The organism is Vibrio sp. V38_P2S17PM301 (assembly GCF_009904845.1).
GTDB lineage: Bacteria > Pseudomonadota > Gammaproteobacteria > Enterobacterales > Vibrionaceae > Vibrio > Vibrio proteolyticus.
This window is the reverse complement of record NZ_WXWO01000089.1, coordinates 1-41652: the sequence shown is the minus strand read 5'-3', so window position 1 is coordinate 41652 and position 41652 is coordinate 1. Positions and strand designations below refer to the sequence as shown.

The window sequence follows — 41652 nt, the reverse complement described above, 5'->3', positions numbered from 1 at the left end:
GTATTATGTCGATACGGTAGGAAAAAACACCGGCAAGATACAAAGTTACATAAAGCACCAACTAGAACAGGATAAAATGGGAGAGCAATTGTCGATCCCGTATTCAGGTAGCCCGTTTACGGGCCGCAGGAAATAGTCATATGCAAATGTCAGATCACTACGCGCCTGCTAGGGCGCTGCCAGTAGGAGAGCCTTATAGGCGCATATGAAAAACCACCGGCTATGCCGGTGGATACTTTTTTTATGTCTGACGCTTAAGGAGGGCTCTATGCCTATTACTACGCTTGATCGCCACTGCGCGCTGATTGTGATTGATTTACAACACGGTATTGTCCCGCTCCCGCCCGCTCAGGACGCCAAACGTGCTGTCGAGCACAGCGTTGCGTTGATTCAGGCCTTCCACAGGGCAGATCAGCCCGTCGTGTTGGTGAATGTGGCTGGCAGTGCACCGGGTCGCACTGATGTCGGACCAAGCCGTGTTGAGCCTGCGTCGGACTGGGAGGAACTCATTGAGGCTTTACCGCGGCGAGAAGAGGATATTTTGCTCACCAAACGGAATTGGGGAGCGTTTATTAATACCGAGTTGCATTCTCTGTTGCAGGCGCGTGGGATCACGCAGGTGGTGGTGTGCGGTATTGCGACCAGTATTGGGGTGGAGTCCACGGCCAGGCAGGCGTTTGAGCTTGGGTATCATGTCGTATTGTGCCGTGATGCCATGGCGGATCTGGACCCGTACAACCACTGTCATGCCTGTGACAAAATTTTTCCTCGTCTGGGCCAGGTGTGTGACAGCGCAGAGGTGATTCGACTGTTGGAGAGTCCGACGGTATAAAAAAAGCCCCGGCACTTATGGTGCAGGGGCTTAGACTGGTAATCAGCGTGACGGGCTTAGCATTACACAGTCGCGATTATTTCATCATCGCTTCGTTGCCGTTTTCACGGATGTGTTTCAGGATGCCTTTCACACCGCGTGCGCTGGAGGTGACAACATTGCCTGATTTCATGTAATCAGTACCACCAGCGAAATCGGTGATGATGGCCCCCGCTTCACGAGCGATCAGCTCACCTGCAGCCATATCCCAAGGTTTCAGGCCCAGCTCAAAGTAACCATCGACACGGTTCGCTGCCACGTAACACAGATCCAGAGCGGCAGAGCCTGTGCGACGGAAATCGGCAACGTCGGTGAACAGTGATGTCATGATCTTGAAGTAAGATTCAGAGTGTTGTTTCTGCTTGAACGGAAAGCCCGTTGCCAGAACAGTACCTTGCAGATCTTTCAGTTGCTTAACACGGATACGTGCGTTGTTCAGCTGAGCACCTGAACCACGTTGTGCGGTGAACAGTTCATTCAGCATAGGATCGTAAACACAGGCAACTTCAGTTTTGCCTTTGATGCGAACCGCGATAGATACAGAGAAGTGAGGCAAACCTTTTACAAAGTTTGTGGTGCCATCCAGTGGGTCGATGATCCATTGTACGTCGTTGTCTTTGCCTTCCATCAGACCGCCTTCTTCAGCGATGATTGAGTGCTCAGGATATGACGCTTTGATAGTGCTAACGATAATAGCTTCCGCTTCTTTGTCTACGTTCGTAACAAAGTCGTTAATGCCTTTTTGTGTTGATTCGATTTTTTCGGCGTTTTCTAGAGATTTAGCAATATGGTTGCCTGCTTTTCGCGCAGCGCGAATAGCGATATTTAGCATTGGATGCATACGGGTTTCCCAACGGATGTTAAAGAACGAAAAAGCGGGCGGCAGTATATCAAAGTTTTTTCAAAAAGGAAGTGGTTATTTTTTGAACTTTTAGTTGCACAAAGTTCGAGGGTCTGACCATTTTACTCAGGTATGTGTTAATATCGTGCGGCTTTTCCATTTGGGGTATGAAATCCATGTTAGATAACGTCAAAGTCGTGCTGGTCGGCACATCACATTCAGGTAATATCGGCTCTGCTGCCAGAGCAATGAAAGTGATGGGACTGAGCCAGATGGTTTTGGTTGACCCTCAATGTGAAGTGGATGCTCAGGCGGTGGCACTGGCGGCTGGAGCGAGTGAAATCGCTTTGAATGCGCCCGTGGTTTCAACGCTGGAAGAAGCGGTTGCAGATTGCGGTCTGGTGGTGGGGTCAAGTGCCCGTTCCCGAACGCTGGAGTGGCCGATGCTGGAGCCGCGTGAATGCGGTGAGCGTTTTGCGGTGGAAGGTGAGCAACACCCGGTCGCACTGGTGTTTGGCCGTGAACGAACCGGTCTGACCAATGAAGAGTTGCAACGTTGCCATTATCATGTTTGCATTCCGGCAAACCCGGAGTACAGTTCGCTCAATCTGGCCATGGCAGTGCAAACCTTGAGCTACGAAGTGCGTATGGCACATCTCAATCGCCAGCAACAGCAGTATCCGCCTCAAGAAGCACAGGGCTATCCGCGCCATCAGGAGCTGGAACGTTTTTACCAACACCTTGAAAAAGTGATGCTGGACACCCAGTTCATTTCTGAGCAGCAACCAGGACAGGTGATGAACAAACTGCGTCGTCTGTTTAGCCGAGCAAGACCAGAGGCTCAAGAAATCAATATCTTACGTGGCGTTTTGACCGCGGTAGAGAAAAGTCTGATGAATAAGAAATAACCGCTTTTATTTAGTGGTTAAATACCTGACTAATTTACTCAAATAAATACTTGACCATTTTAGTCAGGTATGAAAAACTCATACCACACAAACAAAGTGGATATGGTGTGATATGAGACTTACATCTAAAGGAAGATATGCGGTAACAGCCATGTTAGATGTGGCTCTGCATTCGCAACAAAACCCAGTTCCACTGGCGGATATTTCAGAACGCCAGGGAATTTCGCTCTCTTATCTGGAGCAACTGTTTTCTAAACTGCGCAAAGCAGGCCTGGTGGCTAGCGTGCGTGGTCCTGGCGGTGGTTACCGCCTCGGCGCAGAAGCGACGACGATTTCCATCGGCACTGTGATTGCTGCGGTGGATGAGTCTGTGGACGCGACCAAATGCAATGGTAAAGGTGATTGTCAGGGCGGTACGCGCTGTCTGACTCACACACTTTGGCGTGATCTAAGTTCACGCATCAGCGACTTCCTGAATAACATCACCCTGGGTGAGTTAATGATTGATAATGAAGTCCTGGAAATTTCAGATCGTCAGGATATTGAGCTGTCGGTCAACAATGGGTTCGCACAGAAAAAATCAAACACCGCCCCCATCGGTGTGAATGTTCGCTCATAGCGGCGATGTTTTACATTGGAGTAAAGAATGAAACTGCCTATTTATCTTGATTATTCAGCAACCTGCCCGGTCGATCCTCGCGTTGCTGAAAAAATGGTTCAGTACATGACAATGGATGGCGCATTCGGTAACCCGGCGTCACGTTCGCACCGTTATGGCTGGCAGGCAGAGGAAGCAGTGGACACGGCTCGTGAGCAGATTGCTGACCTGCTGAACGCGGACCCGCGTGAGATTGTCTTCACTTCTGGTGCGACGGAGTCGGACAACTTGGCGATCAAAGGTGTGGCGCATTTCTACAATAAGAAAGGCAAACACATCATCACGTGTAAAACAGAGCATAAAGCGGTGCTTGACCCATGTCGTCAGCTTGAACGTGAAGGTTTCGAAGTGACGTACCTGGAGCCTGAGTCAAATGGTCTTATCGACCTGAACAAACTGCAGGCAGCCATGCGTGATGACACGGTTCTGGTGTCAATCATGCACGTGAACAACGAAATCGGTGTGATTCAAGACATCACCGCGATCGGTGAACTGTGTCGTGAGCGTAAGATTGTCTTCCATGTCGATGCTGCGCAATCTGCGGGTAAATTGCCGATCGATGTTCAGGAAATGAAAGTAGACCTGATTTCTCTGTCGGCGCACAAGATTTACGGCCCGAAAGGCATCGGTGCCCTGTACGTTCGCCGTAAACCACGTATCCGTCTGGAAGCCCAGATGCACGGTGGTGGCCACGAACGTGGATTCCGTTCAGGCACACTGGCAACCCACCAGATCGTTGGTATGGGTGAAGCATTCCGCATTGCAAAAGAAGACATGCAGAAAGATTACGATCACGCTCTGGCATTGCGTAACCGTCTGCTGGATGGCGTAAAAGATCTGGAAGCGGTCACAATCAATGGAGATTTGGAGCAGCGCCTGCCAAATAACCTGAACATCAGCTTTGCGTTCGTTGAAGGTGAGTCGCTGTTGATGTCTCTGAAAGACCTGGCGGTCTCGTCAGGCAGTGCTTGTACATCAGCCAGTTTGGAACCGTCGTACGTACTGCGTGCTTTGGGTCTGGACGATGAGCTGGCTCACAGCTCAATCCGTTTCTCATTCGGTCGTTTCACGAGCGAAGAAGAAGTGGATTACGCAATTGAACAAATCCGCGTAGCGGTTAACAAGCTGCGTGACATGTCTCCTCTATGGGATATGTACAAAGAGGGAGTCGATTTGAGCACCGTTGAATGGGCGCATCACTAATCGTTCCAAGGACAGAAGTAGAGGATTCGAGGTAATTTATCATGGCATATAGCGAAAAAGTAATTGATCACTACGAGAACCCACGTAACGTAGGTTCGTTCGACAAAGAAGACCCAAGCATCGGTAGCGGTATGGTCGGTGCCCCAGCTTGTGGTGACGTAATGAAACTGCAAATCAAGGTAACGCCAGAAGGCATTATCGAAGATGCGAAGTTCAAAACGTACGGTTGTGGTAGTGCAATCGCTTCAAGTTCACTGGTTACTGAGTGGGTGAAAGGCAAGTCAATCGACGAAGCGGCAGCAATCAAAAACGCTGAAATCGCGGAAGAGCTGGAACTGCCTCCGGTGAAAGTTCACTGTTCAATTCTGGCTGAAGACGCGATCAAAGCCGCGGTTGCAGATTACAAGAAAAAACACCAACAGTAAGACTTTAAATTATGGGGAGCCCTTTACTCCCCATTCGTTCGACCTAACAGACAACGATAAAGGTGCAGTATGGCCATCACTCTGACTGAAAACGCAGCATCCCGCGTGAGAACATTCCTGGAAAATCGAGGCAAAGGTATCGGTTTGCGTCTGGGCGTGAAAACGACTGGGTGTTCAGGTATGGCGTATGTGCTGGAGTTTGTTGACGATCTGAATGAAGAAGATCAGGTTTTTGAACACAACGGCGTGAAAATCATCATTGATGCAAAAAGCATGGTCTACCTCGATGGTACCGAGCTGGATTACGTCAAAGAAGGCCTTAACGAAGGTTTTGAATTCAACAACCCGAATGCGAAAAGCGAATGCGGTTGTGGTGAGAGTTTCAACGTTTGAGCAAAAACCGTCGGGCCGTCTGGCCCGGCACTGACTATCCTGAGCGAATGCTATGAACCATTTTGAATTATTTGGGCTACCAAGTCAGTTTCAGCTGGATGGTAGCCTTCTTTCTTCTCAGTTCCGTGAACTGCAAAAGCGATTCCACCCAGACAATTTTGCCTCAGCTTCCGAGCGAGATCGCCTGTTAGCCGTGCAAAAAGCAGCGCAGATCAATGACGCCTACCAAGTGCTGAAAAATCCGCTCTCGCGTGCGGAGTACCTGTTGGCTGAAAATGGGGCAGAAATCCGCGGTGAGCAGCAGACGATGCAGGATCCCATGTTCCTGATGGAGCAGATGGAACTGCGCGAAGAGTTGGAATCGCTGGCGGATGACAGCGATGCGATGGATCGACTTTTTGACTTTGACAGCAAGGTCAGCAAAATGTACCGACATCATCTGGCGGAAGTCGAGCGCGAACTGGATAGCGGGTTGTGGAATGAAGCCGCTGATCGTGTACGCAAACTCAAATTTGTCGCCAAGTTAAAACACGAGATTGAACTGGTTGAAGACAAGTTAGCGGGCTAACCCGCGCTTCAACAAGGAACCGAAAAAGGACCCATAATGGCATTACTTCAAATTGCAGAGCCAGGTCAGAGTAGCGCGCCACACGAGCATAAGCTGGCAGCGGGGATCGATCTGGGGACAACAAACTCTTTGGTGGCGTCCGTACGCAGTGGCAGTGCGGCAACGCTGACCGATGAGCAAGGCAGAAGCATTCTGCCGTCTGTTGTGCATTATGCCAAAGAAGACACGCAAGTGGGTTACGCCGCCCGAGATAAGGCGCAGCAAGATCCGCAAAATACCATTATTTCTGTAAAACGCCTGATTGGCCGTTCACTGGCTGACATCCAGCAACGTTATCCGACACTGCCTTATCAGTTAAGTGAAAGTGAGAATGGCCTGCCGGTACTGCAAACGGCACAGGGCGCGAAAAACCCGGTTCAGGTCTCGGCTGAGATTCTGAAATCACTGGCTCAACGCGCCGAGCATACTCTGGGTGGCGAGTTGTCCGGGGTTGTGATTACCGTCCCTGCGTATTTCGATGATGCACAGCGTGCCAGTACGAAAGACGCAGCCCGTCTGGCGGGTCTGCATGTCTTGCGTTTGCTCAATGAGCCGACGGCGGCGGCGATCGCCTACGGCCTTGATTCCGGTCAGGAAGGGGTGATAGCGGTCTACGATTTGGGTGGCGGCACATTCGATATTTCGATTCTTCGCCTGTCGAAAGGGGTATTTGAAGTGCTGGCCACGGGCGGTGACTCTGCGCTGGGTGGCGATGATTTTGACCATCTGGTGGCTGAACATCTGCAAGCCAAAATTGGCATTGACGGGCCGTTGAGTGCTGGCGACAACCGCGCGTTGCTCAATGCGGCCACTGCGGCCAAAATTGCGTTATCAGACCGCGACGTCGCCGAGCTTGATGTGCTGGGGTGGCAAGGTACGCTGAGCCGTGATGAATTTGATGATTTGATTCGCCCTCTGGTGAAAAAAACGCTGATGTCATGCCGCCGCGCACTGAAAGATGCGGACGTGGACACCGATGAAGTCCACGATGTGGTGATGGTCGGTGGGTCGACGCGTACGCCGCTGGTCCGCGATATGGTGGGGGAGTTTTTCAATCGCACCCCGCTGACCAGCATTAATCCTGATGAAGTGGTTGCCATTGGCGCCGGCCTGCAAGCGGATGTACTGGCCGGAAACAAGCCAGATTCTGAGATGCTGCTGCTGGATGTGATTCCGCTGTCTCTCGGTATTGAAACCATGGGCGGTTTAGTGGAGAAAATCATTCCGCGCAACACCACGATTCCGGTGGCGCGTGCGCAGGAGTTCACCACGTTTAAAGATGGCCAGACCGCGATGGCAGTGCATGTGGTGCAGGGAGAGCGAGAAATGGTGGATGACTGCCGCTCGTTAGCCCGTTTCTCTCTGAAAGGCATTCCGCCTATGGCCGCAGGCGCTGCTCACATTCGGGTCACCTATCAGGTGGACGCCGATGGTTTGCTGTCGGTCACCGCAATGGAGAAAAGCACCGGTATTCAGGCTGAGATTCAGGTGAAGCCTTCGTATGGTCTGAGTGACGATGAAGTGGCGAATATGCTGAAAGACTCAATGACGCACGCAAAAGAAGACATGCAAGCGCGTGCGTTGGCGGAACAGCGTGTGGAAGCGGATCGGGTAATTGAAGGCCTGATCGCAGCGATGCAGGCGGATGGCGACGAGCTGCTCAGTGAGAGTGAGCGTCAGGCGCTTGTCACCGCGATCGAATCGCTGATCGAACGGCGTAATGGTGATGATGTCGCAGCGATTGAGCAGGGCATCAAGGACACCGATAAAGCGAGCCAGGATTTTGCCTCTCGCCGAATGGACAAATCAATCCGTGCCGCACTGGCCGGTCAGTCTGTCGACGATATTTAAAGAGATTAAAACTATGCCAAAAATTGTTGTTCTCCCTCATCAGGATCTTTGCCCGGAAGGGGCGGTACTTGAAGCCAGCGAAGGCGAAACGGTATTGGACGTTGCGTTGAAAAACGGCATTGCGATCGAACACGCGTGTGAGAAGTCGTGCGCGTGTACGACTTGCCACGTGATTATCCGTGAAGGCTTTGATTCGCTTGATGAAAGTGATGAGCTGGAAGATGATATGCTGGATAAAGCCTGGGGGCTGGAGCCAGAATCCCGTTTGGGCTGTCAGGCGAAAGTGGCCGATGAGGACTTAGTGGTTGAGATCCCTCGTTACACCATTAACCTGGCGAAAGAAGATCACTAATCATGCATGGCGGTTATACTCAGGGTAACCGCTGTGAGTAAGACAGGAAACCGTTATGAAATGGACTGATTCGCGCGATATTGCGATTGAACTGTGTGATAAATTTCCGGACATCGATCCGAAAAACGTACGTTTTACCGATCTGCATCAGTGGATTCTGGATTTGGAGGATTTTGACGATGAGCCTAACCGCTCAAACGAGAAAATCCTCGAAGCGGTGATCCTGTGCTGGATGGACGAAATGGACTAAGCATTTCGCTTGGCAAAACCCTGCGCAGTTAACAATTCTTACTAAAAAAAGCGGACCTTATGGTCCGTTTTTTTCTCAAGTTGACATTTTTACCCTACATAATGCTAACATTCGATGGTTATGAATAGTGCGGCCAGGCAAAGCCGCGGAAAGACAAGGAGAAACCATGTCTGCACATATGTCAGTTTTTATCAGCCGTGAACCTGCCCAGCCTCAGTGGGGAGACAAGGCACTGCTCTCATTTTCTGAAAATGGCACCACCATTCACCTGACTCAGGGGAATGCTCAGGACGCGATTCAGCGAGCGGCGCGCAAATTAGATGCACAGGGTATTCGTACAATCTCACTCGCCGGTGATGGTTGGGATCTGGAGACGATCTGGACTTTTCATCAAGGTTACCGTAATCCGAAAAAGAACAACCAGCTAGAATGGTCAGCGCTGGCAGAAGGCGAGCAACATGAGTTGCTGGCTCGTATTAAAGCGGCTGACTGGACACGCGATATTATCAACAAAAGTGCGGAAGAAATTGCACCACGTCAGTTGGCGACGCTGGCGTCTGAGTTTATCAAGTCCGTGGCTCCTGAAGGTACCGTTACCAGCCGCATCGTGAAAGATCGCGATCTTCTGGCCGAAGGCTGGGAAGGCATTTTTGCCGTGGGGCGTGGCTCTGAACGTACCTCTGCCATGCTGCAGCTTGACTTCAACCCGACAGGGGATGAGAATGCACCGGTATTCGCCTGTCTGGTGGGCAAAGGCATTACGTTCGACTCTGGTGGTTACAGCCTGAAACCATCGAATTTTATGTCGGCAATGAAAGCAGACATGGGCGGCGCCGGCACCATTACCGGTGGCCTGGGACTGGCCATCATGCGTGGCCTGAACAAGCGGGTAAAATTGATCCTGTGCTGTGCTGAAAACATGGTTTCTGGTCGTGCGCTGAAACTGGGTGACATCATCACTTACAAAAACGGGACAACTGTCGAAATCATGAACACCGATGCTGAAGGTCGCTTGGTGTTGGCGGATGGTCTGATTTACGCTTCAGAGCAACAGCCGCAACTGATCATTGACTGCGCGACCTTGACGGGCGCGGCCAAGAATGCGCTTGGTAACGATTACCATGCGTTGATGAGCTTTGACGATGAGTTGTCTCATCAGGCACTGACGGCCGCTCGTCATGAACAGGAAGGTTTGTGGCCACTGCCTGTGGCTGATTTCCACCGTGAGATGTTGCCTTCTAGCTTTGCGGATCTGTCGAACATCAGCTCTGGTGACTACTCTCCGGGCGCCAGCACAGCCGCGGCGTTCTTGTCCTACTTTGTCGACGATTATAAGCACGGCTGGCTGCACTTTGACTGTGCAGGTACTTACCGTAAAGCGGCGTCAGACAAATGGGCGGCGGGTGCCACCGGTATGGGCGTGCGTACACTGGCCCGAGTGCTGGTGGAGCAGGCCGACAAATAAAGTATTACTGGTTCCGCGAACAGCGGAACCAGACTTATAACTACAATGATATGAAGTAGAAGGATACCTCTTATGGCTCTGGAAAGAACATTTTCTATTATTAAGCCCGATGCAGTCGAACGTAATCTGATTGGTGAGATTTACCATCGTATTGAAAAAGCGGGTCTGACCATCATTGCGGCGAAAATGGTTCGCCTGACAGAAGATCAAGCGCGTGGATTCTACGCCGAGCACGAAGGCAAACCTTTTTTTGAACCACTGAAAGAGTTCATGACCTCTGGCCCCATCATGGTGCAGGTTCTGGAAGGTGAAAACGCCATTGCGCGTTATCGTGAACTGATGGGAAAAACTAACCCGGAAGAGGCGGCATGTGGCACGCTACGTGCGGATTACGCACTGAGCATGCGTCATAACTCGGTTCATGGCTCAGACAGCCCGGAATCAGCGGCTCGCGAGATTGAATTTTTCTTCCCGCAGGCAGAAGTTCATCCACGTTAAATCGAATTGAATAACAAAGCCCCGGAATTGTTCCGGGGCTTTTTTGATTTTTCTGTTTTGTCCTGATGTGCATTCACACATTGACGGCGCAACGGTTTTCAGAGCATATCGACCGCTTTCTCAAGCGCAGCAATCAAACGTTCCACATCTTCCGAAGTATTGTAGATCGCAAAGGAAATCCGCACCGTCCCGGTCACCTTGAGGGCGTCCATCAGCGGGTGTGCACAGTGGTGCCCGGCCCGCACTGCGATCCCTTGTTGATCGAGCAAGGTTGCGATGTCCTGATGATGCACGCCTTCCATGACAAACGTCAGCACTGCCGCATCAGGCTGATAACCCAGTACCCGGATGTCAGCCATGGCCGCCAACGCAGCGTAGGTGCGTTGTTGCAATTGATGCAGATGCGCTTCGACCTCAGAGCGCGGAAACTGTTGATACCAGTCGATGGCACTGGCCAGTGCGATGGCGCCAGCCACATTGGGGGTGCCGGCTTCAAATTTGCCCGGCAACGCTGAGTAAGTGGTGTGTCCGAACGTCACTTTCTCCACCATTTTGCCTCCGCCGTGCCACGGTGGCATGGCTTCCAACAGGGTCAGTTTGCCATACAGCGCGCCGATGCCAGCCGGCGCGTAAAGTTTGTGGCCGGAAAAGACATAGAAATCTGCATCCAACTGGGTGACATCGACCGATTCATGCACGATTCCCTGAGCACCATCAACCACTACAACGGCATTGTACTGATGTGCCTTGGTAATGACGGTTTCAATTGGCTGACGCGTTGCAGTGACATTGGTGATGTGCGCCAGCGCCACGATTCGGGTGCGAGCACTGAGTAATTGGTCGTATGCCGTCATATCCCACTGGCAATCCGGCGTCATGGGCACTTTCACCACCTTGGCGCCGGTTTGCTCAGCAACAATTTGCCAAGGCACAATGTTCGCGTGATGCTCCATCTCACCAACCAGAATTTCATCGCCAGGCTGGAGCGTGCCGCGCGCGTATGTTTGGGCAATCAGATTGATGGCTTCGGTGGCGCCCCGGGTCCAGATGATCTCTTTACTTGTCGAGGCACCGATAAACTCAGCGACCTTGTCTCGGGCTGCTTCAAACTGGCTGGTGGCATGAGCCGTCAGGCTGTGACTGCCGCGATGTACATTGGCGTTTTGTGAACTGTAGTAGCGGGAAATGGCATCGATCACCACTTGCGGCTTTTGTGTGGTCGCGGCACTGTCGAGGTAGACAAGTGATGAATCGTTGACCTGTTGTTGCAGGGCCGGGAACTGCGCCCGGATCGCAGCGATGTCTATCATGCGTCGTTACTCAGTTTGTGGTATTGCAGTGTCGGGATCACGACCATGGGTTCTGCCACCTCTGCTGCCAGCTGTTTACCGGACAGCTTAATGATGATCTCCATCGCGAACTCCAGAGCGGTGCCCGGCCCCTGACTGGTGATCAGGTTGTGATTGATGTCAATCGTAACGCGTTTAGGGCGCCATTTGTCAGCCGGAATGTGCGATTGAAAGCCAGGGTGACAGGTCATCAGAGCGCCGGGATAGAGATTGTGATGCTGCAAGACCAGTGCCGGAGCTGCGCAGATGGCGGCAACCAGGCGGCCATCGTATTTTTGTTGGCGAACGATTTCGACCAACACAGTGCTGTCTCTGAAGGTTTCAGCCCCCCCGACGCCGCCCGGTAAGATAACGGCATCAAATTCTTCATCAGCAATGTCAACCAGTTTGCAATCGGCCGTCAGTGTAACGCCTCGCGAGGCTTTCATCGTCAGCTCGCCTTCAAAGTCTGCGCTGGCGACCACCACCTCATATCCGGCCCGAACCATAATATCGATAACAGTGACTGCTTCCATCTCTTCGATGCCAGGAGCAATCGGTATAAGTACACGTTTGGTCATGATGAAGTCCAACTTAATTCTGTGTGTTTAATCTGCTGATACAGGGCGCTATTCGTTGGTACCTCAATACCATGATGTGTGGCCCGGCGAAGGAGGTAACCCGTAATAAAGTCTATCTCGGTTTTCCGCTGGTAGAAAACATCCTGCTGCATGGAGGAAAAGTTTGTCGCTGTGGCCGCAATGACGCTGTAAATGTTACTGCGCAGAGCTTGCTTGGATACATCGATGGATTCAGCGTGCATCACCTGAACTAACTCGTCGATGATGGCCTCCAGTGGTGCCTGAAATTGCGGGTCTGCTAAATCACCATTGCGACACTGATGTAACGCGGTCAACGGGTTAATGGCGCAGTTGATCGCCAGTTTGTGCCACAGCGCGGACTGGATATGCTCATTCCATTGCACGTCTGGGAGTGCGTGGTGCAGAACGTCGGTCAGGAACTGACACTGCTGTCCCAGCGTGTTGTAAGCCCCCAGTTGCGTGTGACCCAGGCCGGTGTGATTCACCTGATTCGGGGTTGGTTTGAATGCGCCGTGTGTCGTGGTGGCCAGAACCATCGGGTGCGAGGAGAGCGTTGGCGCCAGTTGGTCAAGCGCGCCCATCCCGTTGTGACAAAACAGCAATATTGTGCGAGGGTCGAGATGGGGAATCAAAGGCCGTATGGCCGCGTCAACCTGCCAGGCTTTGACTGTCACCAGCAGCATATCCGCTTTGGTTAATGCAGAGTGCTGATGATTGGCAAAGGAGAGGCTTGGTGTCTTACCCAGTGCCAGATTAATTGAAGTCACGTGTTGGCGACTCCATAGCGACACGTTGTGCCCGGCCAGAGCCAGATGACAGGCCCATAACGAGCCGATGGCACCTGGGCCGACAACCACAATATTCATCCTGCTTCCCACGGTTGTTGCGAATGGGAGCAAGGATAATGTCCTGTCTCAGGAAAGCAAACAAAAATGGCGCCATCCGGCGCCATTTTTAAAAGCAGAGTTCTGATTAGAACTTGTAGGTTACTGCCAGATAGTGGCTGAAACCAGTTGATTCAAGCTCTAGGCCGTTACCAATGTCCAGACCGTCTTTCACGCCGTAAACGTCTTTGTATGCTTTCAGGCCGTAACCAACAGCAAAGCGCTCGGAGTGCCAGTAGATACCGTTAAACATTACGCCACCGTTAGAGGATGTCGTGCCAAACTTGTTACCTGCATCATCATCCATACCGAATTGGTAATCGATGTAACCTTGGTAAGAAATGAATGAACCGTTCTCGAAGAAGTAGAATGGTTTGAACCAGTTGGTCGAGATTTGGAAACCGTTCCAGTCTTTTTTGTTGATGTCGTAAAGGCTGTACACGTTCAAGCCAACTTTACCCAGCCAAGGTACGTTCACATCAGAACCCAGACCCCAGAAAGAGTTGTTTACACCACCGTTGTTACCACCCCAGTTGTACAGAGTTGCAAAGTACAGCTCTTGTACAGGACCGAAAGACAGGTCTTTACCAGTGACTGCGTCCAGAGAAACACGCGGTGCAAATTTCATGAACATTTTGTCAGGAGCGCCGTTCTCGATGGACTTATCCTGATTGTCTTTAGTCGCTAGGTTAAATACATCAACGTAACCGTATAGATCGAAGATTCCTGAGCGACCGCCAAATTCCATTTCCAGGTAATCGTGGGCGTTGTCGTCAGCGCCTTTTACGCGAGGCATCTCATCGATTGAGTACATGTAGTTAAACTGCATCCACTTGTAATCGTTTTTGTGGATATCGCCATCTGAGTAGTCAGCGGCCAGAGCTGGCGCGGAAGTCGCTGCTAACAAGCTAAGAGCTAAAAGTGATTTACGCATAAGGGGACTCTCTATAGGTTTGTTTGTTTTTTGGATACACGATCTGATTGCCGTGCTTCCAGATGGCGGGAATGATAGCGATAAAAATCTCAATTGAAAGTGATACCCAGTGCAAAACTAAACAAAATTAGTGACGAAGATCTCAACTTCGTTTTATTTCACGGAACTTATTTTGTGTTGCATAGTTTTTCATTTTCTGTGTGATCTTGATCGTTTTCTTGGTGATTTTTAGGTTTTTTTATGCTTATCGTTAAACCAACATTTTTCGTTAGTGATCGGGCTGGCACCCCTTGCGTAATAAGGGGTGCCAGCTAAAAGGAATGTGTAGATGAACGAAATTAAGTTGTTTCCGCTGAGTTCAATGGTGTTGCCCGAAGGTAAAATGAGTTTGCGTATCTTTGAGCCACGTTATAAGCGTTTAGTTGCTGAGTGTTCGCGACAAAACAGTGGGTTTGGTATCTGTCTGCTGGACAGTGACGCCGGTCTGGCACCGGGTAACGTGTCGTCGATTGGTACTTACGTAAAAATCGTTGACTTCGAAACATTAGACGACGGGTTACTGGGGATCACCGTGTCCGGTACTCAGCGCTTTGTGGTCGAGCGTGTTGCAGCCGAGTTTGATGGATTGCGCAAAGCCCACGTGCGTTGGCTGGACAACTGGTCTCAGCAGAAAATCGAACGATCACAAAAATATATCAGTGAACAGCTCCAATTTGTCTATCGGCAGTTCCCCCAGATAGGCGACTTGTACTCGCACTGTTTTTTTGATGACGCAAGCTGGGTCAGCCAACGCTGGTTGGAGATATTGCCACTGGAATGCACGCAGATGGAACAGTTGGCCGGGCAACGGGACTGTAGCGCGGCTATGCACTTTTTGAGCATGGCAATTGAGAGCAGTGTGACGACGCAAAGTAAATGGTCTTCCTAGAATGGTGTGTGTGGACGCAGTCACTATAATTAGGAGACTGCAGGGCGGCCGTAAATGTTACACGCCGTTGTGATCGCAACGTGATGGTTAAACGTAAACTAGGCAATGAAGTCAGTGAAATACGGACACAATCACGCTCAGTCTAACTCTGAGTGTTAAGGGATAGGGAAGCACATGAGTCAAACCAGTTCCCAGGATATGACCCGCGCGGAGTGGGAAGAATGTATGAACCGCGTCAAACAACGTGACAAGCGCGCGTTTGCACAGGTTTTTACTCACTTTTCACCGCGGTTAAAGCAGTTTGCTTATAAGCACATTGGCAACGAACAGGTGGCGCTAGAAATGGTGCAGGAAACGTTGACGACGGTATGGCAGAAATCACACTTATTCGATGGTCGTAAAAGTTCATTATCGACCTGGATTTACACCATAGCTAGAAACCTGTGCTTTGATTTACTGCGTAAGCAGAAAGGGCGGGAATTGCACATTCATTCCGAAGATATCTGGCCCGCCGACTACTGTCCGCCAGATTTGGTGGAGCATTATGCGCCGGAGCATGACATGTTGAAAGAGCAGGTGGTCAAGTTTCTTGATTTGTTGCCCGAAGCGCAACAAGCCGTGGTGAGGGCGGTGTATTTAGAAGACCTGCCTCATCAGCAGGTGGCCGACATGTTCAATATTCCTCTCGGAACCGTCAAGTCCAGATTGCGTCTGGCCGTGGAAAAATTACGACACTCAATAGAAGCGGGGCAGTTATGAGTTATCATCCGGAACAACATCTTTTAGATGCGTATGCAGCTGGTTCAATCGATGCGGTTCATGGACTGGCAGTGGCGACGCACCTTGAGTCATGCAGTCGTTGCAGAGCGTTAGTTGCAGTCAAAGAGCGGGAATGCGCTCAGGCTGTAATGAACGGGCCGGCAACGCTGGTGGCCAACGGCAGTGAGGAATTTGCCGGAATGTTCGAGGCCATCGTGGCTTTGGATCCTATTCAACCCAAAGCGGTGCAAGCGCCGCCAGCAGCTGTGTTAGAAGTGAACGGTAAGCAATTTCGTCTGCCTGGTACGCTGAGCAAGCATGTACGACAGATTGGTGAGTGGCGCAGTTATGGCGGTAAGGTGTACAGCGCGGCCATGGATTTGGGCGAGGACAATGTGCGGGTCAATCTGATGTACATCGCTGAAGATGTCCACATCCCGCAACACACGCACAAGGGGCTGGAGTCCACTTTAGTGCTGCACGGCGGCTTTAGTGACGAAGACGGACATTACGAAGCCGGCGATTTCATGACCCGTGACGCGTCGGTTCGTCACAGCCCGTTTACACGTACCGGGGAAGATTGCCTGTGTATGACGGTGCTGACCGAGCCTATGCTCTTCACTCAGGGTGTCGCGAGGATCTTCAATTTATTTGGCAAGGGGCTTTACCCATAACATGATGAAAAAGGGATGCAGAGCATCCCTTTTTTTTATCGTTTGAGGCTGGTCTAATTCTCGTCGTGACGATGCGCTTTATTGAGTAAATCGGTGAAATAGTGGCGAAGCGAATACAACATGATCAGGCTTGGGATCACCATCAGGGCCGTGAGCACAAAAAACAGTGACCAGTTATTGAGGTAATCGGCCAGTTCGCCACTGAAAGACGCCAGAGTGGTGCGTCCAAAGTTGCCCAGTGATGCCAGCAGAGCGTATTGTGTTGCGGAGAACGCTTGTCCGGTCAGCACCGTCAGGAAAGACACAAACGCTACGGTTGAGAAGGCTGTGGTAAAGTTATCGACGAAGATAGTCGCCAAGAACAGCTGCTCATTAGGACCGACTTCGGCAATCCAGGCAAACATCAGGTTACTTGCAGCCATTGCTGTGCCACCGATCATCAACCCTTTCACGATGCCGAAACGGACATTGACCATACTGCCGATCAGCGTAAACAGCATGGTGGCGCCCCAACCGATCAGTTTGGAGTAATAACCTATCTGTTCATTGCTGAAACCGACCTCTTTATAAAAAGCAATCGACATGCGGCCAAGAAACGCTTCCCCAATTTTAAACAGGAAGACGAACAATAAAATGGTGATTGCGACCCGGGTGCCATTGCGCCGGAAAAAGTCCATAAACGGTTCCAGCACGGTTACCGTCAGCCAGGCGACAACACGAGATCCGACCAGGGCATTGTGGCGCTCTTCCGCCTGCGCCTGAAGTTGTTCCCGCTGGGTAACTGGTTCGCCAACCAGCAGAGTAAACAACATCAACAGGCCGACGATCAAGGCCATGCCGTAGTACACCCCGTTCCAGCCTATCGAGTCAGCGTTGATAAAAGCCACATAACCCGGCAGAGAATAACCGGTCCACCAACCGATCACTGCCATAGCCGATGCCTGTGGCAGTTTGCTGGCTTGCGACTTAGGAAAAGTATCAATCCGGAAGGCATCAATGGCGATATCCTGAGTGGCCGATGCAATCGCGATTCCCAGAGCCAGCATCGATGTCAGAACAATTTGAGTGGCAGGATTGACGCCGGCGATCAGTAGAGTGCACACCAATACGACCATCTGACACAACAGTACCCAGCTTCTGCGTTGTCCCAGTGCCTTGTGCAATATTGGCAGTTTTACCCGATCCACCAAGGGAGCCCAAAGGAAGTTAATCGCATAGACAGCAAAGACACTGCCAAAATAGCCGATTGCGGCGCGTGTCATTCCTGCGTCTTTCAGCCAGCCTGTCATATTGGAGCCGATAAGGACCCAGGGAAAGCCACTGGAACATCCCAGCATAAACACCCACAACAAGCGTTTATCCAGGTAACTGCGGACCGTACCCATCCAGGTAAGTGAAGACGAATCTGATGACATAAAACTCGGAGTCCTGCTAAATGGTGAGAAAGGCTCTGAGCAGGAGCGCTCAGAGCCGGATGGATTATTTAATCAGAGTGGCTTTGGTGATCACGATCGGTGTAACGGGAACATCCTGCATCCGGCCGGAAGAGCGGGTCGGTTGCTGAGCCATTTTCTCGACGACATCAAAACCTTGGGTGACTTCACCAAAGACCGCGTAGCCAGGTGGGCGCTGCGCGTAGTTGAGGAAATCGTTGTCGACCAGATTGATGAAAAACTGGCGGGTGGCCGAGTTTGGATCATTAGTACGGGCCATCGCCAGCGTAGCACGATCATTTTTCAGACCATTCGATGCTTCATTTTTTATCGGCGCGTAGGTTGGCAGGCGATTCATTTCTTGGTCAAAGCCGCCACCCTGAGCCATAAATCCCGGTATAATACGATGAAACAGACTGCCTACGTAGCTGCCATCTTCAACATATTTAACGAAGTTCGCGACCGTTACCGGCGCTTTCTCCTGATTGAGTTCAACCGTAAATGAGCCCAGGGTGGTATCAAACTCCACCTTAGGCCCGGCGAACGCACCGCAACTGATCAGAGCCAGTGTAGCGGCAACCCATTGTTTCAGCATTAAAAACGCTCCTGCATGTATTGTTTGAGTTCTCGGTCGTTAGAGATCTCTTTCAGCACTAAGTTCACGGTATCGTTAAGAACGGTTTCAATTTCCTGGTTGGAGGCGCTCAATGTACCGGAACGCTGCGCTGTGCCTGTATACGTCTTGACCAGTTTGCCCTGAGGGGTCTCTGCGGTGACTTCCAGCACGACTTTGGCATCCATGTCGTTCGACATGACCGAGTGCTTGACGTTCACCAGCGCTTCCTGGATTTCGATCTCAATGACGTTTTCGCTGTTCACTGATGTTCTGAAACCTTGTGAAGCCAGTTGGTCCGCCAGAGCCGTTTCTACGGCGATCCGCACATTCTGCTTCGAATGAATCGGTTCGATGTGTGAACGGCCACTGTCGACCAGTGCCACGTATTGAGCGGAGCGAACGTCTTTGCTCGACAGGTTATAGGTGGCGCCTTTCACGAGGTCACTGTTGCTCAGCGTGGCTTTTGGCAAAAAGTTGATTTGTTCCTGTTGAGGAGCAGCACAAGCGGTGAGAAGGGCCATTGACGCTGCCAGAACCAGTTTTCTCATGGATATATCCTTTTTATTCACGATTTAGTTGCCTGTAAAATAACAAATTTATTATTGGCTGCCACGGTTTTTACCTGAGCTCGGCCAAACAATCTCGTTAACTTACCATCGTAGCCGAGGTGGCGATTGCCGATCACCAATAATTGGCCACCTTGTGTGAGAACATGCTTTGCATCACAGAACATTTGCCAGGCGATGTGGTCGGTGATCGCCAGTTGTTGATGAAATGGCGGATTACACACGACCAGTGATGCGGAAGCAGGATCAAACCCGTCCAGACAGTTATTTGCGAAGCAATCGACATGACGTTCCGGGCCAAGGTTGTCCAAGAGGTTTTGCTGGGCAGAGGCCACGGCCATAAAACTCTCATCGACGCAGACCAGGCGTGCATTCGGGTTCAACTGCCCCAGTTTGACTGACAGGACGCCATTGCCACAGCCGAGGTCAATGATACGTTCCAGTTTGTCGTCTTTTGGCAGGTGCTTCAGCATGAAGCGTGCGCCCAGATCGAGACTTTCTCCCGAATAGACGTTCGCGCGGTTTTTAAGCTGAATTGACTCGCCTTCGACAGCCCACGTGGTGTCTTGTTCTACGGCAGGGCAGTGCTCAGCATTGGCTTGGGAGAGCACCAGGCGATGTTTTTTCCAGGCCAGAGACGTTGTCGTTTGTCCCAGGTGCTGCTCAAACAGCTTCAATGTGGAAGTATGAATTTCCCGTGCTTTATTCACGCCAATGATCGGCACATGGTCCGGCAGAGCCTGGCGGAGCTGACGCAACTGCCATACCAGATGGCGATTACTTTTTGGGATTTGCATCAACACCAGATCGGCGTCGGCAGGAATGGCATCCATGCTGGTGGCGAATGTCACGGTTCCACTCTGATTGGCCGTCAGGTTGTGCTGTGTGGCCTGATGCGCAATGAAAGAATCGCTCATCATCGTGACGCGATAATGTTGCGCGAACCAGCAGGATAGGGCGCCGAAATGGTCGTTCAGAATAACGATGTGGTGGCCGGCAGGCAGAGCCAATGCCTCGACATGTTGGATCAGGTATTCGTCGCCGGCGTCCCAGGCTTGTAGGGTTTCGTTGGCTCGCTTTGGAAAGCGGTGTAGGGTTAATGTCCGCTCGAAAAGCGAAAGTTCAGTTTTCATAGTTGCCGTGGCAGATTTTTGCTTTGACGCTATTGTCGCAAATGGCAATCCATCAGGAAACTAAAACCTTCCTATCCCGTTTAGGCGGAGGTAAAATGTTGTTCAGTAACCGACGCAATCCGTCGTTCCATTGATACCCTGAATGGGTAAGTCAGGAAGAAATATGATCCAACAAGCTATTGAATCTAAAATCCATAATGCGCTTAACCCGGATTATCTGCGGGTTGATAATGAGAGTTACATGCATAACGTCCCGCCTGGCTCTGAAAGTCATTTTAAAGTGGTGGTGGTCAGCAGTGCGTTTGAAGGCCTGCGACTTTTGGCAAGACACCGCCAGATTAATGAACTTTTGGCCGAAGAGTTGGCTGGCAGTGTGCACGCGTTGTCGATGCATACTTACACGCCTGAAGAGTGGAAAGCGCAGCAAGAAAGTGCACCAGACAGCCCGATGTGTATGGGCGGCGATAAGCGTTAATCAACAAGGAGCGTCAGCTCCTTTTTTGTCCATTGATTTGTTAACAGAGTGACAACAAATTAATGAAATGAAACGTTTATTTACGTTTGTTTCATCTTGTGAATGCATGAATAACCCTAAAGTGGGTGTGACATTTTAGGTTTGTGCGTCGCTTCAAAGTTATGACTATTCTTTAGCCTTTTAAACTCAATTCCTTGGAAATATCGCGTCGAATCCATTTATTGGTCATGGCATCAAGTTCCCAAAAAATGCTAAACTATCGCACCTGATAAATCTCGCGTATTTTCTGTGACGAGGTTTTTAATAGGATGTTGCGATTTTGGCGTTTGAAACGATGCCAAAACCGGACACTGATGTCGTGTCTAAAAGTTACGCAATCAAAAGAATCTTTTTCCCGATAAAAGTAGTGCAAGTGCGTATGATTACAATAAAGAAGGGTTTGGATCTTCCTATCGCAGGAACTCCATCCCAGGTGATTAATGATGGCAAAGCCATCACTAAAGTCGCCTTGCTTGGCGAAGAGTACGTTGGCATGCGTCCTACTATGCATGTTCGCGTAGGCGATGAAGTGAAAAAAGCCCAAGTTCTTTTTGAAGACAAGAAGAACCCAGGTGTGAAGTTTACTTCTCCAGCAAGCGGTAAAGTGATCGAAGTTAACCGTGGCGCAAAACGTGTCCTTCAATCCGTAGTGATCGAAGTGGCAGGTGATGAGCAGGTAACATTCGATAAGTTTGAAGCCAGCCAACTGGCCGGTCTGGATCGTGAAGCGATTAAGACTCAGCTGGTCGACTCTGGTCTGTGGACCGCTTTACGTACTCGTCCTTTCAGCAAGGTTCCGGCAATCGAGTCTTCAACTCAGGCAATCTTCGTTACGGCAATGGATACCAATCCACTGGCAGCGAATCCTGAACTCATCATCAACGAACAGTCAGAGGCGTTTGTCGCTGGTCTGGACATTCTGTCGGCATTGACAGAAAGCAAGGTTTACGTTTGTAAGAAAGGCAACAGCCTACCTCGCTCTTCACAGTCAAATGTTGAAGAACATGTTTTTGATGGCCCTCACCCTGCAGGTCTTGCAGGCACACACATGCATTACCTGTTCCCGGTTAATGCAGACAATGTTGCGTGGAGCATCAACTATCAGGACGTTATCGCTGTCGGTAAATTGTTCCTGACGGGTGAGTTGCACGCCGAGCGTGTTGTGTCTCTGGCTGGTCCGGTTGTCAATAACCCTCGTCTGGTTCGTACCCTGATTGGTGCGAGTCTGGAAGAGCTGACAGATAATGAACTGATGCCTGGCGAAGTTCGTATTATCTCTGGTTCTGTACTGAGTGGTGTAAAAGCAACGGGTCCTCATGCTTACCTGGGGCGTTACCACGTTCAGGTTTCTGTTCTTCGCGAAGGTCGTGACAAAGAGCTGCTTGGCTGGGCAATGCCTGGTAAAAACAAGTTCTCTGTAACCCGTGCTTACCTGGGTCACTTGTTCAAAGGTCAGTTGTTCAATATGACAACGTCGACCAATGGTAGTGACCGCTCAATGGTTCCAATTGGCAACTACGAACGTGTGATGCCACTGGATATGGAACCTACTTTGCTACTTCGTGATCTATGTGCCGGCGATTCAGACAGTGCTCAACGTCTGGGTGCTCTGGAACTGGATGAAGAAGATCTGGCATTGTGCACCTTTGTATGTCCTGGCAAATACGAGTACGGTCAACTGCTGCGTGAATGCCTGGATAAGATTGAGAAGGAAGGGTAATTTTCATGGGCCTTAAAAAGTTTCTTGAAGACATTGAGCACCATTTTGAACCAGGCGGCAAACACGAGAAGTGGTTTGCGCTGTACGAAGCCGTTGCAACGGTTTTCTATACGCCAGGTCTGGTTACAAAACGCAGCTCACACGTTCGTGATAGCGTTGACCTGAAACGTATCATGATCATGGTTTGGTTCGCGGTATTCCCGGCAATGTTCTGGGGTATGTACAACGCGGGTGGCCAAGCGATTGCAGCACTGACTCACCTGCACTCAGGTCAGGATCTGGCTGATGTGATCAACGGCAACTGGCACTACTGGCTGACCGAAATGCTGGGCGGAGCCATTTCTGCCGATGCAGGTTGGGGCAGCAAGATGTTGCTGGGTGCCACATACTTCCTGCCGATCTACGCGACGGTGTTTATCGTTGGTGGTTTCTGGGAAGTTCTGTTCTGTATGGTGCGCAAGCACGAAGTCAACGAAGGTTTCTTCGTCACTTCGATCCTGTTCGCTCTGATCGTTCCACCAACACTGCCACTCTGGCAAGCAGCACTGGGTATTACCTTCGGTGTGGTTGTTGCAAAAGAGATCTTCGGCGGTACGGGACGTAACTTCCTTAACCCTGCTCTGGCAGGTCGTGCCTTCCTGTTCTTCGCATACCCTGCGCAGATTTCAGGCGATACGGTTTGGACTGCGGCTGACGGCTTCTCTGGCGCAACTGCGCTAAGCCAATGGGCACAAGGTGGCAGCGGCGCTCTGATCAACACAGTCACAGGTTCTCCAATCACTTGGATGGATGCGTTTATCGGTAACATCCCAGGTTCGATTGGTGAAGTGTCTACACTGGCTCTGTTGATTGGTGCAGCGTTAATCGTCTACATGGGCATCGCTTCATGGCGCATTATTGCGGGTGTGATGATCGGTATGATCGTGGCTTCAACGTTGTTTAACGTTGTGGGCTCTGACACCAACCCGATGTTCGGTATGCTGTGGTACTGGCACCTGGTGCTGGGTGGTTTTGCGTTCGGTATGCTGTTTATGGCAACGGACCCGGTTTCAGCGTCGTTCACTAACAAAGGTAAGTGGGCTTATGGCGCCTTGATCGGTGCAATGTGTGTCATGATTCGTGTGGTTAACCCAGCGTACCCAGAGGGTATGATGCTGGCGATTCTGTTCGCGAACCTGTTTGCACCTCTGTTCGATCATGTGGTTATTGAAAAGAACATCAAACGGAGACTAGCGCGCTATGGCAAGTAATAACGATAGCATTAAAAAGACGCTGTTTGTTGTTATCGCATTGAGCTTGGTGTGCTCAATCATCGTATCGACAGCGGCGGTAGGTCTGCGTAGCCAACAGAAAGCTAACGCAGTTCTGGATAAGCAAAGCAAGATCGTTGATGTTGCGGGTATCCAAGCCGACGGTAAGAGCGTACCTGAACTATTCGCTGAGTATATTGAACCTCGTCTGGTTGATTTCAAAACTGGCGAGTTCGTTGAAAAAGCGGAAGACGGTTCAACGGCAGAAAACTACGATCAACGTAGTGCATCTAAGAATCCAGCAACGTCGGTGAAACTGGCTGCGGATGAAGACGAAGCGAAAATCATTCGTCGTGCTGACACCGGTATTGTTTACCTGGTGAAAAACGGTGAACAGGTGTCTCGCGTAATCATTCCGGTACACGGTAATGGTCTATGGTCAATGATGTACGCATTTGTGGCAGTAGAAACCGACGGTAACACAGTTGCCGGTATCACTTACTACGAACAGGGTGAAACTCCTGGACTGGGTGGTGAAGTGGAAAATCCGACCTGGACAGCACAATGGGTCGGCAAGAAGCTCTTCGACGAGAACCACAAACCGGCTATCAAAGTCGTTAAAGGTGGTGCTCCTCAAGGTTCTGAGCACGGTGTTGACGGCCTGTCTGGTGCAACACTGACCAGTAACGGCGTACAACACACATTTGACTTCTGGTTAGGTGACATGGGCTTTGGTCCATTCCTAGCAAAAGTTCGTGACGGAGGTCTGAACTAATGGCTAGTGCACAAAACATTAAAAAGAGCATTCTGGCGCCGGTGTTGGATAACAACCCGATTGCGCTGCAGGTTCTTGGTGTATGTTCTGCTCTTGCAGTAACCACAAAACTGGAGACAGCGTTTGTAATGACTCTGGCGGTAACGTTTGTAACTGCTCTGTCTAACTTCTCTGTTTCTCTGATCCGTCACCACATTCCAAACAGCGTGCGTATCATCGTTCAGATGGCGATCATCGCATCACTGGTTATCGTGGTAGACCAAATCCTGAAAGCTTACTTATACGATATCTCTAAACAGCTATCGGTATTCGTAGGTCTGATCATTACTAACTGTATCGTAATGGGCCGTGCAGAAGCATTCGCAATGAAATCTGCACCGATTCCATCGCTGATCGACGGTATTGGAAACGGTCTGGGTTACGGTTTTGTTCTGATCACTGTCGGCTTCTTCCGTGAACTGCTGGGCAGCGGCAAACTGTTCGGTATGGAAGTGCTTCCACTGGTGAACAATGGTGGTTGGTATCAGCCAAACGGCCTGATGCTTCTGGCACCATCTGCATTCTTCCTGATCGGCTTCCTAATCTGGGTCATCCGTGTGTTCAAACCAGAACAAGTAGAAGCGAAGGAGTAAGGTTGTCATGGAACATTACATTAGCCTGCTAGTTAAATCGATTTTCATCGAAAACATGGCTTTGTCTTTCTTCCTGGGTATGTGTACTTTCCTGGCCGTATCTAAGAAAGTTAAGACAGCATTTGGCCTGGGTGTTGCGGTTGTGGTGGTTCTGACCATCGCGGTACCGGTAAACAACCTGGTTTACAACCTGGTGTTGAAAGAAAATGCGTTAGTTGAAGGTGTGGACCTCAGTTTCCTGAACTTCATCACGTTCATCGGTGTTATCGCCGCATTGGTACAGATTCTGGAGATGGTGCTTGACCGTTTCTTCCCGCCTCTGTACAACGCGCTGGGCATCTTCCTGCCGCTGATCACAGTTAACTGTGCGATCTTCGGTGGTGTGTCTTTCATGGTACAGCGTGACTATAACTTTGCTGAATCTGTCGTGTACGGTTTCGGCTCTGGTATGGGTTGGATGCTGGCAATCGTTGCTCTTGCAGGTATCCGTGAGAAGATGAAGTACTCAGACGTTCCTCCAGGTCTGCGTGGTCTAGGTATCACGTTCATCACTGTAGGTCTTATGGCGTTAGGCTTCATGTCTTTCTCTGGTGTTCAACTGTAAGTCGGGTAAACCGCAACAATTAAGGAATAGTCAATGGACATTATTCTTGGTGTCGTGATGTTTACTCTGATCGTACTGGCGCTAGTACTGGTGATTCTGTTCGCCAAGTCGAAGCTGGTACCAACAGGTGACATTACAATTTCTGTGAACGGTGATGCTGATAAAGCGATCATTACACAACCAGGTGGCAAGCTACTGAGTGCACTGGCCGGTGCTGGCGTATTCGTATCTTCTGCTTGTGGTGGCGGTGGCTCATGTGGCCAGTGTCGCGTAAAAATTAAATCTGGTGGTGGTGACATTCTGCCGACCGAACTGGATCACATCACTAAAGGTGAAGCGCGTGAAGGTGAGCGTCTGGCGTGTCAGGTGGCAGTGAAAACTGACATGGACATCGAGCTTCCAGAAGAAATCTTTGGTGTTAAGAAGTGGGAATGTACCGTTATCTCTAACGATAACAAGGCAACATTCATCAAAGAGCTCAAGCTGCAAATTCCAGATGGCGAGTCAGTACCTTTCCGTGCTGGTGGTTACATCCAGATTGAAGCGCCGGCTCACCACGTGAAATACGCGGATTACGATATTCCTGAGGAATACCGTGAGGACTGGGAGAAGTTCAACCTGTTCCGCTACGAGTCAAAAGTGAACGAAGAAACGATCCGTGCTTACTCAATGGCGAACTACCCAGAAGAGCACGGCATCATCATGCTGAACGTGCGTATCGCGACTCCGCCGCCAAACAATCCAAACGTTGCACCTGGCATCATGTCATCGTACATCTGGTCTCTGAAAGAAGGCGACAAGTGTACAATCTCAGGTCCGTTTGGTGAGTTCTTCGCGAAAGATACGGATGCAGAGATGGTCTTCATCGGTGGTGGTGCGGGTATGGCGCCAATGCGTTCGCACATTTTCGACCAACTGAAGCGTCTGCATTCTAAGCGTAAGATGTCTTTCTGGTATGGTGCGCGCTCTAAGCGTGAAATGTTCTACGTCGAAGATTTCGATGGCCTGGCGGCTGAGAATGACAACTTCGTATGGCATTGTGCTCTGTCTGATCCACTTCCAGAAGATAACTGGGATGGTTACACCGGCTTCATTCATAACGTTCTGTACGAGAACTACCTGCGTGATCACGAAGCACCGGAAGACTGTGAATACTACATGTGTGGTCCACCTATGATGAACGCAGCCGTGATAGGCATGCTGAAAGATCTGGGCGTGGAAGACGAAAACATCCTGCTGGATGATTTCGGTGGCTAATTAGCCCCACCGTGACAGCATCAATGGCTGACCATGTAAATGGTCAGCCATTTTTCGTGCCAGATGCTGAACAAGCAATAACGGCAGCTGTTTTTTGTGGTGAAGATTGGTTATTAACGGCAGTCTCACGACAAAAAACAATGAGTGTGAGTTTAGGAGTAACAATGAAACATCTCTTCATGCGAGTAATGGCTCTGATGGCCATTGTCTTATCCTTGGCGGGTTGTGGTGACAAACGCGAACAGGTACACCTGAGTGGCAGTACCATGGGAACCTATTACTCGATTAAGTACATTACTCAACCGGGCTTACCCGTGTCAGCGGATGTACAGGCAGAGATCGATAAACGACTGGAGCTGGTCAATGATCAGATGTCGACCTATCGTCCGGACTCTGAGCTGAGCCGTTTTAACCAGCACAAGAGTAGCGAACCCTTCCAGGTGTCGGCTGCAACCGCCAAAGTGGTGCGTGAAGCACTGCGCATTTCTGAATTGTCGAAAGGCGCGTATGACGTCACGGTAGGACCATTGGTGAATTTGTGGAGCTTTGGCCCAGAAGCGCGTCCGGAGCAGACGCCAAGTGAGCAGGATCTGGCTGAACGCCGCGCGGAGATCGGTTACCAGAATCTGTCGGTGACGGACGACAACAAACTGGTCAAACAAATCCCGGGTCTGTATGTGGACCTGTCGTCGATTGCCAAAGGTTATGGTGTAGATGTTGTTGCCGAGTATCTGCAGGAGCTGGGCGTTGTCGACTACATGGTTGATGTCGGGGGCGAATTGCGCGTCAAAGGGACTAACCTGGAAAATGTCGGTTGGCGCATCGCCATTGAGAAACCGTTGTCCAACGAGCGTGCCGTACAGGATATCATCCAGGTTGGTGATAATGGGATTGCCACATCCGGGGACTATCGTAACTACTTCGAAGAAAACGGCGTACGTTATTCACATTTGATTAATCCACGTACTGGAAAGCCGATCGCAAACCACGTAGTATCGGTAACCGTGATCAGCCCACAGAGCATGACGGCCGATGCGTATGCAACCACTTTCTCTGTAATGGGCGAAGAAGAATCGATTGCTCTGGCAAACAAAGAAAAACTTCCGGTACTGCTGATTGTCAAAACTGAAGATGGCTTTAAAGAGTACGCTTCTGACACGTTTGCGCAGTACGTGACGAAGAAAAACTAATGACACTGAGGTAGCTAATGGCGGTTTATCTGACAACATTTGCCGTATTCCTGATGGTCATCGCAGCGATGGCCGTAGGATACATCTTCCAGAAAAAAGTCGTACGCGGCAGCTGCGGTGGTTTAGGTGCCGTCGGTATCGAGAAGGTTTGTAACTGCCCTGAGCCTTGCGACGCGCGCAAAAAACGCGAAGCCCGTGAGGCGGTTCGAGCAGAAAAGCTGGCTGCGTGGGAAAAAGACCGCATCGCCTGATCTGGATGGTATACACACTAGCCCGGTATTGACCGGGCTTTTTTATGCCTGCCGGACGGACAACCGGCTGACTACACATCTCTGACGGCTTAGTGTTATACTGTTTTTGTATACAGTGTTAAGCAGAGGCTCAGGTGGAAAAAACAGCACGTAAAATCATCCATATTGATATGGACTGTTTTTTTGCCGCGGTAGAAATGCGCGATAACCCTCATTATCGCAACCGGCCTCTGGCGGTTGGGGGGCACGAAAAGCAGCGCGGTGTGATCAGCACCTGTAACTATGAGGCTCGGCGTTTTGGTGTTCGTTCTGCGATGCCGACTGCGCGGGCGCTCAAACTCTGCCCTCAGTTACTGGTGGTGCCTGGGCGTATGGAGGTCTACAAACAGGTCTCGGCACATATTCGGGCGATCTTTGCCCGCTACACCGATAAAATAGAGCCCTTATCTTTGGATGAAGCCTTCCTGGATGTCAGTGAGTGCTCGCTTTGTCACGGATCAGCGACGTTGATTGCGGAAGCTATCCGTCAAGATATCTGGACCGAGCTGCAATTGACGGCCTCGGCCGGGGTTGCGCCGATTAAGTTTCTGGCCAAGGTAGCCTCGGATCTCAACAAACCCAACGGCCAGACGGTCATTCCGCCGGATCAGGTTCAGCAAGTGGTGGACAAACTGCCCCTCGAAAAAATACCGGGTGTTGGCAAAGTGACGCTGGAAAAACTGCATGCGGCGGGTTACTACCTGTGTGAAGACATCAAGCAGGCTGACTATCGTGAGCTGCTGCGGCGATTTGGGCGTCTCGGTCAGTCGTTGTGGAAGCGTAGCCATGGCATTGACGATCGCGAGGTGGTGGTGGCGCGTGAACGGAAGTCGGTCGGTGTTGAGCGGACGTTTGCCGAGAACATCGTCAGTTACGATCAGTGCTGGCAGGTCATTGAAGAAAAGCTGTTTCCCGAACTGGAGAGGCGTCTGGAGAAAGTCAGTCCGGAGAAGCTGATCAGCAAGCAGGGGATCAAACTTAAGTTTGCCGATTTTCAGTTAACGACCATTGAGCATACCCATAACCGACTCGAACGGGAGTATTTCAAAGTACTGCTGCGCGATATCCTCAAGCGGCAGCAGGGACGTGAAATTCGCCTGCTCGGTCTGAGCGTGATGCTCAGACCCGAGCTCCAGACTAAGCAACTGAGCTTTTTTGAATAGCGGCGCAGACGTCTCGAAACGGAGCGTTTTCCAGCTTGCCAAACCCAGCCATTTTATTGGCTTTGACACGACTGCTGAGCGGCGTGGCGATACCGCATAAATAACGAGCTTGTGCTTCGACTGACAAAGGCGTGTCACTGGCCGTGATAAACGGTTGCAACCATGCACGCAACTGGGTGGCGTCGAGTGCATCCGTGGCGACCCGGGGCAGTTGTGCTGGTTGCCCACGGCAAACGGAGCAGTGACCGCATTGTTGCGGGGCATTGTGATCGGCAAAGTATTCTGCCAAGCGGTGACTCAGGCAGCGATCCGACTCAAAAAAGTGGAGTAACTGATGTAAGCGCTCGATTTCGTGCTGCTCTTTGGTTTGAAACAACTGGTGCATGTTGGCGCAGAGTTGCATGATGTCCTGAGAGCGATCCGTCACCTGATAGACGTCCGTGATCTGTTTGCTTTCGAGTTCGATCCACCCCTGTTCGTGAAAATAGTCCAGTGCCGCGATGGCGCGCTGACGATCGCCCTGATACTGCATCCACAGCGCTTCAAAATCGAGTTGACACCAGACTCTCGCTTGAGTCGCTGAGGCAAACACTGCTTGAGTAAACTGACGCCGCTCGCCTTCAAAGCGCTGAATGATGGCCTTTTTGTCGATGAGAAACTTAAACCGATACTCGGCAAAATAGCTGTACTTGGGTTCGATCACGCCGGCCAGTTCCAGATAAACCAGTAAGGTTTTCAACGGTAGTTGGCGAATATTGGCGTCGCGAGACAGGCGCAGCAGCACCACTTCCCAGTTATCTTGTTGCTGATAGATCTGCTCAATAACGAAACGAATCGCCACTAAATCCGGAGTATCACCGAAGACGAAATTTTCCAGTACATGCAGGGCGTTTTGATTGGCCAATAACAAACAGCGCGACGGCTGGCCATCACGACCGGCCCGGCCAATCTCTTGCGAATAGTTTTCGATTGATTTGGGCAGATCAAAATGGATCACCCGGCGGATGTCCGCTTTGTCGACGCCCATACCGAAAGCAATGGTCGCCACAATGCAGGCTATGTCGCTGCGCATAAAACGTTGCTGGAGGCGTTCACGGACATCGGCTTTCAGCCCAGCGTGATAGGCTTCGGCCTCGATCCCCGATTGTCGCAACGACTCAGCCAGTTGTTCGGTGCTGTTTTGGAGTGTGACGTAAATAATGGTGGCTGCCTGTGGATCCGCTTCCAAGGTCTGCAGCAGGGCTGGAAACTTATGCTCTTCTTGGCAGGGCTGAATGGTCAGATCCAGATTGGAACGATAGAAGCCAGTCACGATAATGTTATCAGGGCTGAGAGCAAATTTGCGCTGCATGTCCGTAATGACGTCTTGGGTTGCGGTGGCGGTCAGCAACAGTACCTGAGGAATGTTGAGCATCTGTTGGTAGTGAGGCAGTTTGAGGTAGTCCGGACGAAAGTTGTGCCCCCATTCGGAAATGCAGTGAGCTTCGTCTACCACCAGCAGTGAGATGGGAACTTGTGAGATAAATTGACGAAAGCGCTCATTCTTCAGGCGCTCGACAGAAATCATTAGGATCTTAGTGTCGCCGTTTCGCACCGATTGCATCACCTGCTGAGTGGTTTGGCGATCCTGAGAGGAGTCGATCGAAGCGGCGGCAATTCCTTTGCTGTGCAAAAAGGCCAGTTGATCTTTCATCAGCGCGAGTAAAGGGGAGATAACCAGGGTCAGGTGCGGCAATTCCAGAGCCGGGAGCTGGTAGCAGAGCGATTTGCCTGAGCCGGTCGGAAAAATGGCTGCTGCAGACTGACCGCGCATGATCGTATTGATGACTTGCTCTTGTCCTGGCCTTAGCTGCTCAAAGCCGAATACTCGTTTTAACGTCTGTTGAATCATTGCTTATTCCGTTCCATCTTTGCCTTGCTCTCCATACTACCTGATTCTATGCTGTAGCTCCTTAGAGATTGCACCTGAAAAGTATGAATAAATCCGATCTTCAGCAAAAAATAGTGGCCCAGTTGGAAGAGCAACTGCAGGTGGCCCGCTCTGCGACGCAGCGCGCGATTGACACCGCAACGGACGAGGAAACCGTACCTGAACATAAATACGATACGCTGGCACTCGAAGCCGCGTACCTGGCGCATGGCCAGGCCATGCGGGTGCAAGCTTGTGAAGAGGAATTGCGTCAGTTTCGCCAATTGTGCCTGCGTAACTGTGATGATGGTAAGATCACCATGAGTGCGTATGTAGAGCTTGAGGATGAGGCCGGCCGTATCAGCCGCTTCTTCATCGGACCGTGTGCTGGTGGACTGGAAGTTGAGTGGCAGGGCGAACCCGTCAAAGTGATGACGCCTCAAGCGCCATTGGGGAAAGCCTTGTACGGTGCTTATCAGGGTGATGATATCGAGTTTCGTATGGGAGAGGACACGATTGGTTACCAAGTCGTGACGGTATCCTGACACGATATTTATTGATATTTGCTATGGTTTCGGAAAACACCACCGCAGGGAATGTTATGAAGAAGTTGATGTTAATCGGCGCCTTGCTCGTCAGTCACAGTACAATGGCGGCGCAGTGCCGGGTCGATATAAAAAACGAGATTCATCTGGACGGCGATAAAGTCGAGATCCATCAAGCCAGTGGTGATAAGGCTGTGTTGGAAAAAGACGCACTGCAAATCGATGGTCAGTGGATCGCATTGAGTCCGGAGCAGAAGGCGGCGATCAACCGTTACCGCGAAAGCATGAGTGCTTACCTGCCAAAAGCTCAGCAACTGGCGAGTGAGGGCATGGAGCTGGCCAACAGCATCATCGATGATATTGCGGTCAGTCTGGATGCGCCCAATTCATTTGATAACGTCAAAGCGTCGATGCAGCGCTTTTTTGCCGATGTACAGGCGCGGTACTACAAAGACGGTGATTTGATCATTCCGGCGGAAACGTTTGAGCAAATGAGCGCAGAGTGGGCGCGGGATTTTGAACGTGCGAAGCAAGTCTTTAATGACGAGTTCATTACCAGCGCATTTAATGCCATGTCCGGCAAGATGAAAGAAGACGGTGGGTTGAACCTGACCGAACTGGCGGACAACATGAATGCCCTTAAGGCCAAGGTGGAGTCGAAAGTCAGAGAGCATTCGGCCACGTTGGAGAAGCAGGGACAAGAGTTCTGTGATTCACTGGATGATATGGCCAGTCAGGAACAGTCACTGCATGAAAAAGTTCCCGAGTTAAAGAATTATCAGGTATTCAGCATCTGATAAATATCAGATAAAAGAGCGCCGCATGGCGCTCTTTTTCTTTGTCGAGCGTGTTACTGCGCGTTATTCATCTGCGTCAATTTGTCTCCGACGGGCCCGGAGAAATTGTAACCGTCATGGTGATCCCAGTTGATCGACCAGGTCATGACACCAGCGTAATTCGGGTAGTTGAATGCCGGTGTGAGCGTATCGCACTGGGTGCCTTTTGTCAGGCAGTCGAGCGCATCCAGAATGTTCTGAGTCGGGGCTTGACCCGAGTTCGCAGAGCTTGGACCGGATGGTAAGCCTATGGCGACCTGATCATCACGCAGTGGAGCAAAGAAGCTACCGTCTGCCAGCTCAAAGCCTTCGATCAGCATTTTTGATTGTGCCACCATCATATCGACCGATCCTTCCGGCGCACTGCCCGCCATATACGGATTGGGCAAGCCGCCATTGTTGTACAACTGAACATGCAGCAAATCGAGCGTATCACGAACTTGATCGATCACCGGAATGTATGCGCCCCAGATGCCACTGTAAGCGACAAAGCCGCCCTGAACATATGGGTGCTCTGGCGCCATCGTCAGGTACATATCACCACCGATGTTCTGCTCAATCTGCAACAGCGCACGACCCAGTCGGGCCTGAATCTGAGAGCCATGAACCAGATTTGAGCCACTTTCCAGATCCACGTCCAGACCATCAAACCCCCACTCCTGAATAATCTGAGTCAGGCTGCTGACAAAATGCGCTTCATCTTCATCGGTATTGAGCGTAATGGTGCCTTCCGCTCCCCCGAGTGACAGGACAAACTTTTTGCCTTTAGCCTGAAGCGCGGCCATCTGCTGCTTGAACTGAGCAGGATTGAGCGCCGGACAACTGCTGTGGATATCTCCTGAGTACAAGTTAAAGTGGACCGTGCCGGTGCTGTTGCGATCATTTTCGGCGAAGGCGATGTCGATAACATCCCAGGCTTCCGACATGTCAGCCAAAGGCATAGGGCAGCCAGCTCCGTTAACGAAGTTATGCCAGTAACCGATCAGCTTGTGTTTTTTCTCGACTTGCGTCACCACTTTGACCGACGCCGCGTCGGACAAACTGTGCTGCCCGCTGTTGTCGATCGCTTCGGCGGCAATGGTGTAGTCGCCGACAGCGCCCGGTGTCCAGCTGTACTGATACGGCGCACTGGTGTCGGTGCCTACGACAGCGCCGTTGACGACAAAGTCCACCTGACGGATGCTGCCTGTCAGTGATGTGGCATCGGCACTTAAGGTGGTGGCTTTACCTAACGCCAGGTTCTGGCCAGAAGCGGGAGAGGTCAGCGCGACCACTAAATCCTGATCGCTGACGGTCACTGTGACGCTGCTTTCTGCGCGGTTACCTTCATTGTCGGTCGCCACTGCTTTGAGCGTGTTGGAGCCTAATGTTGTCGCCGACCAGCCGGTACGATAAGGCGGCTGAGCCAGACTACCCAATGACTGGCTGTTGGCAAAAAACTCGACCTTGCTAATGCTGCCGTCACTGTCGCTGGCGTCAGCATTGAGCGTGACGTTGCTGCCGGCGAGAAAAACCTGACCTTGGGCCGGGCTGGTTAATGTCACGCTCGGCGGCGCGGAGCAGGCGCCTTGAGCACTCCAGGCTTCTTGCCAGTATTCACCTTTGCCCGGTTCATACGCCCACGCAGAAGACGATGAGCACCAGCCAGCAATGTCACAGCGGTATTTTTGATTGCTGTTCTGTACCAGTTCACCGGCAGAGTAACTGGTGCCTGCGCTGTATAGCGGCAGACCGGCGCAGCCACCGTTTCCGGCACCGGCGATGGTGAGGTTGACACTTTTGCTGCTGGTGGATTGTTGATCATTGTCCGTCACACGGGCGCTGAAGGTGTGTTCTCCCGCCTGAGCTGCCCAGTGGTATTGGTATGGTGGTGAGGTCACGGTCGCAACGGGCGCGCCATCGATCAGGAACGTGACATCAATGATGCTGCCGTCACTGTCACTGGCCTCGGCACTGAGAGTCAGTGAGCTGCCTTCGTTGACGGATTCGCTGCCGCTAGGGCTGGTCAGTGAGATTGTCGGCGGGATCAGGTCTCCAGACGGCGTCACTTGGATGGTGGTGCTTTGCGTCGTTGTGGCACCCTGATTGTCAGTAGCGACAATTGTCACCTGTTGAGCGCCCAGGGTGGCTGTCCAGCTCGTCTGATACGGCGCTTGAGTGACGGTGGCGACGGTCTGACCGTCAATTTGAAAATCGACATGACTGATACTGCCGTCGCTGTCTTCGGCACTGGCTTTCAGCGTGATAGTACTGCCTTGTGGAATTTGCGCGTTGTTGACCGGGGAGATGAGCGACACTTGCGGTGCCTGATTATCACTCTGATCACATGGCCCCAGAGCTTGCCACTCCTGCCAGTCACCAGAGTGGGCCAGCGGATCATCCCCGGCAGTCCAGTAGTTGGCGCGAAACGCCTGAGCGGCTCTCTGTACTTCGTCGCCCGATGTATAAGTGCTTTGTGAGTCCCATTCCGCCAACGGATCGCACTGGTAGGCCAGCGCAGGGGCGCTGAGCCCAATCGCTGTCAGGATAGCCGTCCTGAGTAGAGGTGAACGCATCATTTTCTCCTTATCTGTTTCGAGGTTCAAGACCTTTAACTAATAAGTCAGAAAGCGACCGTGTCATTGTAATACTATGATAAATTTATAAATTCTCGCCTGATCTCACGAGTATTGTCTGTTTGATATGCAAGTTGCAGTGCGGCTTCGGCGCACTTCACGAAATCATATTGATGGCTGATACCCGGGGTATCAGCTCTGTGTATTGATAATTTTACAGTTTGAGAACAAAGCAATTGCCCAGAGTCCGGTCAAATGCTGAGCAATGAGCTTGTGAACGAAGCGTGAGTACCATATTGTACTAGTCAGCTAGTTTATTGGTACATGTGAGTAGTATGGCACCTCAACAATCTTCCTCCGCTCCGCGTGAACATTTTGGTTCGCGGATGGGCTTTATTCTTGCAGCGGCGGGTGCGGCTGTCGGGCTTGGTAATATCTGGGGGTTTCCCACGCAGGCCGCCAGCAATGGTGGTGGCGCCTTTCTGCTGGTGTACCTGGTTCTGATCCTCATTGTGGCGTTTCCGATGCTGGTCGTTGAGATGGCAATAGGCCGCTCTGGCCAGGCGAACCCGGTCGACAGCATGCGTTCGCTGACGTCGAATCCGCTGGGTAAGAAGCTGGGGGGATTGGTCGGCTGGATTGGCCTCAGTGTTCCGAGCGCTGTGCTGGCGTTTTACAGTATCGTCGGTGGCTGGCTGATCTGTTTCATGTTGGGCGCGGTGACGGACATTCTGGGGCTGGACACCCTCACGGCTTGGTTGAAGGGCTTCAGTATTGAGCGCAACCTGTTTGGTACTATCACGTTTTATGTGCTGACGATACTGATTGTTCAGGGCGGAGTGAAGCAAGGCATTGAGAAATGGTCCACACGCCTGATGCCGGCTCTGTTTGTCCTGTTTGCGGTTCTGTTTGTCTACATCATGACCCAAAGCGGCGCAATGGAAGGTCTGCAGCATTATCTGCTGCCTGACTTTAACAAGATCTGGGACCGGAAGCTGATTCTGGCTGCCATGGGACAAGGATTTTTTTCGTTGACCATCGGCGGTTGTTCGATGCTGATTTATGGTTCTTATCTGAGTAAAAAAGAGAACTTGCCTAAGATGGCCATGAACGTCACTCTGGTGGACACTGCAGTGGCATTTATTGCCGGATTGGTGGTGATGCCTGCGATGTTTGTTGCGATGAACAAAGGTGTGCAGATCTATGCTGAAGATGGCTCACTGCTCAGTTCAGACACCTTGGTTTTCACGGTGTTGCCGCTGATGTTCGACAGTTTGGGCTTGCTGGGACAAGTTTTCTCTGTGGTGTTTTTTGTGTTACTGACGATAGCCGCGTTGACCTCATCCATTTCGATGCTGGAGTGTCCGGTCGCGTTGGTCAGTGAACGCTTTAATACCAAGCGCAGCGCCACCAGTTGGGTACTTGGGGGATTGATTGCCTTGTTCAGTACGGTGATCGTGTATCACTTTGCAGAGCTGTTCGGCCTAGTAGCGACCGTTGCCACGCAATACCTGCAGCCGATGGCCGCGTTGCTGTTCTGTTTATTTGGTGGTTGGGTCTGGAGCCGCAATGCTAAGGTCAAGGAACTGGAGCAGGGCTATCCGGAGTTTACGCAGGGCTGGTTTGGTAAGTTGTGGCCCGTGTACGTGAAATTCGTTTGTCCACTGCTGGTGGCGACGGTTATCTGGGCTTCGTTTGGTTAATAGCGCGATTACGCCCCCAAAAAAGCCCGCACGAGATTGCGGGCTTTTTTAGCTTAAGAGGCCGAGTTGGGCGGCGTCATTTGACCGGTGGTCAAAGGCTCAGCATCAAGCTCCACCACTTCACCGATAAACTCACCTACGGCTTGTTCGACTTCTTCGTCGTCTTCTGTGAAGTACGCCAGGTGGAAAATCGCGTCTCCTTCATTGACCAGAGGCAAGGTTTGCTGACCGATGACCACACCGCCTTTATTGGCTTTCAGGACGATTTCATCATGCCCCAGCGGCGCACTGATGTAAGCTAGGATCTGACCACGTTCAACCCGTTCGCCTAAGGTGACCAGTGTACGCAAAATGCCGTCGCTTTCGGCCCGCAACCAACTGGTTGACTTGGCAATCACCGGGGTGGGCAGCTTTTTACGGCTTGCTCTGAGCATGCCGATGGTCTGCATGACCCGTTGAATACCAATGAAACCGGCATTAATGCAGATCGGTTCAAAACGCAGCGCTTCGCCTGCTTCATAAGTCAGCACCGGGATGCCTTGCAGTTCGGCTTCACTGCGCAACGAGCCGTTACGCAGTGGCGCATCGACAATCACCGGCGTGGCGAACGCCTTGGCGATACGCATGGTCTCCGGGTTGCTCAGGTCGGCACGGATCTGCGGCAGGTTAGTGCGGTGGATCGCGCCGGTATGCAGATCAATGATGTAATCACAGCGCTCAGCCACCTGAGAATAAAACGTATGCGCCATACGTGAGGCCAATGAGCCTTTGTTGCTGCCCGGAAAGCAGCGGTTGAGATCGCGGCGGTCCGGCAGATAACGTGACTTATGGATGAAACCAAACACATTCACGATCGGCACGGCGATGAGCGTGCCTTTCAGTTTGGTGGCGTCAATGGTGTTGATCAACTGACGTACGATTTCTACGCCATTGAGTTCGTCGCCATGTATGGCGGCATTGACCATCAGGACCGGGCCGCTAAAACGGCCATTGATCACTTCTACCGGTATGGACAATGGGGAGTGGGTATACAGCTTGGCTGCTTCCAGTTCGAACGCTTTGCGTTCGCCCGGAAGAATGGTTTCGCCTTGAAATTCAAATACGTTATTGCGCTTAGCCTTTGCCACGAGTTCTTGTCCTTCTGCTTGCTGCATTTTTCTCGATGAACTCAACAATCATACCAGCGATGTCTTTTCCGGTGGCTTTTTCGATACCTTCGAGACCCGGTGAAGAGTTCACTTCCATGACCAGTGGCCCGCGTTCTGAACGCAGCAGATCGACACCAGCCACATTCAGCCCCATGATCTTCGCAGCTTCGACTGCAGTGCGTCGTTCAGTTGGCGTGATTTTGACCAGCGATGCGCTGCCGCCACGGTGCAGATTCGAGCGGAACTCGCCCTCTGCGCCTTGACGTTTCATCGCTGCAATCACTTTATCACCAAGCACAAAGCAGCGTATATCGGCACCGCCCGCTTCTTTGATGTATTCCTGCACCATAATGTTGGCTTTCAGGCCCAAAAAGGCTTCGACCACACTCTCGGCCGCTTTACGGGTCTCCGCCAGTACCACGCCGATGCCTTGCGTACCTTCCAGCAGTTTGATCACGACAGGCGCACCGCCGACCATGTCGAGCAAGTCTTTAACGTCATCCGGTTTACTGGCAAAGCCAGTGATTGGCATGCCAATCCCTTTGCGTGACAGCAACTGCATTGAGCGCAGTTTGTCTCGGGAACGCGTGATGGCAACCGATTCGTTTACCGGGTAAACGCCCATCATTTCAAACTGACGCAATACGGCTGCGCCATAGAAGGTTACCGAGGCACCAATACGAGGAATGATCGCGTTGAAACCGGACAACTCTTCCCCTTTAAAGTGGATCTCCGGTTTGTCCGAATTGATATTCATGTAACAACGCAACGCGTCGATGACCTTAACTTCGTGTCCTCGTTCTTTACAGGCCTCGATCAGGCGTCGGGTTGAGTAAAGGCGAGCATTACGTGACAGAATACCAATTTTCATTGTGGTAGCTCCTCAAATGGGATTAAAAACGATTGTACCGGATCAACAATGATACGATTGTGCATGGCGGTACGGCCCAGCAACATGCGAAACGCCATGTTTTCACGGTTAGTCAGAGTAATTTCGATTGGCCAGGTTTCTCCGCCCAGGCTCATGACGGTTTGAATAACGTAGCGCTTTTCTTCATGTCCGCCGGAGTCGCGTACCACGCGCTCGTCGATGACTTTGGCTTCGCAAATCACCTCTTCGTGCGCGTCGTGCTGTTTCGGATGAAGCCAGAAGCGCACCCACGTGGTGTTGTCCTGAATAAAGCTTTCGACTTTAAATGCGTGCAAGCAAGATGTTCTGGCGCCAGTATCAATTTTGGCGTTAATTTGATTAATACCAAGCTCCGGCAGGCTGAGCGTTTCACGCCAACCAACGAGTAGTTTTTCTTTCATCGCAGTAACAATCATTGTCAGAGAGAATTTCAGATATCATCCGGGATGGAGACATCCACGACATTACACGGGGTAATCGCTTGAAGAGGACAAGATGGTTTGTCCATAGGCGCTTCAAGGGGGCGGACTGTAACAACCAGTTACAGCTGTGACTAACGAAAATAAGTGACCGTGACGATAAAAGATATTTATCCTGTCAGCGGTCGGGTGCGGCGTGTGAATATCGACGGAATACACCATATTTATCAGTTTGCTATAACACATAACATATTGTATCAAGTATGGTTTTACGCAAAGCTGCCGTTAAAGTTATTTACTTCAAACTATAGTCTAGGTGGGCGCGATTACAACCTGATTGGATGGGAGTTTGTGAGAAAAAAGCCGGCAGAGAGCCGGCTCTCTATTAGGGGATTAGGCTTTTTCCGGAATGTTTTCCAACAGCGCCACCATTTGTTCCCAGTACAGGGCTACGGTGTCGATCTTGACTTTTTCGTCCGGTGAGTGTGGAAACTTGATGGTTGGCCCGAATGACACCATGTCCATGTTCGGATACGGCTCTTTGAACAAACCACATTCCAGGCCGGCATGAATCACCATAATGTTCGGTTTGTGGCCGTAGATGCCTTCGTACATGTCGCGGAAAATTGCCATGATTTGTGAGTCAGCATCTGGTTTCCAACCTGGGTAGGCGCCAGAAAAAACGATTTCAGCCCCAGCCAGTTCAGCAACTGAAGACAACATGCTTTCAACCTGATGGCGTCCTGAATCAATCAGCGAGCGAACCAGACACAGCACACTGATGCTGCTGGCTTGTGTGGTCACGACGCCGACATTCAAAGAGGTTTCTACTACGCCTTCGATCTCATCACTCATGCGGATCACCCCATTCGGGCAAGCATTGAGCGCGGCAATAATGCGTTGCTGATCTTGGCGGGACAGAGCCGTCTGATCGGTGGTGACGGGAACATTAAAAGTAACAATGCCGGTTTCAATTTTACCCAGCTCGGTTTGTATCAGGGTTGTGTAGTGATCGAACAGCTTAGCCAGTCGACTTTCGTTATCTGCCGGCACGGCGATGGTCACGAAAGCTTCACGGGGAATGGCGTTGCGTAAACTACCACCACGAAATTCGATCAGGCGCAGGTCCAGCTCTTGGGCGTGGCCGGCCAGAAAACGTGCCAGCAGTTTATTGGCGTTTCCGCGACCAGTATGAATGTCGCAACCTGAGTGACCACCTTTCAATCCTTTAAGGGTCAACTGACGGGTGGTGTAACCGGCGGGCAGTGCTTCGCGTTCAATCGTAAACGTCATTTCACCGTCAATACCGCCAGCGCAGCCCATGTACACTTCGCCTTCCTGCTCGGAATCGGTATTGAGCAGTATTTCCCCTTCCAGCCAACCGGCTTCGAGACCAAATGCTCCGGTCATACCGGCTTCTTCATCGATGGTCAGTAAGACTTCCAGCGGACCGTGCTTAAGATCCTTTGCAGCCAGTACTGCGAGACAGGATGCCATACCAATGCCGTTGTCAGCCCCTAACGTGGTGCCTTTGGCGGTGACCCATTCGCCATCAATGTAGGGTTGAATCGAATCCTGAGCAAAATCATGTTCCGTGTCTTCGTTCTTCTGCGGCACCATATCGATGTGTGCCTGCAAAATCACACCCTTTCGATTTTCCATGCCCGCGGTCGCTGGTTTTTTAATAAACACATTGCCTGTTGGGTCGCGACGTACGTCCAGGCCCTGGTTGGTTGCCCAATCAACAATGTATTGCGCTAGCGTTTCTTCATGTTTGGAAGGGTGAGGAATAGAACAGATCTTATCGAAAAACTGCCAAAGCGGGGCAGGTGACAAGTTACTGATTTCAGAATGGAATTCAGACACGGATGACTCCTTAAGGTGTGAATGTCCAGATCTTATGTTGGATAAGGCTCGATACGACAGAGCAAATCACTGGATCTGGTGAGCGAGACTGAGGCGACAGCATACCACTGTCTTTAAATAGCGAGTAGTCACTCAAGCCAGGAAATCGCTCGCGGTGGTCACATTTCTGGCGTTCATTATTACTGGC

Annotated in this window: 43 protein-coding genes and 1 pseudogene; 29 read left to right on the top strand and 15 right to left on the bottom strand. The window is 51.2% G+C overall.

Annotated elements, in window-relative coordinates; all coding sequences use genetic code 11:
* A pseudogene (locus CAG64_RS19085) lies at window positions 1-136 on the top strand (IS200/IS605 family transposase); the annotation flags it as partial.
* A 132-nt stretch (window positions 137-268) separates the two neighbouring features.
* Window positions 269-832, top strand: a complete 564-nt coding sequence (locus CAG64_RS19080) for a cysteine hydrolase family protein (RefSeq protein ID WP_161447420.1) — start codon at window positions 269-271, stop codon at window positions 830-832.
* A 76-nt stretch (window positions 833-908) separates the two neighbouring features.
* On the opposite strand, the gene suhB is transcribed toward CAG64_RS19080, so the two are convergent.
* On the bottom strand, window positions 909-1712 hold the full coding sequence (gene suhB, locus CAG64_RS19075; protein ID WP_021705904.1) for an inositol-1-monophosphatase: 804 nt from the start codon (window positions 1710-1712) through the stop codon (window positions 909-911).
* A gap of 176 nt (window positions 1713-1888) precedes the next feature.
* Here suhB and trmJ point away from each other — a divergent pair, with 176 nt between their 5' ends.
* From trmJ to ndk, 11 genes are all read left to right on the top strand, one after another.
* Window positions 1889-2620 (top strand): tRNA (cytosine(32)/uridine(32)-2'-O)-methyltransferase TrmJ, encoded by a 732-nt coding sequence (gene trmJ / locus CAG64_RS19070; protein WP_161447418.1) that lies wholly within the window; start codon window positions 1889-1891, stop codon window positions 2618-2620.
* 112 nt (window positions 2621-2732) lie between these two features.
* Entirely contained in the window at window positions 2733-3239 is a 507-nt protein-coding gene (iscR, locus tag CAG64_RS19065; protein WP_081693170.1) for a Fe-S cluster assembly transcriptional regulator IscR, read from the top strand.
* 27 nt (window positions 3240-3266) lie between these two features.
* On the top strand, window positions 3267-4481 hold the full coding sequence (locus CAG64_RS19060; protein ID WP_021705901.1) for an IscS subfamily cysteine desulfurase: 1215 nt from the start codon (window positions 3267-3269) through the stop codon (window positions 4479-4481).
* Between the two features lie 41 nt (window positions 4482-4522).
* The gene (gene iscU / locus CAG64_RS19055) at window positions 4523-4906 is read left to right on the top strand and encodes a Fe-S cluster assembly scaffold IscU (RefSeq protein WP_021705900.1); all 384 of its coding nucleotides are present in this window, start codon (window positions 4523-4525) and stop codon (window positions 4904-4906) included.
* A gap of 69 nt (window positions 4907-4975) precedes the next feature.
* The gene (iscA, locus tag CAG64_RS19050; protein ID WP_021705899.1) at window positions 4976-5299 is read left to right on the top strand and encodes an iron-sulfur cluster assembly protein IscA; all 324 of its coding nucleotides are present in this window, start codon (window positions 4976-4978) and stop codon (window positions 5297-5299) included.
* 52 nt (window positions 5300-5351) lie between these two features.
* Window positions 5352-5867 carry a co-chaperone HscB gene (gene hscB, locus CAG64_RS19045; protein WP_161447416.1) on the top strand — a complete coding sequence of 172 codons (516 nt, stop codon included), beginning with the start codon at window positions 5352-5354 and terminating at the stop codon, window positions 5865-5867.
* 36 nt (window positions 5868-5903) lie between these two features.
* Window positions 5904-7757 carry a Fe-S protein assembly chaperone HscA gene (hscA, locus tag CAG64_RS19040; protein WP_161447414.1) on the top strand — a complete coding sequence of 618 codons (1854 nt, stop codon included), beginning with the start codon at window positions 5904-5906 and terminating at the stop codon, window positions 7755-7757.
* 13 nt (window positions 7758-7770) lie between these two features.
* Complete coding sequence (gene fdx / locus CAG64_RS19035) at window positions 7771-8109, top strand: ISC system 2Fe-2S type ferredoxin (protein ID WP_021705896.1); 339 nt, start codon at window positions 7771-7773, stop codon at window positions 8107-8109.
* A gap of 55 nt (window positions 8110-8164) precedes the next feature.
* On the top strand, window positions 8165-8359 hold the full coding sequence (gene iscX, locus CAG64_RS19030) for a Fe-S cluster assembly protein IscX (protein WP_021705895.1): 195 nt from the start codon (window positions 8165-8167) through the stop codon (window positions 8357-8359).
* Between the two features lie 166 nt (window positions 8360-8525).
* The gene (gene pepB / locus CAG64_RS19025) at window positions 8526-9824 is read left to right on the top strand and encodes an aminopeptidase PepB (RefSeq protein ID WP_161447412.1); all 1299 of its coding nucleotides are present in this window, start codon (window positions 8526-8528) and stop codon (window positions 9822-9824) included.
* Between the two features lie 72 nt (window positions 9825-9896).
* Window positions 9897-10322: a nucleoside-diphosphate kinase gene (gene ndk / locus CAG64_RS19020; RefSeq protein WP_021705893.1), complete on the top strand. Its 426-nt coding sequence runs from the start codon at window positions 9897-9899 to the stop codon at window positions 10320-10322.
* Window positions 10323-10420: 98 nt separating this feature from the next.
* On the opposite strand, the gene csdA is transcribed toward ndk, so the two are convergent.
* The 4 genes from csdA to CAG64_RS19000 form a co-directional block, all read right to left on the bottom strand.
* Entirely contained in the window at window positions 10421-11632 is a 1212-nt protein-coding gene (csdA, locus tag CAG64_RS19015) for a cysteine desulfurase CsdA (RefSeq protein WP_161447410.1), read from the bottom strand.
* Window positions 11629-12231 (bottom strand): DJ-1 family glyoxalase III, encoded by a 603-nt coding sequence (locus tag CAG64_RS19010; RefSeq protein ID WP_161447408.1) that lies wholly within the window; start codon window positions 12229-12231, stop codon window positions 11629-11631. The genes csdA and CAG64_RS19010 overlap by 4 nt, the downstream gene beginning before the upstream one ends.
* The gene (gene panE / locus CAG64_RS19005) at window positions 12228-13118 is read right to left on the bottom strand and encodes a 2-dehydropantoate 2-reductase (protein ID WP_161447406.1); all 891 of its coding nucleotides are present in this window, start codon (window positions 13116-13118) and stop codon (window positions 12228-12230) included. Before panE ends, CAG64_RS19010 begins: the two co-directional genes overlap by 4 nt.
* Window positions 13119-13224: 106 nt before the next feature.
* A complete protein-coding gene (locus tag CAG64_RS19000) occupies window positions 13225-14070 on the bottom strand; it encodes a nucleoside-specific channel-forming Tsx family protein (RefSeq protein ID WP_021705889.1) in 846 nt (281 codons plus the stop codon).
* Between the two features lie 328 nt (window positions 14071-14398).
* Here CAG64_RS19000 and CAG64_RS18995 point away from each other — a divergent pair, with 328 nt between their 5' ends.
* The 3 genes from CAG64_RS18995 to CAG64_RS18985 all read left to right on the top strand — a co-directional run bounded on the left by CAG64_RS18995 (window position 14399) and on the right by CAG64_RS18985 (window position 16431).
* Window positions 14399-14998 carry an LON peptidase substrate-binding domain-containing protein gene (locus CAG64_RS18995; protein WP_161447404.1) on the top strand — a complete coding sequence of 200 codons (600 nt, stop codon included), beginning with the start codon at window positions 14399-14401 and terminating at the stop codon, window positions 14996-14998.
* Window positions 14999-15172: 174 nt separating this feature from the next.
* Window positions 15173-15757: an RNA polymerase sigma factor gene (locus CAG64_RS18990; protein ID WP_161447402.1), complete on the top strand. Its 585-nt coding sequence runs from the start codon at window positions 15173-15175 to the stop codon at window positions 15755-15757.
* Window positions 15754-16431: a ChrR family anti-sigma-E factor gene (locus tag CAG64_RS18985; protein ID WP_021705886.1), complete on the top strand. Its 678-nt coding sequence runs from the start codon at window positions 15754-15756 to the stop codon at window positions 16429-16431. Before CAG64_RS18990 ends, CAG64_RS18985 begins: the two co-directional genes overlap by 4 nt.
* A gap of 53 nt (window positions 16432-16484) precedes the next feature.
* On the opposite strand, the gene CAG64_RS18980 is transcribed toward CAG64_RS18985, so the two are convergent.
* The 4 genes from CAG64_RS18980 to CAG64_RS18965 form a co-directional block, all read right to left on the bottom strand.
* Window positions 16485-17846: an AmpG family muropeptide MFS transporter gene (locus tag CAG64_RS18980; protein ID WP_021705885.1), complete on the bottom strand. Its 1362-nt coding sequence runs from the start codon at window positions 17844-17846 to the stop codon at window positions 16485-16487.
* Window positions 17847-17910: 64 nt separating this feature from the next.
* Window positions 17911-18459, bottom strand: coding sequence for a peptidylprolyl isomerase (locus CAG64_RS18975; RefSeq protein WP_161447400.1), 549 nt, complete (start codon window positions 18457-18459; stop codon window positions 17911-17913).
* On the bottom strand, window positions 18459-19028 hold the full coding sequence (locus CAG64_RS18970; protein ID WP_021705883.1) for a YajG family lipoprotein: 570 nt from the start codon (window positions 19026-19028) through the stop codon (window positions 18459-18461). Before CAG64_RS18970 ends, CAG64_RS18975 begins: the two co-directional genes overlap by 1 nt.
* Before the next feature lie 17 nt (window positions 19029-19045).
* Window positions 19046-20179, bottom strand: a complete 1134-nt coding sequence (locus tag CAG64_RS18965; protein WP_161447398.1) for a methyltransferase — start codon at window positions 20177-20179, stop codon at window positions 19046-19048.
* A 163-nt stretch (window positions 20180-20342) separates the two neighbouring features.
* Between CAG64_RS18965 and CAG64_RS18960 the strand changes: the two genes are divergently transcribed.
* The 10 genes from CAG64_RS18960 (at window position 20343) to dinB (ending at window position 29574) form a co-directional block, all read left to right on the top strand.
* Window positions 20343-20654 (top strand): BolA/IbaG family iron-sulfur metabolism protein, encoded by a 312-nt coding sequence (locus tag CAG64_RS18960; protein ID WP_161447396.1) that lies wholly within the window; start codon window positions 20343-20345, stop codon window positions 20652-20654.
* Window positions 20655-21072: 418 nt separating this feature from the next.
* Window positions 21073-22413 carry a Na(+)-translocating NADH-quinone reductase subunit A gene (locus tag CAG64_RS18955; RefSeq protein ID WP_161447394.1) on the top strand — a complete coding sequence of 447 codons (1341 nt, stop codon included), beginning with the start codon at window positions 21073-21075 and terminating at the stop codon, window positions 22411-22413.
* A 5-nt stretch (window positions 22414-22418) separates the two neighbouring features.
* Window positions 22419-23663 carry an NADH:ubiquinone reductase (Na(+)-transporting) subunit B gene (locus CAG64_RS18950; protein WP_021705879.1) on the top strand — a complete coding sequence of 415 codons (1245 nt, stop codon included), beginning with the start codon at window positions 22419-22421 and terminating at the stop codon, window positions 23661-23663.
* Window positions 23653-24438, top strand: coding sequence for a Na(+)-translocating NADH-quinone reductase subunit C (locus tag CAG64_RS18945; RefSeq protein WP_161447392.1), 786 nt, complete (start codon window positions 23653-23655; stop codon window positions 24436-24438). Before CAG64_RS18950 ends, CAG64_RS18945 begins: the two co-directional genes overlap by 11 nt.
* Window positions 24438-25070, top strand: coding sequence for an NADH:ubiquinone reductase (Na(+)-transporting) subunit D (locus tag CAG64_RS18940; RefSeq protein WP_021705877.1), 633 nt, complete (start codon window positions 24438-24440; stop codon window positions 25068-25070). Before CAG64_RS18945 ends, CAG64_RS18940 begins: the two co-directional genes overlap by 1 nt.
* 7 nt (window positions 25071-25077) lie before the next feature.
* On the top strand, window positions 25078-25674 hold the full coding sequence (gene nqrE / locus CAG64_RS18935) for an NADH:ubiquinone reductase (Na(+)-transporting) subunit E (RefSeq protein WP_021705876.1): 597 nt from the start codon (window positions 25078-25080) through the stop codon (window positions 25672-25674).
* A gap of 33 nt (window positions 25675-25707) precedes the next feature.
* Entirely contained in the window at window positions 25708-26931 is a 1224-nt protein-coding gene (nqrF, locus tag CAG64_RS18930) for an NADH:ubiquinone reductase (Na(+)-transporting) subunit F (RefSeq protein WP_161447390.1), read from the top strand.
* A gap of 164 nt (window positions 26932-27095) precedes the next feature.
* Window positions 27096-28121, top strand: a complete 1026-nt coding sequence (locus CAG64_RS18925) for an FAD:protein FMN transferase (protein ID WP_021705874.1) — start codon at window positions 27096-27098, stop codon at window positions 28119-28121.
* 17 nt (window positions 28122-28138) lie between these two features.
* Window positions 28139-28372 (top strand): (Na+)-NQR maturation NqrM, encoded by a 234-nt coding sequence (gene nqrM, locus CAG64_RS18920; RefSeq protein ID WP_021705873.1) that lies wholly within the window; start codon window positions 28139-28141, stop codon window positions 28370-28372.
* A 134-nt stretch (window positions 28373-28506) separates the two neighbouring features.
* Window positions 28507-29574: a DNA polymerase IV gene (gene dinB / locus CAG64_RS18915; RefSeq protein ID WP_021705872.1), complete on the top strand. Its 1068-nt coding sequence runs from the start codon at window positions 28507-28509 to the stop codon at window positions 29572-29574.
* On the opposite strand, the gene CAG64_RS18910 is transcribed toward dinB, so the two are convergent.
* Window positions 29549-31465, bottom strand: coding sequence for a RecQ family ATP-dependent DNA helicase (locus tag CAG64_RS18910; RefSeq protein WP_161447388.1), 1917 nt, complete (start codon window positions 31463-31465; stop codon window positions 29549-29551). The two genes, dinB and CAG64_RS18910, sit on opposite strands and share 26 nt — an antisense overlap.
* Before the next feature lie 83 nt (window positions 31466-31548).
* Between CAG64_RS18910 and CAG64_RS18905 the strand changes: the two genes are divergently transcribed.
* Both CAG64_RS18905 and CAG64_RS18900 read left to right on the top strand, forming a co-directional pair.
* Window positions 31549-32028 carry a GreA/GreB family elongation factor gene (locus tag CAG64_RS18905; RefSeq protein ID WP_161447386.1) on the top strand — a complete coding sequence of 160 codons (480 nt, stop codon included), beginning with the start codon at window positions 31549-31551 and terminating at the stop codon, window positions 32026-32028.
* Window positions 32029-32084: 56 nt separating this feature from the next.
* Complete coding sequence (locus CAG64_RS18900; RefSeq protein ID WP_040902762.1) at window positions 32085-32825, top strand: YggN family protein; 741 nt, start codon at window positions 32085-32087, stop codon at window positions 32823-32825.
* A 53-nt stretch (window positions 32826-32878) separates the two neighbouring features.
* On the opposite strand, the gene CAG64_RS18895 is transcribed toward CAG64_RS18900, so the two are convergent.
* On the bottom strand, window positions 32879-35419 hold the full coding sequence (locus CAG64_RS18895; RefSeq protein WP_161447424.1) for an Ig-like domain-containing protein: 2541 nt from the start codon (window positions 35417-35419) through the stop codon (window positions 32879-32881).
* 335 nt (window positions 35420-35754) lie between these two features.
* Between CAG64_RS18895 and CAG64_RS18890 the strand changes: the two genes are divergently transcribed.
* Entirely contained in the window at window positions 35755-37122 is a 1368-nt protein-coding gene (locus CAG64_RS18890; RefSeq protein ID WP_161447385.1) for a sodium-dependent transporter, read from the top strand.
* Window positions 37123-37175: 53 nt separating this feature from the next.
* On the opposite strand, the gene CAG64_RS18885 is transcribed toward CAG64_RS18890, so the two are convergent.
* The 4 genes from CAG64_RS18885 to CAG64_RS18870 all read right to left on the bottom strand — a co-directional run bounded on the left by CAG64_RS18885 (window position 37176) and on the right by CAG64_RS18870 (window position 41465).
* Window positions 37176-38276 carry a succinylglutamate desuccinylase/aspartoacylase family protein gene (locus tag CAG64_RS18885; protein WP_161447383.1) on the bottom strand — a complete coding sequence of 367 codons (1101 nt, stop codon included), beginning with the start codon at window positions 38274-38276 and terminating at the stop codon, window positions 37176-37178.
* The gene (gene rimK, locus CAG64_RS18880; RefSeq protein ID WP_021705865.1) at window positions 38236-39141 is read right to left on the bottom strand and encodes a 30S ribosomal protein S6--L-glutamate ligase; all 906 of its coding nucleotides are present in this window, start codon (window positions 39139-39141) and stop codon (window positions 38236-38238) included. The genes CAG64_RS18885 and rimK overlap by 41 nt, the downstream gene beginning before the upstream one ends.
* Window positions 39138-39581, bottom strand: a complete 444-nt coding sequence (locus CAG64_RS18875; protein ID WP_021705864.1) for an ATP-dependent zinc protease family protein — start codon at window positions 39579-39581, stop codon at window positions 39138-39140. The genes rimK and CAG64_RS18875 overlap by 4 nt, the downstream gene beginning before the upstream one ends.
* 411 nt (window positions 39582-39992) lie before the next feature.
* Window positions 39993-41465 carry a beta-Ala-His dipeptidase gene (locus tag CAG64_RS18870; RefSeq protein ID WP_161447381.1) on the bottom strand — a complete coding sequence of 491 codons (1473 nt, stop codon included), beginning with the start codon at window positions 41463-41465 and terminating at the stop codon, window positions 39993-39995.
* Window positions 41466-41652 lie beyond the last annotated feature (187 nt).

What these genes read in the sequence shown, in the direction of transcription:
- CAG64_RS18980 (WP_021705885.1), bottom strand. Translation starts at nt 17,846, where the DNA reads ATGTCATCAGATTCGTCTTCACTTACCTGGATGGGTACGGTCCGCAGT.
- CAG64_RS18925 (WP_021705874.1), top strand. Translation starts at nt 27,096, where the DNA reads ATGAAACATCTCTTCATGCGAGTAATGGCTCTGATGGCCATTGTCTTA.
- iscR (WP_081693170.1), top strand. Translation starts at nt 2,733, where the DNA reads ATGAGACTTACATCTAAAGGAAGATATGCGGTAACAGCCATGTTAGAT.
- trmJ (WP_161447418.1), top strand. Translation starts at nt 1,889, where the DNA reads ATGTTAGATAACGTCAAAGTCGTGCTGGTCGGCACATCACATTCAGGT.
- CAG64_RS19000 (WP_021705889.1), bottom strand. Translation starts at nt 14,070, where the DNA reads ATGCGTAAATCACTTTTAGCTCTTAGCTTGTTAGCAGCGACTTCCGCG.
- panE (WP_161447406.1), bottom strand. Translation starts at nt 13,118, where the DNA reads ATGAATATTGTGGTTGTCGGCCCAGGTGCCATCGGCTCGTTATGGGCC.
- CAG64_RS18960 (WP_161447396.1), top strand. Translation starts at nt 20,343, where the DNA reads ATGATCCAACAAGCTATTGAATCTAAAATCCATAATGCGCTTAACCCG.
- rimK (WP_021705865.1), bottom strand. Translation starts at nt 39,141, where the DNA reads ATGAAAATTGGTATTCTGTCACGTAATGCTCGCCTTTACTCAACCCGA.
- CAG64_RS18940 (WP_021705877.1), top strand. Translation starts at nt 24,438, where the DNA reads ATGGCTAGTGCACAAAACATTAAAAAGAGCATTCTGGCGCCGGTGTTG.
- CAG64_RS18950 (WP_021705879.1), top strand. Translation starts at nt 22,419, where the DNA reads ATGGGCCTTAAAAAGTTTCTTGAAGACATTGAGCACCATTTTGAACCA.
- csdA (WP_161447410.1), bottom strand. Translation starts at nt 11,632, where the DNA reads ATGATAGACATCGCTGCGATCCGGGCGCAGTTCCCGGCCCTGCAACAA.
- CAG64_RS18900 (WP_040902762.1), top strand. Translation starts at nt 32,085, where the DNA reads ATGAAGAAGTTGATGTTAATCGGCGCCTTGCTCGTCAGTCACAGTACA.
- hscB (WP_161447416.1), top strand. Translation starts at nt 5,352, where the DNA reads ATGAACCATTTTGAATTATTTGGGCTACCAAGTCAGTTTCAGCTGGAT.
- CAG64_RS19010 (WP_161447408.1), bottom strand. Translation starts at nt 12,231, where the DNA reads ATGACCAAACGTGTACTTATACCGATTGCTCCTGGCATCGAAGAGATG.
- CAG64_RS18905 (WP_161447386.1), top strand. Translation starts at nt 31,549, where the DNA reads ATGAATAAATCCGATCTTCAGCAAAAAATAGTGGCCCAGTTGGAAGAG.
- nqrE (WP_021705876.1), top strand. Translation starts at nt 25,078, where the DNA reads ATGGAACATTACATTAGCCTGCTAGTTAAATCGATTTTCATCGAAAAC.
- nqrM (WP_021705873.1), top strand. Translation starts at nt 28,139, where the DNA reads ATGGCGGTTTATCTGACAACATTTGCCGTATTCCTGATGGTCATCGCA.
- iscX (WP_021705895.1), top strand. Translation starts at nt 8,165, where the DNA reads ATGAAATGGACTGATTCGCGCGATATTGCGATTGAACTGTGTGATAAA.
- CAG64_RS18885 (WP_161447383.1), bottom strand. Translation starts at nt 38,276, where the DNA reads ATGCAGCAAGCAGAAGGACAAGAACTCGTGGCAAAGGCTAAGCGCAAT.
- CAG64_RS18890 (WP_161447385.1), top strand. Translation starts at nt 35,755, where the DNA reads ATGGCACCTCAACAATCTTCCTCCGCTCCGCGTGAACATTTTGGTTCG.
- fdx (WP_021705896.1), top strand. Translation starts at nt 7,771, where the DNA reads ATGCCAAAAATTGTTGTTCTCCCTCATCAGGATCTTTGCCCGGAAGGG.
- nqrF (WP_161447390.1), top strand. Translation starts at nt 25,708, where the DNA reads ATGGACATTATTCTTGGTGTCGTGATGTTTACTCTGATCGTACTGGCG.
- pepB (WP_161447412.1), top strand. Translation starts at nt 8,526, where the DNA reads ATGTCTGCACATATGTCAGTTTTTATCAGCCGTGAACCTGCCCAGCCT.
- CAG64_RS18975 (WP_161447400.1), bottom strand. Translation starts at nt 18,459, where the DNA reads ATGCTGAAACAATGGGTTGCCGCTACACTGGCTCTGATCAGTTGCGGT.
- hscA (WP_161447414.1), top strand. Translation starts at nt 5,904, where the DNA reads ATGGCATTACTTCAAATTGCAGAGCCAGGTCAGAGTAGCGCGCCACAC.
- iscU (WP_021705900.1), top strand. Translation starts at nt 4,523, where the DNA reads ATGGCATATAGCGAAAAAGTAATTGATCACTACGAGAACCCACGTAAC.
- suhB (WP_021705904.1), bottom strand. Translation starts at nt 1,712, where the DNA reads ATGCATCCAATGCTAAATATCGCTATTCGCGCTGCGCGAAAAGCAGGC.
- CAG64_RS18955 (WP_161447394.1), top strand. Translation starts at nt 21,073, where the DNA reads ATGATTACAATAAAGAAGGGTTTGGATCTTCCTATCGCAGGAACTCCA.
- CAG64_RS18990 (WP_161447402.1), top strand. Translation starts at nt 15,173, where the DNA reads ATGAGTCAAACCAGTTCCCAGGATATGACCCGCGCGGAGTGGGAAGAA.
- iscA (WP_021705899.1), top strand. Translation starts at nt 4,976, where the DNA reads ATGGCCATCACTCTGACTGAAAACGCAGCATCCCGCGTGAGAACATTC.
- CAG64_RS19060 (WP_021705901.1), top strand. Translation starts at nt 3,267, where the DNA reads ATGAAACTGCCTATTTATCTTGATTATTCAGCAACCTGCCCGGTCGAT.
- CAG64_RS18995 (WP_161447404.1), top strand. Translation starts at nt 14,399, where the DNA reads ATGAACGAAATTAAGTTGTTTCCGCTGAGTTCAATGGTGTTGCCCGAA.
- CAG64_RS18875 (WP_021705864.1), bottom strand. Translation starts at nt 39,581, where the DNA reads ATGAAAGAAAAACTACTCGTTGGTTGGCGTGAAACGCTCAGCCTGCCG.
- CAG64_RS18945 (WP_161447392.1), top strand. Translation starts at nt 23,653, where the DNA reads ATGGCAAGTAATAACGATAGCATTAAAAAGACGCTGTTTGTTGTTATC.
- CAG64_RS18910 (WP_161447388.1), bottom strand. Translation starts at nt 31,465, where the DNA reads ATGATTCAACAGACGTTAAAACGAGTATTCGGCTTTGAGCAGCTAAGG.
- CAG64_RS18970 (WP_021705883.1), bottom strand. Translation starts at nt 19,028, where the DNA reads ATGAGAAAACTGGTTCTGGCAGCGTCAATGGCCCTTCTCACCGCTTGT.
- CAG64_RS18985 (WP_021705886.1), top strand. Translation starts at nt 15,754, where the DNA reads ATGAGTTATCATCCGGAACAACATCTTTTAGATGCGTATGCAGCTGGT.
- CAG64_RS18895 (WP_161447424.1), bottom strand. Translation starts at nt 35,419, where the DNA reads ATGCGTTCACCTCTACTCAGGACGGCTATCCTGACAGCGATTGGGCTC.
- ndk (WP_021705893.1), top strand. Translation starts at nt 9,897, where the DNA reads ATGGCTCTGGAAAGAACATTTTCTATTATTAAGCCCGATGCAGTCGAA.
- CAG64_RS19080 (WP_161447420.1), top strand. Translation starts at nt 269, where the DNA reads ATGCCTATTACTACGCTTGATCGCCACTGCGCGCTGATTGTGATTGAT.
- CAG64_RS18965 (WP_161447398.1), bottom strand. Translation starts at nt 20,179, where the DNA reads ATGAAAACTGAACTTTCGCTTTTCGAGCGGACATTAACCCTACACCGC.